The following is a 57,671-nucleotide window of genomic DNA, read 5'->3' as shown; positions in this document are numbered from 1 at the left end:
GACGGTTGGCTGAGGGGGCATCCCACGTATGCGTTGGCAAATGTTACACCTTGGGAGGCAATTCGGTCTATAGGTGGAGTGCAGCTGGGGTCGGCACCGTATGCGCCTACTACCCGCTGGGTCAGATGGTCGCATTGAATAATAAGAAAATTGGGCGATTGCTGTGCCATTACCGGAAAGCTGCACAATGCCATTCCCATAAAAGAGTGAATCGTTTTCATCAGATTTGGATTTTATTTGTTCAAGGTTATTGTATGGTGGCAAATGTATGAAAAAACGGATATAAAAAAAGCTTCCACCTACGTTTATGAACGTAAATGGAAGCTTTTGTACAATATCTGTATGCAGTTGTTGTTAACTGTTCATGCTCATCAGGAATTCGTCGTTGTCTTTGGTCTTCTCCAGACGGTCTTTTACGAAGTCCATGGCTTCTATCGGATTCATGTCGGCAAGGTACTTGCGGAGAATCCACATGCGGTCCAGTGTCTGCTTGTCTTGCAGCAGGTCGTCGCGGCGGGTGCTGGAGGCAACGATGTTGACAGCCGGGAAGATACGCTTGTTGGACAAGTTGCGGTCGAGCTGCAACTCCATATTACCCGTACCCTTGAATTCTTCGAAGATAACCTCGTCCATCTTTGAGCCAGTGTCAATCAAGGCAGTGGCAAGGATGGTCAGTGAACCGCCGCCCTCGATGTTACGTGCTGCACCGAAGAAGCGTTTGGGCTTATGCAATGCGTTGGCATCCACACCACCGGAAAGCACTTTGCCGGAAGCCGGGGATACGGTGTTGTAGGCACGTGCCAGGCGGGTGATGGAGTCGAGGAAGATGACAACATCGTGTCCGCATTCCACCATGCGTTTTGCTTTTTCAAGGACGATGCCGGCAATCTTCACGTGGCGTTCTGCCGGTTCGTCGAAGGTAGAGGCGATTACTTCCGCATTGACGGTACGCGCCATGTCGGTAACTTCCTCCGGGCGTTCGTCGATGAGCAGCATAATCATGTAGACTTCCGGATGATTGGCGGCAATGGCGTTGGCTATGTCTTTCATCAAGATGGTCTTACCGGTTTTGGGCTGTGCTACAATCAAGGCACGCTGACCTTTGCCGATGGGGGCAAACAAGTCTACGACACGGGCCGACATAGAGTCGGAGTATCCGCCTTTGCAAAGCTTGAACTTCTCGTCCGGGAAGAGGGGGGTGAGGTGCTCGAACGGTACGCGGTCGCGTACGAAAGCCGGGTCACGTCCGTTTATTTTGGATACTTTTACCAGCGGGAAGTACTTTTCGCCTTCTTTCGGGGGACGGATTACGCCTTCTACCACATCACCGGTTTTCAGGCCGAACAATTTGATTTGTGATTGTGATACGTAAATATCGTCCGGTGAGGACAAATAGTTGTAATCGGAGGAACGGAGGAAGCCGTAGCCATCCTGCATGATTTCCAGTACACCGGTTCCGGTGAGGATGTCATCGAATTCGTACGTCTTCTCGCGTTCTATTACGGGTTTGCGTTCCGGAGCGGCGGGATAGTTCTCTCCGTTGTTATACGGTTGTGCAGGGCGCTGCTGCACGGGGCGCTGTTGGTTATAGCCACCGTTGCGGTTGTTATTGTTGTTGTTATTGTATGGGTTGTTGTTGTCGCGGGCGCGGAGGCGCGGGCGTTGTGGCTGTTGCGGTTCGGCTGGGGCAGCGGCAGGAGTGGGAGTGGCGGGAGTTTCCGCTTTGGTCGCTTCGAATTTGCCGATAAGTTCGGATGGCAATTCTATTTTTTCCGTAGGGAGGTCTTCAATGGGGATGAAGTCATCTGCCGCTTCGGCCAGGATAGGGCTTTCGTCCGGTACGATATTCTTCACGGCTTTTTTAGCTTCCACTTTTTTAGCTTCCGCTTGGGGTTCCGTTTTCGGAGCTTTAGCCTCGAAGTTCAATTCCGGTTCGGCAACCTTCGGGGTTTCCGTTGCTTGGGGTGCGGCAGTCTCTTCCTTTACCTTGCGGGGGCGTCCCGGTTTGCGTTTGGGTGCGGCGGCTTCTTTGGCTGGCGCCGGCGTTGCAGCTTCTATGGTCGGTTCTTGGGGTGCTTCCACAGTTTTGGGTTGTTCTTTCGCAGCCGGTGCTTCCTCTGTTTTGGCTTTGGTGAGGTCTCCGTTTTTATTGGCTGAGAACACTTTGTCGGCACCTTCCTTTTTTACGGTCTTGACAGTGACGCGCGAGCGTTTTTGCTTTTCCCCTTTACGCTCTTCCTTCAGCTTGTCGGCGGCAACTTTCTTGGTAGCGCCTGCGATAGCTTGTTCGTCAAGTATCTTGTAAACAAGTTCTTCTTTTTTGAGTGAGTCTGTTTTTTTTATACCCAGTTCTTGGGCAATAGTTTGTAGTTCCGACAAATTTTTGTCGTTCAGTTGAATGATGTTATACATACAGTATATATGTGAATGGTTTAAAATTTACTTTTATTGAAAGGCATAAGTGCACAGTTACAGTTGTTGTAGGAAGCAACTTGGGCAAGTTTACCTTGTGATATATGATTTATATGGGATATTTATTATTGAACCGGAAATCTGATAAACAATTCTCGCCACAGCAAGAAGTCGCAGAATGTTTCAACGGTGCAAAGGTAATAAATATTTTTGGTTTCATAAACAAATCATCTTTTTTTTAAATTTAAAACTTTATCTTTGCTGTATTAACAACAACATGAAGGATTGGTTTATGAATATAGATGAAGTACAGTTGATAACTTTTTCACCTACTTGTACCTCTAAACAAGTGGGAGAGGCAATTGTTCACGGAACGGGAATTTCGTCTGTCTCCAAAGTGGACCTCACCTTGGAGGCGGCGGGTAAAAGGGAGGTGCCTTCTCATGCTTTGGCGGTCATCACGGTGCCCGTATATGGCGGTCATGTGGCTCCTTTGGCATTGGAGAGAATGAAGAAGCTTCATGCTGACGGTGCACCTGCCGTGGTTGTGGTGGTTTACGGCAACCGGGCCTATGAGAAGGCTTTGGTGGAATTGGATGCTTTTGTCACGAAGTTGGGCTTCAAGGTAATTGCAGGCGCCACGTTTGTAGGCGAGCATTCTTATAGCAGTGAGAAATATCCGGTGGCGGCCGGACGTCCGGATGCGGACGACTTGGAGTATGCAAAGCTTTTTGGTGAAAAGATACGTGCTAAAATAGCAGCGGCCGAAGATATGGAGAAACTGTATGGGGTGGATGTGACCCGTATCCAGCGTCCGCGCCAGCCTTTCTTCCCGTTGCTCCGCTTTTTGCGCAGAGTCGTCAAGTTGCGTAAGAGTGGGGTGCCTATGCCCCGCACTCCGCAAGTAGATGCGGAACGTTGTACGCATTGCGGATATTGCGTGAAGCATTGTCCTGCAGGAGCCATTATAAAAGGAGACGAGTGTAATACGGTTGCAGAGAAATGCATCAAATGTTGTGCTTGTGTGAAAGGCTGTCCGCAGAAGGCGCGCACGTATGACACGCCGTTTGCCGTATTGCTTTCCGATTGCTTCAAGAAACAGAAGGAGGACAGAATCATTCTGTGATGGCTACTGGTCGGTGGTTGATACGACCAGCACTTTCCGGGTTCTTTCGTCTATTCTGAAACGGTTGTCCACCCGTTCTCCCACCAGCCAGATGATGTCATCTCCGCAGCAAAGCACCCATTGCCGTTCTTTGTGCAGAATGGAGAACTTGCGGTCGGTCAGGTAGTCGCTTACTTTCTTCCGGCCTTTCATGCCGAAGGGCACGAAACTGTCTCCCTGCCTGCAAAGGCGTAGCGAGAGGGGATGCTGGAGTTTGTCGGCATCAAAGCAGGCAGTAGCTTTGTCGCGTGGAATCATGAAATCCGGTGTATAGGGATGTTCTTTTATTTCCAATAAGGGCTTTACGGCTTCTTGTACGGGCTCTATCAACAACGAGCCGCGGTCTTTGATGACACGCCAGCCGGGGGTAGTAAAGACTTTGCCGGGCTGTCCGTCCAATGTTCGGCAGATGTCCCTTACTTGTGCGGCGTTGAATCCAAGCGGATGCAGAATTTCAAATAAGACCGTTTCCGGTGCCGCTTCTTGCCTCAGGGCGCCGATACTTATGCCTTCCGGTGTCTTGACTCGCAGTTTGGCTTCTTCTATACCTATATTATATATAGAGGCGGCATCGTCCAGATGCTCTGCCGTTTTGAGGATGCTTTCCTTGACGGAGGGGTTTATCTCCTGCATCATGGGAAGCAGGTTCAAGCGTATTTTGTTGCGGGTATATTCGTCCTGCAGATTGGTGCTGTCCGTCACGTAGGCTTGCCCGATACTTTCCAGATAACCGACGATTTCCTTTCTGTCCAGGCAGAGCAAGGGGCGGACTATATGTCCGTTTCGGGGGCGTATACCCCGCAATCCGTTGATGCCGGTACCGCGAATCAGATTGAGCAGCAATGTCTCTACACTGTCATCTTGATGGTGGGCGACGGCAATGACAGCTGCACTGCATGCTTCCCTTGTTTTTTCGAACCACGCGTAGCGCAATTCCCTTGCAGCCATTTCGATGGAGATATGCCGTTCCTTTGCTTCCTGCTCCGTGTTGAAGTGGACGGTGTGCAGCGTCACCCGGTGCTCCAGGCAGAGTTGGCGTACAAAGTGCTCGTCGCGGTCGGATTCCGCTCCGCGCAGATGGAAGTTGCAATGGGCGGCTTCGCATGTGTATCCCAGGCTGAGGAGCAGGCGCAGCAACGCCACGGAGTCCGCCCCGCCGCTCAGTGCCACAAGTATCTTGTCGTCCAGCGAGAAGAGCTTGTGGCGCTCGATGTATTGTACTACCTTCTGCATATTCAACTATAGAGTGGTGCAAAGATAGTGCAAACGATTTTTATTGCCATATCTGCAAGTATCTATTTTCAGAATCTCTATCGGCTAAGGTCGTATTTGCTAAAAGCTAATCTTACCACAGCTGTGTTTTATGCATACCACACCTTTGTTCTTTTCTTTCCACGGCTGTGGAAAGAAAAGAACAAAGGTGTGGTGAAGTTACGATTTAGTATCTCTGGAAGTAGTGTTCTGCCTTCTGGGCATTATTGTTTAGTGTCTCTTATTTAAAAACATTCTAAATTATTTGTGCCTTGCGTACATAAGTATTATCTTTGCCCCCAAAATAGAAAAGAAAGGCAGAAAGACTATGCGTTTGTCCGAATTGAATACCGGTGAAAAAGGTGTAATCGTAAAAGTGCTGGGACACGGTGGTTTCCGCAAACGGATTGTGGAAATGGGATTTATTAAAGGTAAAACAGTGGAGGTCTTGCTGAATGCTCCGTTACGTGACCCTATCAAATACAAAGTAATGGGATATGAGATTTCTCTTCGTCGGCAGGAGGCTGAGATGATAGAGATTATCAGTGAGCAGGAAGCTAAGGAGCAGGCTGTGCAGCCCGATTACCACGAGGGGTTGGGCGAAAACATGCATCTGGGCGAAGATGAGCTGAAGCAACTGGCCCTCGGCAAACGCCGCACCATAAATGTAGCTTTGGTGGGAAATCCCAACTGTGGTAAAACTTCTCTTTTTAACATCGCTTCCGGTTCGCACGAGCATGTGGGCAATTACAGTGGCGTTACGGTAGATGCCAAGGAGGGGTATTTTGATTTCCAAGGCTACCACTTCCGTATTGTCGACCTTCCCGGAACCTATTCCCTCTCGGCCTACTCCCCTGAAGAAATCTATGTCCGCCGGCACATTATCAATGAAACGCCGGATATCATTATCAATGTTGTGGACTCTTCCAACCTGGAACGCAATCTCTATCTCACCACCCAGCTGATTGATATGAACGTGCGCATGGTGATTGCACTGAACATGTACGATGAGCTGGAAGCCAGTGGAAACACGCTGGACTATGTAAAGCTCAGCCAGTTGTTCGGAGTTCCGATGTTGCCTACGGTCAGCCGTAGCGGAAAAGGCATTGAACAGCTGTTCCATGTGATTATCAATATTTACGAAGGCGGCGACTTCCTCGACCATAAGGGCAGGATGCGCAGCGAGATATTGAGTGACCTTCGCAGCTGGCATCAGGAGTATGTTCCCGACCATGACTTCGGCAGCCATAAAGAAGAGATAGAACAGCCGCGTGGCTTCTACCGTCATATCCATATCAATCACGGTCCCGAGCTGGAACGTAGCATTGAGGAGGTGAAGCGCGTCATCAGCGTCAATGAGAACATCCGCCACAAATATTCCACGCGTTTCCTTGCCATCAAGTTGCTGGAGAACGACGAAGACTTGAAAAAGATTGTGGAAGAGTTGCCCAATGGAAAGGAGATTCTTGCCGTCCGCGACCGGGAAGAGGCACGGATTGCCGAGGTGGTGAACGAGGAGAGCGAGCAGGCCATCACCGATGCCAAGTATGGTTTTATAGCCGGTGCCCTGCGCGAGACCTATGTGGACAATCATCAGGATACGTCGCGCACTACTCAAATCATAGACTCAATCGTTACTCACCGTGTATGGGGTTATCCCATTTTCTTCCTTTTCCTTTATCTGATGTTCGAAGGCACCTTTGTGCTGGGCGACTATCCTATGCAGGGGATTGAATGGCTGGTAGGCGAATTGGGCGACCTGATACGCAACAAAATGTCCGAAGGACCGCTGAAGGACCTTCTGGTGGATGGTATTATCGGAGGTGTGGGCGGTGTCATTGTTTTCCTGCCGAATATTCTGTTGCTCTATTTCTTTATTTCCTTGATGGAAGACTCGGGCTATATGGCACGTGCCGCTTTCATTATGGATAAGATTATGCATAAAATGGGGCTGCATGGAAAGTCTTTCATTCCGCTGATTATGGGCTTTGGGTGTAATGTGCCCGCCATTATGGCTTCGCGTACCATTGAGAACCGCAAGAGCCGTCTGGTGACGATGCTCATCAATCCGCTGATGTCGTGCAGCGCCCGTCTACCCATCTATTTATTGCTGGTAGGCGCCTTCTTTCCGAACAATGCGAGCTTTGTGCTGTTAGTAATCTATGCCATCGGCATTCTGTTGGCAGTGGTCATGGCACGTCTTTTCTGCCGCTTTCTGGTGAAAGGAGACGATACGCCGTTTGTCATGGAGCTGCCGCCTTATCGTATGCCGACGTCCAAGGCCATCTTCCGCCATACGTGGGAGAAGGGGGCGCAGTATCTCCGCAAGATGGGAGGCATCATTATGGTGGCATCCATCGTTATCTGGGCATTGGGATATTATCCCAACCACGATGAATATGAAAGTGTGACGGAACAGCAGGAGAATTCCTACATCGGCCGGATTGGTAAAGCCATGGAACCGGTCATCGAACCGTTGGGATTCGACTGGAAGCTGGGCATCGGCATCCTTTCCGGCGTGGGCGCCAAGGAGCTGGTGGTAAGCACGCTCGGAGTGCTTTATGCCGACGATGCCGAGGCAGATGCCGTAAGCTTGGGTGAACGCATTCCGATAACGCCCCTGGTGGCTTTCGGTTACATGGTGTTTGTGCTGATTTATTTTCCGTGCATCGCCACGTTGGCAGCCATTAAAGGGGAGTCGGGCAGTTGGAAGTGGGCCGTGTTTGCGGGGCTTTATACTACTGCGCTGGCCTGGCTGATGTCTTTTGCAATTTATCAGATAGGAGGTCTGTTTTTATGATGAATAGTTGGCAGGAGTGGGTAGTAGCCTTATTGTTGTTGCTCTGCGCTGTGCGGATTGGCATGAGTATTTATTCTTTTTTTCATCGGGTCAAAGAAAATGGTAATCCGTGTGATAGCTGTGCAAGTGGCTGTGAACTAAAGAATTTATATGATAAGAAGCGTGCGGAGTGCAGTGGAGTGACGAAAAAAAAGAAGAAAAGTTGTTGCGGATAGTTGGTAGTTTCAAAAAAAGTGCTACCTTTGCATCCGCAAACAAGAAATAAAGAGTTCTTGTAAGAACCGGTACCTTGGATGAGTGGCTTAGTCAGCGGTCTGCAAAACCGTGTACGGCAGTTCGAATCTGCCAGGTACCTCGAAGAATAAAACTCCGAAACTGCTTTTTAAAAGTGTTTCGGAGTTTTTTGTTATAGGGAATTGTTTGCCCATTCTATAAAATATCATTCGCTGAATAGTTACAGCTTACTTATTAAAGATTGAATAAAATGAAAAAAGTTGGATTTCTGATTTTCTGTCTGTTTGCTATGTGCAGCATGGCAGGCAAAGCACAGGATGTAGTGGCGGACAGTACCGGTTACATCGTTAAGGTAGGGGAGATGGCTCCTGATTTTACAGTGAAGCTGACGGATGGGAAAAGCATTACCCTTTCGGAACTTCGTGGGAAGGTGGTCATGTTGCAGTTTACCGCGAGTTGGTGTGGGGTATGTCGTAAGGAGATGCCTTTCATTGAGAAGGATATATGGCTGAAGCATAAGTCGAATCCGGATTTTATGCTGATTGGCATTGACCGTGACGAGCCGTTGGAGAAAGTGATTGCTTTTGGTAAGTCAACCGGAGTGACCTATCCTTTGGGTCTGGACCCGGGAGCGGATATATTTGCGAAGTATGCGCTTCGCAAGGCAGGTATCACACGCAATGTCCTGATTGATAAGGAAGGGCGTATTGTGAAGCTGACACGTTTGTATAACCCTGAAGAATTTGCTTCTCTGGTGAAGGAGATTGACGGAATGCTTTCTGAATAGCAGGCATAGGCAAGATATAAAAAAACGAAGTGCCCCCTAAAAGTTTTTGTCTAACCTTTAGGGGGCACTTCATTTTATGCTTGTCGGGACAGTTTGGCAAGATAGTCATAATGTGTACCCTCTTTCACCAGTTCTGCTTTGAAGCCGTTTTCGGCAGCATAGATGCTCAGGGTCTGGAAGTCGATGTAGAGCCAGTCAAAGGAGTCGCCTTTGACATTCTTGTATTGCATCTGGAAGTCTACCTCTCCGTAGTAATCACCGGCAAGGTCGATAACAATACTGCCATCTTCCTCTTCGAACAGATAGCTCAGGTTGCTGGAATCCATTAAAACGCAGCCTCCAGGCCGGAGCAGCAGCTTCATCTTCCGGAAAAAATCAGGCAGATTCTCCAACTTTCCGATAATGCCGGAACCGTTCATCAGCATCAGGATAGTGTCGTATTCATCGGCAAACTGTTCATTGAACAGATTGGTTTGTGATACGCTACGCACACCTCGCTGCTTCATCACCTCCACGGAAAGCGGGGAAATGTCGATGGCATGGACCTCTTTTCCGGCTTCTTGCAGGGTAAGGCTATGGCAACCGCTACCGGCACCCACATCCAGAATCTTTCCGGTCGCCATTTGCAGAGCAGTACGCTCCAGCAAGGGCATTTGCTTTTCTGTGCGGAATAGCTCTTCGACGGGAATTTCGTCCTCATCGAATTGTGAAGAGAACACGCGTAGGCGGTCGGCTTTATGCCGTTTAAAGTAATCGGCTATGGCTGCGCCCATCGGGTCCTTGTCGGCAGGCAATAAGGCTGTATTTATCATTTCTTATGTCTGTTAGCGCGTTTGCGGCGGATTTCTGCTTTCATTTTGGCTGAGGCGGAACCGTGTTGCCCGGTAATGTAGGTTTTCTTCTTGGCTTTGGTCTTTATCTTGTTTTCTTCTTTAGGTTTGTCCTTTTTGCCTTTGAAGACAATACCACCCATCATCGCTTCTTCTATACTCATATATTTCGTTGTTTTAGTGATGTAAAATATCATTTCTCCGGCAATACCTCAATCCAATAGTCATCCGGGTCATTGATAAAGTACAGTCCCATTGCAGTGTTTTCGAAGCATACCCATCCGTTTTCCTTATGGTATTGGCGTATGGCGTCGTAATCGCCGGATACGCGGAAGCAGAGGTGACTCTCGTTCTCTCCTAATTCGTAGGCTTGTGGGTGCTCCTTCAAGCAGGTCAGTTCCAGCAGGAAGCCGGTACTGCCGTCGGTCAGATAGACCAGAGTGAAAGAGCCGTCGGACGACTCTTTCCTATGATGTTCTTTCAGGCCCAGTGCCTTTTCGTAGAATGCGATGCTACGTTCCAGGTTGGTGACATTGATATTAAAATGGTCGAATTTACTTTTTATTTCCATTTGTTTATTCCTGATTTGATTATTTACAATTTACAGTCTGCGTGTGCGGTCATTTGACCATTGCTTTCAGAATTTCGCCTACATACGTGCGTGGCATACCTTCCATCGTTGCCGGTGAAGGCTGCTTCTTACATTCCAGAATGACCGTAGGCTCTGTCTGTCCCGTAGGATAGAAACGGATGGTATAGCTTTCTGCTTTTTCCATTTGTTCATACGGCTGGTCGGGCGACAGTATGCTGAATACAACTGGTTTGCCGTTGACTTTGCCCAAAGAACCTCCGGAGTTTGCTGTCATCATGGTCATGTTGAAAGGCTCTTGGCCGATGACGATAACCAATTTGCCTGCTCCGGTCTGGATGGCATCGGCTGACAATTGCTCGGGGGCTATGGTCTTGTATTCTTGCTGCTGGCTCTTTTGGGCAGGAACCAGTGCGGCAGGTTTCTTGACTTGGGGCACTTCGATGACTTGGGCATCTTTCACGACGCCTTCGGATGCCTTTTCAGCAGCCTGGGCAGGTTCCACGGTAACTTGTTTCTTCGGGGTGATTACCGTCGGACCGGAATTGACGACAGCTTTCACCTCTTTCTTTTCTTCCTTCTTTTCTTCTACCGGAGCTTTGGCAGTGGTGGCGCTCAATGCTTCTGCTGCTCCCAGGCAAAGGTCATCAACGAAGTCTACGGTTTTTCTGCGCCACTTGGCAAGTCCGCGTACCAGTTTGGTCTTCGCCTTGTTCAAGGCATACTTGTCTACAATCCACTCCTCGGCGGTATATTTTTCTTTTCCTTCGCGGTAGTTAAACCGTATCTTTTCTACTTCGAGCACGCTCTTTTCGGGTTGGCAGGTCACAGTCAGCTGGTAAAGGATTTTGGTACGGTCTAATGACAGAGCCGTAGAACTGAATACAATCCATTCATCCCCGATACCTACAATTTGTCCTTTCTCTTTGTCTGAGAATACTACACGGCTGGTATTTTCATTCTCTTTCAGACGGGCATCCATCCAGCCGAGCAGACGTTCGTAGATTTCATCCTGAGACATGCCGGGGATGCTGAACTCTTTGGTGAATACCACTTTGCCGTCCACCTCGGGAACAGCACCGGCCAGATATTTACTGTCGTCCTTATCCTGCGCCTGCAGCATGGCCGGCAAACAAAGGCAAAACAGTGTAAAAAGAAGTTGTGTCAAATTTTTCATAATAGTATGTGTTTTAATTATTAATTTACGAATTATGGGCTACAAGTTGGGGAGTTCGAAACTTTCACCACGGTGTGCAATGCTCAGAAAGCGGCATCCCTTGCTCTCGGCAAACTGCCGGAAGGCGTTGCCTCCCTGATAATCTTCGCTGAAGTGCATCGGTACAAATATAGTGATTTTTATTCGTTCCACGAATTGTTCTGCTCCATGCATATAATCTTTTCCGATACGGCTGTCCACCGGAAACATGGCTACATCTACGGCAGGTGCAGTTTGCTGCAGCTCTCTCACTTCGGCCAGAAAGTCACCTTCGGCCTTGCGTATTTCCTGCGGAGTAGATTCCTCGCTCCAGTGCCAGTTGTTCAGGTCACCGGCATGGAACAGCCGTCTGCCCTGCAGGTCTATCAGGAAGGAGATACCCACATCGGTAGAACCGAAGGCCTGGATACGGATATGTTCGTCTTCGTAGGTGTCGCCCTTATTGATGTAGGTGGCATCTTCCGCTGAGGCGCGGCGGTGCTTCAGGATGTCTTTGGAGAATATGTAGCGGATGTCGGGCCGCAGTTTTTTCCATGAAAGAACTTCGCGATTGAAGTGGTCGGGATGGAAATGCGAGCATAGTACGTAGAGTAAGCCCGGCTTTTCCAAGAGATAGTCGTGCACGATACCTTTATTGAAAACCTCTTCCGAGGAATCTTTATAGTAATCGATAATGACCGTCACTCCGTCCGCTTCAATCGCGAAGCCGCTATGGTAGATGTAATCAAGTTTCATTTACGGATTGAATTATAGCGCAATATTACAAAAAACGCTACACAAACTTCCGGTTTAAGCTGTTATTTTATGCAAAAGCACGCTACATCGGTACTTCTATGAAGAGAATGTGAGAGTCTTTCAATGTTTCCAGCTCAAAACTGCCGGTTTCGTATACTCCCATTCCGTCACGGCGTGAGAGTATTGTGCCGTCCACTTTGACTTCACCTTCCATTACGAAGATGTATGCACCGGAATGCGATTGGTGCATGTGGTAGTCAATCTTCTTTCCGGCTTCTATTTCACCGATAGAAAACCAGGTCTGTTGTAGCAGTCTGGCAGGAGCATCGCCGTCAGGGGATACTATTAGTGCCATTTCATTTTTGCGCAGGAGTGGACGTACGTCGAAGTCCTGGTATGCGGGTGGTGTGTTCAGCTTTTCGGGCATCACCCAGATTTGCAGGAATTCTACCGCTTCAGTGTCACTGCCGTTCATTTCGCTGTGGTAGATGCCGGTGCCGGCGCTCATGGTTTGTATATCTCCCGGAATGATGATGCGGCTGTTCTGATGATTGTCCCCATGTTTCAGTTTCCCTTTCAGGGGAATGGAGATGATTTCCATATTTTTATGAGGATGTGTGCCGAAGCCCTTTCCCGGAGCCACACGGTCGTCGTTCAGTACACGCAAGGCGCCGAAATTCATCCGGCGGGGATTGTAATACTCGTCGAAACTGAAGGTGTGGTGGCTGTCAAGCCAATCATATAGGGAATGACCTCTGCTGTCTGATTTGTCTATAACTTTTTTCATAATTTATTCCTTTTCTTAAAATGGTTTATGTACTAGTAACGCTTTGGAAAGCTATAAAGTTTAAAAACCGATGTCTAAGAATTTATAAATGAGTGGGGACTATGCCTTGACCTCGTTCTCCAGTGGCTTATGGTTCATAAAATCTTTGATGTTCTGCAAGGTTGTCGAAGCAATGTTTGCCAGTGCCTCGCGTGTGAAAAAGGCCTGGTGCGAAGTGACGATGACATTATTGAAGGACAGTAGCCGCGCCAGGGTATCGTCATCAATGATTTTGTCCGATTGGTCTTCATAGAAGTATTCGCTTTCCTCTTCGTACACATCCAGGCCGGCAGAGCCGATTTTCTTGTTTTTTAGTCCTTCAATCAGGGCGTTGGTATGGATGAGTTGTCCACGTCCGGTATTGATAATCATTACTCCGTCCTTCATTTTACTGATGGAATAGTCGTTGATGAGATATTTGGTCTGTTCAGTCAGCGGGCAGTGCAGGGAGATGATATCCGAATTGTGATATAGCTCATCCAGGCTGGTATATACCACTTGATGTTCACGGGCGAAATTATAGTCGGGATAGAGGTCGTAGGCAAGAATATTCATGCCGAATCCACGCAGGATACATATCAGTTTCTTGGCTATTTTTCCCGTGCCGATGATGCCTGCAGTTTTTCCGTACATGTCGAAGCCCAGAAGTCCGTGCAGCGAGAAGTTTCCGTCTCGTGTCCGCCAGGTGGCACGTGGAATTTTACGGTTGAGGGATAACATCAGGGCAACGGTATATTCTGCTACGGCATAAGGGGAGTAAGCAGGGACACGCACTACGGTAATGCCACAGTCGGCAGCTGCCTTTAAATCTACATTGTTGTAGCCGGCGCAGCGCAACGCCAATAATTTCACGCCGTTGTCTGCCATCAGACGGATAACTTCGGTATCGGCCGTGTCGTTCACGAAAATACAGACTGCATCTACTCCTTGGGTTAAAATAACGTTGTGCTTGTTAAGATGCCCTTTATAGTAGCGGAGCTCAAAACCATATTCCTTGTTTTTTTCGTTGAAAGACGCTTCATCATAAGGTTTGCTGCCAAAAAATGCGATAGTGTATGCCATGAGATTTGTTGTTTTTTAAATGTTACATAATTATAGGGAGATAACAAGTGGAAAGTTGATATGGTTCAGTGGCCGGAAGGATTCATAAAATGATAATTATTTCCATTTGTTTCATCAGAAACTATTTGGTATTTCAATGAAAGTATTATATTAGGATAACTTTATGCACAAAACTATTTTTTATGTGCAATATTATTGTACCTTTGCGCCCGAAAACAATTAAAAAAGATTTAGATGAGAAAATTTTCGTTGATTGGCATTGCGATGTTAATCGTTTCAATTCCAACTTTTGCGGGTGGTATCCTAACAAATACAAATCAGCATGTATCTTTTCTTAGAATGTTAGCGCGTGGTGCTTCCATTGATATTGACGGTGTCTATTCTAATCCGGCCGGTTTGGCCTTCTTGCCGGAAGATGGTCTCTATTTGTCTTTGAATGGACAAAGTGCTTATCAGACTCGTAACATAAAGGCGACATTTCCCTTGTTTATTGAAGATGGGAATACACGTTATTATAAAGGAAAAGCTTCTGCTCCTTTCATTCCTAGTTTTCAAGGTGCATATAAAAAAGGAGACTGGACTATTTCTGGTAGCTTTGCTGTTGTAGGTGGTGGTGGTAAGGCATCGTTTGATGATGGTTTGGGTATGTTCGATTCAATGGTGATGGGACAAGTCCATACTATTTCGGGTGGTCAAATCACTCCCAATATGTATTCTATCAATAGTGCAATGGATGGAAGCCAGTTTATTTATGGTGTGCAATTGGGGTTGTCGTATCAAGTTAATGATTGGTTAGGTGTGTTTGCCGGTGGACGTATGAATTATTTTACCGGTGGGTATGAAGGATTTCTGACTGCAACAGCACACAGTAATATTCCTACTTATGGTGGCATGGAATTGGTTGGTATCGATTTAGACTGCGACCAGACCGGCTGGGGATTGACCCCTATCTTGGGAGCTGATGTGAAGTTGGGCAAATGGAATATTGGGTTGAAGTACGAGTTTATGACAAGTCTTAATCTCGAAAATAAAACCAAAAAAGCTGAAGTGCGTGCAATGGGAACTGCTATGGGAGATGAAGGGAATCCTTTGGCTGACTATAAGGATGGTGTGAATACTCCGAGTGATATCCCTGCATTATTGACTGCAGCTGTTGGTTATGAATTCCTTCCTACGCTTCGTGCAACGCTGGAATATCACCATTTTTTTGATAAAGCGGCAGGGATGGCCAATGATAAGCAGAAAGCGTTGAAGCATGGCACACATGAAATTTTGATTGGTGCAGAATGGGATATAGCTAAACAGCTGACCATCAGTGGTGGTTATCAGCGTACAGATTATGGCTTGGCTGATGATTTTCAGAGTGATATAAGTTTTTCATGTGACTCTTATTCACTGGGGTTTGGTGCTGCCATCAAAATGACAAAGCATTTGACTATGAATATAGCCTATTTTTGGACAAACTATGATGATTATACAAAGAAGATAAGTGAAACCACCAAGAATGTTTATAGCCGTACTAATAAAGTGTTTGGTCTTGGTGTTGACTATAAGTTCTGATTTCACAATCCTACCTTTATATATTAAGAAGCCGTCTCAAATATCGATTTGAGGCGGCTTCTTTCTTATTTTATATTGGATTAGAAAGAATACTGTACAAGCAGGTTCATACGGTTGGCATGGTTGGTGGAATTGTCGAAGTTGGTGCGCCAGCCACGCAGATATTCAGCGCCTACCTGCATGTTCGGGGTTACGTTCCAGAATACGTTGGCTACGAAATACTGTCCGTAGCGGTAGGTACTTGGCAGGTCGTTGGGATAACCGTCTTCAGAGTAAAGGCGGGACATGCTGTAAGTGCTTGAAAGGAATACCTTTGGAGAAATGTTATATTGTAGACCTGCATACCAGCCCAGCATGGGCAATGCCTGCATTTTGCCTTCCTTTTCGGGATTGGGGACAATATCGACGTTCAGATTACTGATGTCATTCAGGTATTGCCCGATACCTTTACCATAGTTGATTTGTCCGAATGCCTGCCATTTTTTACCGAGGTTAAAGGTCGTTGAGGCTTGTACACCGTATCCGGTGACGCTGGAAGCCTTGTCCCTTTCCGTGCTGGTATATGTCATGCTGCGGATGATACCTCCTACACGCAGATGACTGCTGCTGTTCCAACTGTATTGTGCCGAAGCTGTGAAGTCCGGCATGCGTTGCTGGGCAATTTCGAATTGGCTGCTTGTTGTGCCGTCAACGGCAGGCGCCTCGATGGAAGCTTGGAAACGAAAGTCTTTCAGCCCTTTATAAGTATATGACAATTGTGTAGCGCGGTAGAACGTGGCACCGTTGGGCCCCTGGAAGTCAATGGTGGAGGGGAGGGCGCCTAAGTCCATGAAACCGCCGTAAGTATATCCCACCGTTATATTTCGGAATGACATATAAGCATTCCGTAGCTGGAATGTTTTGTCTCCTCCTCGGAAATTTCCGGCTGTATAGACTGTGAAGTCACCCAATAGCCGGGTGTGTCCGACCAATTTCAGAAAGATAGTAGCCGTACTGGCATCCATCTGAAATTGATTTTTGATTTTACTACTGCTTGGAATGTTGGCAGGAACAAAGTCGATGTCATCCACAATACCTCCAAAATCATACTCGCCGGTGGCACGGACATACCCTCCGATACCCAGGGCGAATTTGCCTTGTTTGTCCATCAATAAGAAGCGGGGAGCTTTCGGGTCATGGATGTAAGGCAATTGTGACTCATTCATGATGCGGATAATCTCGTCGCCCGCTTTGTCGATGGTAACTATGACAATGCCGTTTGGAGCTTCGTCATCGATAATCTCTTTTTTTTGTGCATGGATAGTGGACAAGGGAAGTCCGGTTACGCACAACAGAAACATTGCTTTTAAGATTGTTTTCATTTAAGTTAGGTTTTGATGAATGTGCTTTCAACAACTTAAATGAAAAAAGGTTTTGTAGTCTTGGAGGAAGAAAGGAGGTTATTCCGTCAGTATTCTTGCCTTGAATGAAGATCGTATGCAAAATTACCCTTACCCTAATTTCCGGAATAACCTCCTGAGGATGTGTGTTAAGTTACTTATTTTTTCATGACGGCATTCCATAGCGCTTTGCGTAGGGTTCCCATGGTGTCGTCACCTTCATAATCCCAGAACATCATGCCTTTCATGCCATTTTTTAATATCCATTCACCTTTTGCGGCAATACTGCGGGGATTGTCGTAACCACAGTAGAAACTGCCGTTTTTGGTGACATAGGGGACATTGCCTTCTGTATCCCAATTTTCGATGACATAGCCGTCATCCTTACTCAGGTTGAGAATATCCCGATAATTGATGCTGCCGCCGGCATTGAAATCGGCTCTTCCGTAGAACGGAATTCCCAACACTAATTTGTCGGCAGATACCCCTGCATTCAGGTATTCGTCTACGGAACGCTGGCAGTCCCAGTAATTACTTGGCTTGTTCAATGCTGATTGATGCTGGGGGGCATCAACCAGATCATAGGCCATGATATTGACGAAATCTACATACGGGTCTACGGCCTTTACATCAATATATTTATAGCCTTCGCCTTGGGGACGCTTGTCCATGCAATAACCTGCATAGGTCAATAGGGTGGACTGCCCCAACGCTGCACGCAGGTCTTTCATCAATAGGGTGAAGTTTTCCACATCTACCAACTCGTCATAGGCATTGCTGCCGAAGGTCATACCGGGAAATTCCCAGTCAATGTCAATACCGTCTATGCCCTCACTCGAAACAAAGGCTTTGCAGTCTTGTGCGAATTGCTTGCGCATTTCCGGACTCTTCGCCAGGGCGGAGAAACCTCCGTCCTGGGAATTGTCAGTATTGGAAACGCTATTGGTAAAAGAGAGTAATATCTTCACATGTGGATACTGGCTCTTTATTTTCTTTACCTTATCAAAACGGGATTTATCACCTTGCAGGCCAAACTTTTCATAAATTCCGTTTTTAACATATAATTCTGCAAAAGCGTAGTTTATGTGGGTCAGGTATTTGGCATCGGGTATGGATGTGCCATAATAAGTGACGTAGCCCAATGCAACCCGGCCTGCAACCTGCTCGGCCATTTCGGTCTCGTTGTCTTCATTTCCCGGAGCTGGCAGTCCGGGCATGTAGTCGTCATTGTGACATGCGGCTACTAGAAAGACAGTAGCTATTATAAATAGCAGTTTCCTTTTCATAGAGAGTGCATATTATTCAGAATCGGTTTCTGCTTCAGTCTTGAAATAAGCATACCAGCCGCTGTCGTCCCAATCCACACCACCGCTATACTTGCCGGGATGATAGATTGTGATATAGTTCTCATCCAGTGTCAGCAGCCAAAATTTGTTGCTGCCTACGCTTTGTCCGTTGTCGTCATAATTTCCTCCGATGGTGGGGATACTTGTTATCAGTTCACCCAGTACTCCGTCTTCCGGTTTTTCGTGTGTGAAGGAGAAAGTACCTTCTGCCTTCAGGTTTCCGCTGGCATCATAGGTTTTCATCTTGTTTCCGTCGAATTCGAATACCATGGACTGGTCTCCCGCTTCGGCGGCAGTGACATTGGCCCACCAGGCAAAATTTGATTCGGGAGTATAGCCTGCACTGGTATATTTCCAGCCTCCATGAGCCCCCATATTGCAGACGGAACCCCAGCTGACTTCACGGAATTTCCAGGTCTTCTTGGCAGATTTGTCACTCTTGTCGGTTGCACCGGTGAAGTAAGTGGACCAATCGTCGAATACATTGGTCACAGTCACTACAACCGGCTCTGTCTTGATAATCTGATTGGCGGAAATGCCCATATAGTAGATGGAATAGTCCGCATTGGACTCCATGATGACCGTAGCGTTGTCCGTGACCAGAGTCTTACTTTGTTTACTTCCTTCGCCCCCCCATTCTATGTGCCATGAACCGCCAATGTCCGGGCGGGAATTTTTCAGGGCTATATACTGGTCGCCTTCCACTACTCCGTCTTGGTTGGGGAAGGGTTGGGTAATGGATATGGCGGCTTGTAATGCCTCTTTGGTTATGGGTGTACCGGCATCAGTCACATATTTGTCTCGCAAGTCTTCGTCTTCGATAGGATCGCATGCAGTAACGATGAAGGCTGAAGCAAGCATTGCTATCAATATTTTTGTTACTTTCATATTGTCTTTATTTATAGGTTAATACTCTTACATATTGTTCCAATCCGAGAACTGGGCAGATGCATCCCAGCCTGGATTCTGCTCAAGGACTCCATTGGAGATGTCGATTTCGTCTTGCGGAATGGGCCAGTAGCCTTGGGTTGCCTGTAGGCGTTTCTTATAGTCGAATTTGACCATCGGTACCACCGTAGCGGCATTTATTATATTGAACCCGGTCTGTTTGTTGAGTATGTCACCGGCTTCCTCAAGCGAAGGACCCGACCAGCGAAGGATATCCCACCAGCGGATGGACTCGAATGCAAGTTCCCAGCGGCGTTCCTGCTTGATGGCTTCCAGAGAGTAGGCAACCGGAGCCAAGTGGGAGCGGGCACGTACCTTGTTCAGACCCGTAGCGTCTTGTTTCAGCTCGGACTGCATGAGCAGGACGTCGGCAAAACGGATATGAATCAAGTCGGCAATTTGGAGTAGCTGTTGGGATGTCTGCGAAGATATTCCGGGGAACATCTGCTTGCCGAAAGGTTCGATTTTGCCTTCATTGTAGGAATTGATATTGATGTATTTTTTCTGGAAATAGCCGGTTTGTTCATAGTAACGATAGGATACGGTATATTCCGGTTCACCCTCGTCCATGGTGCAGTCCATCAGCACATTGCCGGCAACATTCGGATCAAGTGCTTTGTACGACCATATGGAACCGGTCAGACGGGGATCCTCCTTGTAACCGTCCGTATAGGTCTGCTTGGCGGCCCAGTCTTTCCATTCGTTGACCATAGCCGGAGATACGGGGCCAGCTCCCCAACCGGTGCCGAAGGGATAACTGTCTTTGTTGGAATAGTTGTCGGCAGACGGTGAATAGAATTGCGCGCAAGTGTTGGAGAACCAAGTATAGGTCCAGTCGGATTTCAGGTTATGCTTGTTGGCGAACAAAGTTTCGTCGGAACTGTTTCCTTCCCATTTCAAGTTATGGTTGATGACGTATTGGTAACGGAACCCTTCGGTATTGTCTTCGGTAGCATCGTTGGTATAGGCCCAAATGTTGCGTTGGTCGGACACCAGTTTATGACCGGAGTTGTTTACACAGTCATCTATCCAAGAGATGACCTCCTCTTTGGTAGTTCCGTTGGGAAGCTCGGTTTTTTCGTAGCGTCCGGTATAGAAAAGGAATACACGTGCCATCATGGCTTCGGCGGCATATTTTGTAGCGTGTCCGGTCATGTCTGAGCCTTTCGGATAAATCTTTGCGGGCATCATTTCGATAGCATTTTTCAAGTCTGCTGCAATCTGGGCGTAGATTTCGTCTACGGATGCACGCGGCAGGTTGGTGCTTTCCAGTGTGGTGCGTAAAGGAACTCCGCCAAAAACTTGTGCCAGTTCATAATAAGCCATGGCACGCAGGAAGTAGGACTCACCGAAAAGCCGGTTGCGTTCGCTCTCGCTGGACCATGATTTCACGTTCTCCATTGTGTTGATGGCATTGTTGGCACGGTTGATAAGGGTGTAGCAACGGTCCCAGATGCCGGCAAATGTATTCAGATTGCCACTGTACATAAGGAAGTTGGTGGCACAGTTGTTGGAGTAGGAGAGGTTGCCTCCCAGACAGTCGTCACCTGCCAACTGGGCAATGTAATACTGGGAAGAGGTTTCAGGACTTTCAAACAACAGATGGGCGTATATGGCCGTCACCATCTCTTGGGCATCCTTTTCTGTCTCCGGGAAGTTGGCGGTTGTCTTTTCGGTCAGAAGTTCCGAATCGAGGAAGTTTTCGCATCCTGAAAGAAGAATCAGTATTGCTGATGCTATGAATAATATCTTTTTCATAATTTCTTCGGTTAATTAGAATTTTACATTTAAGCCTATCATATAGGTACGTGCACTGGGGTAGTAGCCCAGGTCGATGCCTGATGCCCAACCATAATCGTCGCCGCCGTAACCGATTTCCGGGTCCATACCGGAATAGCCGGTGAAGGTAAAGAGGTTCTGTGCGGTCAGATACAGACGCAGCTGTTGTACCGGTAACTTTTTGAATGCTTTCTTGAAGTCGAACCCCACAGTGATGTTCTTTATCTTGAGATAGTCTCCATCTTCGATATAAATGTCTGATACTCTGTTCCAGTTGGAGCTGGAAGCGCTGGACAGTCTCGGGAACTTGTCGGACGTACCTTCGCCGTGCCAGCGTTGGAATATCTCTGCTGTATAGTTATTCAAGGGTGAGGAGGAGAAGTCACGATAACACTTCAGAATCTGCTGGCCGAATGCACCGTAAGTAGTGATTGAGAAGTCAATGGCCTTCCAGCTGGCATTCAGGGAAAGTCCCATTGTCAGGTCGGGATTCGGGTTACCTATCATAGTACGGTCATTGGCATCGAGCGTACCGCTATTGTCGGTGTCTGCCCAGATTACGTCACCCGGCTGTGTCTTGTCGCCATTCAGTTTCGGACCTTTGTAGTTGTCTATCTGTTCCTGGTTCTGGAATATGCCGTTACTCTTGTAGCCGTAGAAGTAGCCGATGGGTTTGCCTACTTCAGCACGGAAGCACTCTTCGGCTCCTTCCCACAGAACGCTGCCGCTACCGTGGATGATTCCGTCTTTGTTGGCAATCTTGGTCACTTCATTCTTGTTGTGAGCAAGGGTCAGGTTGGCTCCATATTGGAAATCCTTTCTGATGTTGTCGTTCCAGTGGAGTCCTACTTCAATACCCGTGTTTTTTACATTACCGCCATTGACGGACACTGCATTGGCACCGAAGGAAGAGAGTACCGGAGCCGTAACCAGCCAGTCTCTGGTATTTTTGTTATACCAGTCGAATTCAAAGCCCAGGCGGTTGTTCAAGAAGCGTGCATCGATACCGAAATTCAATTGCTCCTGTGTTTCCCAGGTAAGGTCCGGGTTGGTCAGTCGGTAGGCGTATGAACCGGTACTGATGAGGTCCATGGAGTCGCCGAACGTATAACCGCCATATCCGTTGTTGGAAGTTATCAGTGAAAGATATTGGAAAGTAGATACATTACAGTTACCGTTTTGCCCCCAGGAAGCGCGTAGCTTTAAGAAGTCCAGCCATTTGATTCCTGACATGAAGGACTCGTTGCTGATAACCCATCCGGCGGATACTGAAGGGAAGTAGCCCCAGCGGTGTCCGCGGGCAAAAGTGGAGGAACCGTCCGCACGCATGATGACAGAAGCCATGTATTTCTCCTGATAGTTGTAGTTGACACGTCCGAAGAAGGAGGCGATGGAACCTTCCCCGTTAGGCTTGCCAGTCAAGGAGGACACACTGTTGGCGGTCAATGGAACATTGGACAAATAAGCGTGCTTGAAATCATAGAAGTTTGAGCCTATGGCTGAACCGCTCATTTCTTCTCCCATACCCCATTTTTCAATACTCTGACCTACCAGGACGTCGATGTTGTGGTCATCGATATTGAAGATGTAGTTGGCTGTATTGTCCCATGACCAACGGTTATACATAGACATGGATTGGGTAACCTTGTCTTCTGCGTTGTTGAGTGACGCACTCAGATAATCGAATCTCGGCAAATAGGAACGATAACTGGAGGCTCCCATGATGTAACCGAACTGGCTCTTGATACGCAGGTTCTTGATGGGTTGCAGTTCTGCATAGAAGCTGCTCTGCATGTAATGGGACTTGCTTAGGTTCTGGTTCATATAGTAGTCCAGATAAGCTATCGGGTTTTTATTGGCTCCGTTGGAGATATCCCATTTGTAGTTATCCTTTTCCTGGTCTGCATAGAGGTAGTAGCCCCCGTCTGAATTGTAAGGGTGCATCAACGGGCTCATGATGAGCATATTGTGCACTCCGTTCCAATAAATGCCGCCGGTTCCGAATGAACCTTGCGTTTGCGAATATTTGTAGTTGATGGTTTCGCCCACTTTCAGGAAGTCAAGATTGCCTTTTTTCATAACTACGTGGTCCGAGTTGACGCGGAAGTTGTAGCGGTTCATTTCTGGAAATTCGCCGGGAACTCCCATGGTGGCTTCTTGGTTGGTGTATGAAATACCTATGGCATATCTGGAACGGTCTGTTCCTCCGGTGATGTTGACTGCGTGGTTCTGTACCAATGCATCTTCATTCAGCACTTCCTTCAGCCAGTTTGTCCCTTTCCATGTTCCGTTCTGTATGGCCTGCAAATCCCTTTCCGGAATATAGGTCGCCCAGTTGTACGGACTCAATCCGTCCATTACACGGCCTTCATCCTGCATCATCATGTACTCTTGGGCATTGAGGATAGTAGGGATTTTGTAGAGGTTCTGCACGCCGACATAGCCGTCGTAACTGACTTCGGCAACGCCGGTTTTACCTCGTTTGGTGGTAATCAGGATAACGCCGTTGGCAGCACGCGCACCATAGATGGCGGCAGAAGCGGCATCCTTCAAGACGTCCAAAGATTCAATGTCACTCGGGTTCAGTCCGTCGATGCTACCGTTGGCAACTCCATCTACCACATAAAGCGGGGAGAAGGTTCCGGTAGTACCGATACCGCGGATATTCACCTTAAAGCCCGAACCCAGGAAGCCGTTGTTTTGCGTGATGTTGACACCCGGTGACTGGCTCTGCAAAGCGCCCAGGGCATCCACAGTGTTCAGCTTGGCTATGTCTTCTCCTTTCACTTGTACAGTGGCGCCGGTGACAAGTTTCTTTTTCTGTACACCGTAACCGACAACAACTACTTCATCCAGTAGTTCGGAATCTTCTGTAAGGGTGATTTTCATGTTGGCATCTGCTTTGGCTTCCTGCGTCTTATAACCGATGTAGGAAATGACCAGGGTGGCACCTCTTTTTACGTTTAGCGAGAATTTACCGTATAAGTCGGTGGTAACTCCATTGGTAGTACCTTTTTCCAAGATACTTGCTCCGATGATAGGCTCTCCATTCTGGTCGACAATGATACCGCGGGCTGTTTGTGCCTGCATCTGTTCTGTCACTCCGAATGAATTTTCCGAATAGGTCTCTATTGCCATGATTTTGCTGCTTCCTATAAATAGGGAGGCGATGGCAATTGCTGTGAGGATTTTGTTGTTCGATGTTCCTCGTTTACGATTTTCATTCATAATAGATGTTTTTTGTTTAAGCTAATGGATCTCAAAATAAATAGGTTGAATAGAAGATGACACTAATAGTGTCTTGGGGCTTTCGGGTAAATCATAGGCATTCATTGTTTTTCTAAGGTTACTATATATAATATGGTATATTCTTGGTTAATATCAATGTGCTTTCCAGAGCTTCCGGATTGTTGTTATCAAATATAATCCTAATTTTCATTATTTAAAATATAGAATCGTATGTATTAAAATATGTTGTCTATTATTTTATATGCTTAAGAAATTTGCGTGAATGAAATCTTGTTTGAGAACAAACTTGGTTGCATGTTTTTGATTTTGTGCTAAATCAGTTAATATATTGATTTATATGCTGTTGGCTTATATATTTTAAAATTATTGTAAATAATATTCTTGGTTTGGAAAATCTTATTTAAGTCTCGTTAACTAAATATGCACTGTCTGTAATTACTTCGAATAAAAAAAAGGAGTTTTGTCTTGCTTGAGTTTTAGTTAAAATATATGTTGTTTGTTCATTTGCAAAACTTGTTGTACCTTTGCAACCGGATTTAAAATGTATGATGCCGTGAATAGCGGTCGTGTATTCTAGAACACCACGTAAAAAACAGGAGTATGAAACAAAAAGTATCTGTACCTTTTATGTTGCTGGGCATTCTGTTCAATGTATGCTTGATTGCAGCCAATCTTCTTGAGACTAAAGTTATCCAGGTTTTTGGTATTACCGTAACAGCCGGATTGCTGGTCTTCCCGATTTCTTATATTATCAACGATTGCATTGCCGAGGTTTGGGGCTTTCGTAAAGCCCGCCTGATTATCTGGAGCGGTTTTGCCATGAACTTTTTTGTGGTAATGCTGGGACTGATAGCCGTGGCGTTGCCTGCCGCCCCTTTCTGGGATGGTGCCGCGCATTTCAATTTCGTTTTTGGAATGGCGCCCCGTATTGTCATAGCCAGTCTGACGGCATTCTTGGTGGGCTCTTTTCTGAATGCCTACGTAATGAGCCGCATGAAACTGGCAAGCAATGGGCGTAATTTCTCCGCACGTGCCATTTGGTCGACGGTGGTTGGTGAGACGGCAGACTCGTTGATTTTCTTTCCGGTTGCGTTCGGAGGAATCATTGCATGGCGGGAGTTGCTGGTGATGATGTGTATCCAGATTCTGCTGAAGTCCATGTACGAGGTATTGATACTGCCTGTGACTATCCGTGTGGTAAAAGCTATTAAGCGGATAGACGGTAGTGATGTCTATGATGAAGGCATCTCCTATAAAGTATGGAAAATAGGCGATATTTAAAGCCCCTTACCCGTAGTGAGGGGAAATCAGTTATTATGTCAAACAAATAATTAGCAATGCCCTCTCTGTTTCCCTCCCTACGGGGGAGGGCAAGGGGAGAGGCTTTTAACAAGATGAATAGGGACACTGCTTTGGTGGTATTCAGTGGCGGGCAGGACTCGACCACTTGCCTCTTTTGGGCAAAACGTGAATTTAAGAAAGTGTATGCGCTGAGTTTTCTGTATGGACAGAAACATCAGAAGGAAGTGGACTTGGCGAGGGCCATTGCCCGTAAGGCAGGTGTGGAGTTCGAAGTAATGGATGTTTCCTTTATCGGCCGGCTGGGACATAACTCATTGACAGATGCCGGCATGGAGATGGACCAGGAGAAGCCGGCAGACAGCTTTCCGAATACTTTTGTGCCGGGACGCAATCTGTTTTTCCTGAGTATAGCCGCCGTCTACGCCCGCGAGCGGGGGATTAATCATATTGTGACGGGGGTGTCGCAGACCGATTTCAGCGGTTATCCCGATTGCCGGGATGCTTTCATCAAGTCGCTTAACGTGACGCTGAACTTGGCTATGGACGAGCAATTCGTGTTGCACACCCCGTTGATGTGGATTGACAAAGCGGAGACCTGGGCGCTGGCAGACGAGCTTGGAGTGCTCGAACTTATACGCCACGAAACGCTGACTTGTTATAACGGTATCCCGGGAGACGGTTGTGGACACTGCCCGGCATGCACGTTGCGCAGAGAAGGATTGGAAAAGTTTTTGGCTTCTACTAAATGAGGCACACTTGTATCACTAAAAATATATGGCTATGACAGAATTGAAAGACCAACTTTCCCTTTTGGGGAGAAAGACAGAATACCGTCAGGACTATGCCCCCGAAGTATTGGAGGCATTTGATAACAAGCATCCCGGCAATGACTACTGGGTGCGTTTCAACTGCCCCGAATTCACCAGCCTCTGTCCCATCACGGGGCAACCGGACTTTGCGGAAATCCGTATTTGCTATATCCCCGATGTCAAGATGGTAGAGAGCAAGAGTTTGAAACTCTACTTGTTCAGCTTCCGCAATCATGGTGCTTTCCACGAGGATTGCGTGAACATCATAATGAAAGACCTCATTCATTTGATGAACCCTAAGTATATTGAGGTGACGGGTATCTTCACCCCGCGCGGAGGCATCTCCATTCATCCGTATGCCAATTACGGACGTCCCGGCACGAAGTTCGAGCAGATGGCAGAGCATCGTTTGATGAACCGTGAATGAGGACTGTTTTTGAAGGCCTCCGTAAATAATAAAGGGAGGCTTTGGGAGCAAATGATTGTTGCGCCGCTATATTTTATATTCTTGCTTACTAAAAACTATTCGTCCGACATATGTTTAATTATCGTCCAACAGCTATCGGACGATAATTAAACATATGTCGGACGATAATGTAACGACTGTCGGACGAATAGTCTTTAGTCAATGAAACATTAACCTGCTACCATCTTGGAAAGAATCTTTCCTATAGAGGATAGTAGGGGATGACTTTTGCAAAGATATAGACGATTCTTTAATAAAAATAGCGCCTTTTCCCAAAGACGCTATTCCCTCTTTATGACTTATTCACTACAAAGGGTTATTTTATTCTTTTGTAGCCATAGACAGCAAGGTTACCCAGTTCTTCTTCGATGCGCAATAGTTGGTTGTACTTCGCCATGCGGTCGGAGCGGCTTAGAGAACCGGTCTTGATTTGTCCGCTGTTGGTGGCAACGGCAATGTCTGCAATGGTGGCGTCCTCGGTTTCGCCGGAACGGTGAGAAGTCACTGTGGTATAACCGTGGCGGTGTGCCATTTCGATAGCATCCAGCGTTTCACTGAGTGAACCGATTTGATTGACTTTGATAAGGATGGAATTGGCGCAGCCCATGGCAATACCTTTTTCAAGGAATTCCACGTTAGTCACGAACAGGTCGTCGCCAACCAGCTGGCAACGGTTGCCGATGCGTTCGGTCAACTTTTTCCAGCCTTCCCAGTCGTTTTCGCTCATGCCATCCTCGATGGAGTCAATCGGGTAGTTATTAATCAAATCTTCCAAGTAAGCTATTTGTTCGTCGGTAGTACGTTTTTTGCCATTTTCGCCTTCAAAGATGGAGTAGTCATAGATACCGTTCTTAAAGAACTCGGATGAGGCACAGTCCATACCGATTTTCACATCCTTGCCCGGTTCGTAGCCGGCAGCCTTGATGGCGCTCATGATGGAGTCCAGCGCATCTTCTGTTCCTGCCAGTGCCGGTGCAAAACCGCCTTCGTCGCCTACAGCAGTGCTGAGGCCGCGGTCGTGCAACACTTTTTTCAAGGCGTGGAATACTTCGGCTCCCATGCGCAGGCCTTCACGGAAGGAAGAGGCGCCTACCGGCCGAATCATAAATTCTTGGAAAGCGATAGGAGCGTCGCTGTGTGAACCTCCATTGATGATATTCATCATCGGGACCGGCATTACGTAGGTATTTACTCCACCGATATATCTGTATAAAGGTATATCGAGATAATTGGCGGCGGCTTTGGCTACTGCCAGTGAGACACCCAGAATGGCGTTGGCACCCAGCTTGGATTTGGTAGGCGTGCCGTCCAACTCAAGCATCTTGTGGTCGATGGTACGCTGTTCCAGTGACGACCAGCCAATCAGTGCCGGTGCGATTATCTTGTTGACGTTTTCTACTGCTTTTAGTGTACCTTTACCACCGTAGCGTTGCTTGTCGCCATCGCGAAGTTCCAGCGCTTCGTGCTCGCCGGTAGAAGCACCGGAAGGCACTGCTGCGCGTCCCATAACACCACATTCCAGAATAACGTCCACTTCTACTGTGGGATTGCCGCGTGAATCAAGGATTTCACGGGCTACAATCTTTTCAATTTTCATACTTAAACTTTAATAATTTATTGTCCGTTGTCTTGTTTTAATTTGCAGCAAAGGTCGTACAAAAAGGCATATTGGGCAATACCTATAAATAGGGGTTTTTCATTTCCCGGCTCCTCTTTTTTTAGATTTATTATTGATAATACCCATCAATGGTGATTGCGTAATATGATATATACGATAAATCCACTCCATATAATTACCTACAATAAGCGATTGCACAGCTGGCTGTTAATAATGACCTTTGCACCGGTTTATTAACAACATTATAATTATTATAAAATTGAAAGCATATACACTTAAATTCTCGCTGCTGTTTTTCCTTCTGTTGGCTTCTCTGTCTGTACATGCGCAGAGGAGAGGAGGGATGATTTCGGGTAGAATCATTTCTACGGAAAAAGAAACGGTGGATTTTGCGACTGTTTATCTGAAAGGGACGAGTTATGGAGGAACCACGAATCAGGAAGGCCTCTATCACATCAAGGCGCCTGCCGGCGACTATACGCTGGTGGTGTCTGCCGTAGGTTATACAAAGGTGGAGAAAAAGGTGAAACTGGTCAATGATGAGCGGATGAAGCTGAACATAACCATCGCTCCTGAAACGCAACAGCTGGACGAGGTGACTATCGTTTCTACCGGAGTAAGCCGGGTGAAGAGGTCGGCATTCAATGCTGTGGCAGTCGATACAAAGGAACTCCAGAACACCACGAAGAATCTGAGCGATGCCTTGACCAAGGCTCCGGGCATGAAACTCCGTGAGTCGGGTGGGGTAGGTTCGGACATGCAGTTGATGCTGGACGGTTTTAGCGGAAAGCACGTCAAGGTGTTCATTGACGGTGTGCCGCAGGAAGGTGTGGGAAGCTCCTTCAGCCTGAACAATATTCCGGTGAGCTTTGCCGACCGTATAGAGGTATATAAGGGTGTAGTTCCCGTGGGCTTCGGTACGGATGCCATTGGCGGTGTCATCAATATTGTTACCAACAAGAAACGCCGGAACTGGTTCCTGGATGCTTCTTATTCTTACGGCTCGTTCAATACCCACCGCTCATACGTTAACTTCGGACAGACTTTCAAGAACGGTTTCAGCTATGAAATCAATGCCTTTCAAAACTACTCGGACAACGATTATCATGTAGATGCGCCGGTAAAGGATTTTGAGACGGGCAGTTTCAACGAAAGTGAGAAGGTGCGCGTGAAGCGTTTCAATGATACTTACCACAACGAAGCCATTGTGGCCAAAGCGGGTATTGTGGACAAAAGTTGGGCAGACCGGCTGATGTTCGGTTTCACCTATTCGCACATGTACAAGGACATACAGACCGGTGTACGCCAGAAGACAGTCTTCGGAGAAAAGCACCGCTTCGGCCATTCACTAATGCCTTCGATGGAATACAGCAAACGCAACTTGATAATCAAGGGGCTGGATATGGTGTTGACAGCCAACTACAATCGCAATGCCACTACGAATGTGGATACTGCCCGCTATGAATACAACTGGCTTGGTGAGAAACATCCGCTGAACAGTCCCGGCGAACAGTCCCGCCAGTATTCCCGTGCCGATAATGACAATTGGAACGGTACATTGACCTTGAATTACCGCATTGCCAGAGTCCACATGCTGACTTTCAATCATGTGTTGAGTGCATTCCAGCGTGATAATACTTCACTGTTGGCGGTGGAAGAACAGACGGATGCCATTGCCAAGCAGACCCGCAAGAATATCTCCGGTTTGTCATACCGCCTGATGCCTTCCGAAAAGTGGAACTTCTCGGCATTCGGCAAATACTACCGCCAGTATGTGGCAGGACCTATGGCCGAGGATGATACCGGTAGTAATTATGTACGCACCAGCCGTACGGTAGACTCTTGGGGATATGGTGCTGCCGGAACCTACTTCATCCTGCCCGGCTTGCAGGCGAAGCTCTCTTATGAAAAAGCTTACCGCCTGCCCACTATCGAAGAGATGTTTGGTGACGAAGACCTGGAGAGTGGAGACATCGGCATCCGTCCCGAGAAAAGTGACAACATCAACTTGAACCTGAGTTATTCCCGGAGTTTTGGAAAACATTCCGTCTACGTGGAAGGCGGTGTGGTATACCGCAATACGAAGGATTATATCCAGCGCAATATCCAGGACTTGAGCGGAGGAAAAGAAGGGGCCACTTATACCAACTACGGCAAGGTGCTGACGAAGGGATACAATGTATCGGCACGCTATGGCTTCGGACGCTGGCTGAGTGTGGGCGGCAACTTCACGCAGATGAATGTGCGTGACAATGAGAAGATGCAAATCGGCAGTACCGGCAACTCTGTGGAAAATCTCGGTTACAAGGCACGCATTCCCAATGTGCCCTATCAGTTTGCTGATTTTGACGTAAACTTCTATTGGCGCGACCTCTGGAAGAAAGGGAATATGCTGTCCGTGACTTACGACAACCAGTACATGCACAGCTTCTCCTACTATTCGCAGGCCATCGGTAGCAAGAACAAGGATTTCATGGTACCCGACCAGTTCTCCCATAACCTGACATTGAGCTATAGTCTGAAGAATGGCCGCTATAATATCTCGTTTGAATGCCGCAACTTCACGAACGAGGATTTGTACGACAATTTCAGTCTTCAGAAAGCCGGGCGTGCGTTCTATGGCAAGGTACGTGTACATTTTGGTGATTAATAAATATAATGGTTTTAATAGGTGTAATTAATAAGAAGAACAAATGAAGAAGAATTATCTTTTGTCCGGCCTCTTGGCAATGGCAATGACCGGAATGGCTTTAATTTCTTGTACAGACACAGACGAACCGGGTTCCGGCTCCGGTTCCGGTTCAAAGGGTAACTATGTGATAGCTGCCACGGCTACAGTTTCAGGTAGCTCCGTTCCTGTCCTGCTGACAGCCGAGTCACTGGAAAGCGGTGAAATTACTGCTGCCGGCAATGGCCTTGTGAACGATGGGGCTACTTACTGGGTGTTCTACGGAAACAAATATCTGTATGCCTTGAACTATCACCAGGGAAATGCAGGCACTACCCAGTCGTTCATTATGAATACAAACGGTGAACTGGAAAAACGTAGCCAGGAGTATAACGTCAATCGTTTCACTACCTACGGCTATTATGACCAATTTATAATGACGACTTCTACCGGCGACGGCCCTACGGAACTGAATGATGCAAATGGATATACTCCCCAATCTTTTTTGATTTCCTATCTGGATGTCGAGAAACAGACTTATACAAAGAACTCGGTAACAAAGGATACTCCATTTCTTGCCGAAAATTTCCTTGAAAATGGTGAATACGTAACACTGGCCGGTATAGAACAAGTGGGCAGTAAGGTTTATGCAGCAGCCATTCCCATGGGGCTTAGCCAGTATGGTTGCATGCAGAAGAACGAAGACGGTAGCTACAAGTGGGTGCTTTCCGGTAATGAGGATTTAATAAAGACAGAATCCGGCGGGCAGGGTAGCGGTGCCTATGAGAAGGACGAATTGCAATGGACCCAGTATCCTAATGAATGCCATATCGCTATCTTTGGTGATCAGACACTGAATTCTCATAAGGTCATCACTACAGACAAAATCAGTTATGCTGCCGGACGTAACCGTTCACAGTACTACCAGATGAACTGGCTTGCCGACGACGGCTATGTATATGTATTTTCTCCGAGCTATGCCAAGACCATGAGTGATTCGCGTCAGCAGACTACATTGCCTGCTGGAGTTGTACGCATCGATACCAAAGCAGAAGAATTTGATGCCGCTTATTACTATAATCTTGAAGAGAAAGCCAATGGCGCCTCTTTCTTGCGGACTTGGTATATTTCAGGTAATTATTTCCTGCTGCTGATGTATGATAAGGCAATTACGGCATCAGACAAGGTTGCCAACCAACTTGCCGTCTTCAATGCCTCCACTGGAGCTTTGACTTATGTGAACGGCCTTCCAAGCGATGTCTCTGGCTTTGGTAATACCCCGTACATGGAAAATGGCAACGCATATGTGGCAGTCACTACCTCTTCCGGCTATCCTGCCATCTATAAGGTAGACCCTGCCAATGCAACAGCTACCAAAGGGCTGGTGGTCAATGCAACCCAACTGAACGGTGTAGGTAAACTGGAATAAAGGTTCTGATATGAAATGAATAAGAGAACATACTTATGAAGAAAATTTTCAGTAAGATACATTTATGGCTTTCAGTCCCCTTCGGACTGTTGATTACCCTTATCTGCTTCTCCGGTGCCATGCTGGTATTCGAGACGGAAGTGATGGAGCTTTGCCGCCGCGACCTCTACTATGTAGAAAAAGCCGGACCGGCACCGCTTCCCATGAGCCGGTTGGCCGAAAAAGTAGCCGCTACTTTGCCGGATAGTGTCTCTGTGACGGGTATCACTGCATCGTCCAATCCGGAACGTGCCTGGCAGGTGAATCTTTCCAAACCTCGTCGTGCCTCCGTCTATGTGGACCAGTACACGGGTGAGGTGAAGGGCCGGTATGAGCGTGCGCCGTTTTTCATGACCATGTTCCGCCTGCACCGCTGGCTGTTGGACAGCATGAAGCCCGATGGAAGTATCTTCTGGGGGAAAATGATTGTGGGCACTGCCACACTGATGCTTGTCTTTGTGCTGCTGTCAGGCGTTGTCATCTGGTGGCCCCGTACAAAAAAGGCTTTAAAGAACAGTCTGAAGATTGTTGCCGGTAAAGGTTGGCGCCGGTTCTGGTACGACCTGCATGTGGCAGGCGGCATGTACACGCTGATTTTTCTGTTGGCGATGGCACTTACGGGACTGACATGGTCTTTCTCCTGGTATCGCACCGGCTTCTACAAAGTTTTTGGAGTGGAAACCATGCAAGGGGGTGGAGGACATGGTGCTCAGGCACAAACTGCTGCCCACGGAGGAGATAGGGCTCAAGGCAGGTCTGGTGGCGAGAATCGTGAAAGAAAGCCTTTCTCTCCTTTTGCAAACTGGCAGAAGGTTTACGAAGAACTGAAGGAGCTTAGTCCTGATTATAAACAGATAACCGTATCGCGTGGCTCTGCTACAGTCTCCTTCAATCGGTTGGGCAACCGTCGTGCTGCCGACCGCTATACGTTCAATCCCCGTAATGGTGAAATCACCGGGACTACCTTATATAAGGATGCCGACACTTCCGGGAAAATCCGTGGCTGGATATACTCCGTCCATGTAGGCAGTTGGGGAGGATGGGCCACCCGCATCTTGAGCTTTCTGGCCGCTTTGATTGGCGCAAGCCTGCCGTTGACGGGCTATTATCTTTGGATTCGAAGATTGGTCCGGAAGAGTGGCAGAAAAGTGAATGTTCAATTAAAGAAAGCAGCTTAAAAAAAGCAGGCAGTTTTATAAAAGGATGAAGATGTCCACAAGATGCGCAGGCGTGCGTGTTTTGTGGACATCTTCATATAGGTATGCGTGAGAATGAATGCTTTATTAAAAATACCGAAAAATAAATGGAAAAATGTAATCATGATTACACTTTTTTAGATTGTAACTGCCTATTTTTGCTGAAAATATTCATTTTATGGCGAAGTTACCAATCATAAGTAAACTATTTCCATCCTACAGGTGGAAAGTAACGGCACTCATTGTTTGCGGTGTCCTCGTCGGCAGCGGAGGCTTGTTTATGTATCTTCTCCGGGCGCACACTTATCTGGGAGATGACCCTGCGGCATGTGTCAACTGCCACATCATGGCTCCCTATTATGCAACCTGGATGCACAGCTCCCACAGCCGGGATGCCACTTGCAACGATTGCCATGTCCCTCATGAGAATATGGTAAAGAAATGGATGTTTAAGGGAATGGACGGCATGAAGCACGTAGGTGCCTTTCTCACTAAAAGCGAACCGCAGGCCATCCAAGCCGAGGAAGCCAGTGCGCAGGTCATTATGAATAATTGCATCCGTTGCCATACGCAACTGACCAACGAGTTTGTGGATGTCGGCAGGATAGACTACATGATGACCCTCATCGGCGACGGAAAGGCATGCTGGGACTGCCACCGTGATGTGCCTCATGGTGGAATGAACAGCCTCTCGTCCACGCCCGCTGCACTGGTACCCTATCCGGAATCTCCCGTACCGGAGTGGTTGCAGAAACTGATAAAGGAATAATGACAACTCAAGTTTCGCAAGTTCAAGAACTTGCTTTCAGTGAACAAGTACACAAGGCTTTTCCTTGTAATCACTTTAAAAAGCAAGATATAGACAAAGGGCTGTTTATCCCTCCTTGTAGCCTTGTCAATTTGTTCACTGAAAGCAGGTCAAAGACATGAGAAACTTGAATAACAATAAATCTTCATATATATGGAAAAGAGATTAAAATCATGGCAAGGATGGCTGTTGTTCGGTGGTTCAATGGTCGTTGTATTTGTCTTGGGTCTATGCGTTTCTGCCTTGATGGAGCGCAGGGCCGAGCTGGCAAGTGTATTCAATAACCGCAAAACTGTGATTGAAGGAATTGAGGCACGCAACGAAGTCTTCAAGAGTGACTTTCCACGTGAGTATCAGACGTGGACTGAAACCGCCAAGACCGACTTCCAGAGTGAATTCAATGGAAATGTGGCTGTGGATGTATTGGAACAGCGTCCCGAAATGGTGATACTTTGGGCTGGATATGCCTTCTCCAAAGACTATTCCACTCCGCGCGGACACATGCATGCCATCGAGGATATTACGGCAACCCTGCGTACCGGTGCGCCTGCCACTGATGCAGATGGTCCGCAACCGTCCACTTGCTGGACTTGCAAGAGTCCCGATGTCCCCCGTATGATGGAAGCCATCGGTGTGGATGCTTTCTATAATAATAAGTGGGGCGCTTTGGGTGGTGAAATTGTAAATCCGATTGGTTGTGCGGACTGCCACGAACCGGAAAATATGAATCTGCATATCAGCCGTCCGGCTCTGATAGAAGCTTTTGAACGTCAGGGCAAGGATATTACCGAGGCCACTCCGCAGGAGATGCGCTCGCTGGTATGTGCACAGTGCCACGTGGAATATTACTTCAAGGGTGACGGCAAGTACCTGACTTTCCCCTGGGACAAAGGTTTTACGGTGGAAGACATGGAAGCCTATTATGATGAGGCCGGTTTCTACGACTATATACATAAGTTGAGCCGTACCCCCATCCTGAAAGCGCAACACCCCGATTTTGAAATAGCCCGGATGGGCATTCACGGTCAGCGTGGCGTATCGTGTGCGGACTGCCACATGCCCTATAAGAGTGAAGGTGGCGTGAAGTTCAGCGACCACCATATACAAAGTCCGTTGGCTATGATAGACCGTACCTGCCAAACCTGCCATCGCGAAAGTGAGGAGACTTTGCGCAACAATGTCTACGAACGCCAGCGCAAGGCCAATGAAATCCGCAACCGCCTTGAACAGGAACTTGCCAAAGCTCATATCGAAGCTAAATTTGCCTGGGACAAGGGAGCTACGGAAGAGCAGATGAAAGAAGTGCTGGCACTGATTCGCCAGGCGCAATGGCGTTGGGACTTCGGTGTGGCATCTCACGGAGGTGCTTTCCATGCACCACAGGAAATCCAGCGTGTCTTGTCTCACGGCTTGGATAGAGCTATGCAGGCGCGTTTGGCTGTCTCCAAAGTGCTGGCAAAGCATGGATATACGGACAATGTTCCCATGCCGGATATCTCTACCAAAGACAAGGCGCAGGAATATATCGGCCTCGATATGGATGCCGAAAGAGCTGCAAAGGACAAATTCTTGAAGACTACCGTACCGGCTTGGTTGGAAAAAGCCAAAGCCAACAACCGGTTAGCACTAAAATAAATTTATTTACGATTGGACGATTTACGATGTACGATTGGGATTACTCCCCGATATGTACATCCCGGATTGACTCTATCAACAATCTAACTCCAATCGTACATCGTACATCGTCAAATCGTAAATCAGAAGATGTGGAAGAAACCGTGGAGGTATAAGGAAGGTTTTATCTGTGGGGCAGGACTGTTCGTCACGGGCTTGCTGTTGCAGTGGAGCGTTGGAGATATTCGTTGGGGCTTGTTTGCGTGGCCGGTCAATGTCATCGTTCTGGTGTTGTTCCTGCTATTGTTGGCATGCATGCATGGATTTCGTAGACGGGTGTACTGTTTCGGATGGCTCAGTCATTATACGGCTGCAGTTTCTTCCCTGGTATGTGTGGCGGTTGTCACTGTCGTTATGGGATTGGTGCGGCAGGTTCCTTCTACCCAGCCTTCGGCAGATGTCATCGGCTTTTCGAAGATGCTTTCTTTCTGGCCGTTCGTGTTGCTTTATATCTGGCTGGTTACTGTCTTGGGACTGACCATTCTCCGTGTATGTATTCCTTTAAAATTGCGTAAGATTCCTTTTCTGCTGAATCATGTCGGCTTGTTTGTCGCCCTCTTGACGGCAACGCTGGGCAATGCAGATATGCAACGACTGAGAATGATTACCCAATTGGGCAAGACTGAATGGCGTGCCACGAATGAGGATGGCAAGCTGACGGAGCTTCCGCTTGCCATTGAACTGAAAGAATTCACCATACATGAATACCCTCCCAAGCTGATGCTGATAAATAATGAGACCGGGCAGGCACTGCCGAAGGATGTGCCGGAACATTTGCTGTTGGAAGAGAAGGTAGAACGGGGGAGGTTGCTGGATTGGGACATCTCTATCCTTCAATCCATTCCGATGGCTGCCTCTGTAGCTGCGGAAGATACCTTGAAGTTTACCGAATTCCATTCGATGGGAGCTACCTATGCTGTTTATCTGAAGGCGGTGAATGCTACCTCCGGACAGTCGAAGGAGGGATGGGTGAGTTGCGGTAGTTTCATGTTTCCTTATAAGGCATTGCGCTTGTCGGAACAGACCAGTCTGGTGATGCCCGAACGTGAGCCGCAGCGATTTGTTTCTGCTGTAACGGTTTATACGCAGTCAGGAGAGGTAGTGGAAGACACAATCGAAGTGAACCGTCCTTTGAAGATATTCGGATGGAACATTTATCAATTAAGCTATGACGAAACGAAAGGACGGTGGAGTGATGTCAGTGTTTTTGAACTGGTACGCGATCCCTGGCTTCCGGCTGTATATGCCGGCATCATAATGATGGTGCTGGGGGCAGTCTGCTTGTTTGTCAATGCACCGAAAGGAACAGAAGAAAGAAAGGAGGAGACGGTATGAGTTGGGATTATTTTGCTCTGTTTGCCATTGTCGCTTTACTTTTCTGGGGATTGGGAGCTTTCGCTGCATGGCGTGGTAAACGTCCGGTAGTGGTATACACTTTGACTTGTCTGGGCTTGGCTGTCTTTTTCAGCTTCATTGTCGGCATGTGGATTTCTTTGGAGCGTCCTCCGATGCGGACGATGGGGGAGACGCGTTTGTGGTATTCATTCTTTCTTCCATTGGCAGGAATCATCACTTACAGTCGTTGGAGGTACAAATGGATTCTCGGTTTCAGTTCCGTCTTGTCCTTGGTGTTTGTCTGCATCAATATTTTTAGGCCCGAAATACACAACAAGACGTTGATGCCCGCTTTGCAGAGTCCGTGGTTCACTCCTCATGTCATTGTCTATATGTTTGCCTATGCCATGCTGGGTGCCGCTACGGTGATGGCTGTCTACCTGCTGTGGTTCAAGAAAAAAGGAATTGAACGGCATGAGATGGCTTTGTGCGATAATCTGACTTATGTAGGACTTGCCTTCATGACACTGGGTATGCTGTCCGGTGCTGTCTGGGCGAAAGCTGCTTGGGGACACTATTGGGCATGGGATCCCAAGGAGACTTGGGCGGCGGCTACCTGGTTCTCCTATCTGGCATATATCCATTTCCGATTGGGATGCCCCGCGGCCTATCGTAAGGCACTGTTTGGCTTGCTTGTATCTTTTCTGTTGTTGCAAATGTGTTGGTATGGCATCAATTACTTGCCCTCGGCACAAGGAGTGAGTGTACATACGTATAACTTAAATTAAAATACTTATGAAAACAGTTTATTTGGCATTAGGCTTATTGCTGTTGCCCGGAATGTTGTGGGCACAAGGTTCGGAGAAAGAGAACGAATTCACCATGTCGATGCAAATCAGACCCCGTGCAGAATACCGTAACGGAGCACAGTTACCACGTTTCGAGGGAGACAAGGCTGCTTCATTTATCAACAACCGTGCACGTCTTTCCATGGAGTATAAACGTTCGGATTTGAGTATGAAGATTTCGGCCCAACATGTAGGCGTATGGGGGCAGGACCCGCAGATAGACACTAACGGGCGTTTCATTATGAACGAAGCATGGGCAAAACTCAACTTTGGTGCCGGTTTCTTTGCACAACTGGGGCGCCAGACCTTGTCTTATGACGACGAACGTATTTTGGGAGGGCTGGACTGGAATGTGGCCGGTCGCTATCACGATGCATTGAAGTTGGGCTATGCCAAGAATGCCCACCAACTGCATTTCATTCTTGCCTTCAACCAGAACAAGGAAAAGGCAAAAGGCGGTACCTATTATTATGACGGTGCACAACCTTATAAGAATATGCAGACCCTTTGGTATCATTATGCGGCGCAAACCCCCAACCTTGATGTCTCTTTGTTATTCATGAATCTGGGCCTGGAAACCGGTGATGCAGAAACAGAAACTTCCCATACCCGCTATTTGCAGACGTTCGGTACTTACGTGACTTATCAGCCGGAATCGGGAAATTGGCTACCTGTGCAGGCTGCTTTCTATTATCAGACCGGAAAGAACAAGAATGCGCAGAGTGTATCTGCCTTTATGGTAAGCGTGAAGGCTGCCTATGCCATAGACAAGCAATGGAGTGTGAGCTTGGGTTATGATTATCTGAGTGGCAGTGACGGGAAAGGTGACAAGTTCAAAGCATTCGATCCTCTTTACGGAACACATCATAAGTTCTATGGAGCGATGGACTATTTCTATGCTTCTGCTTGGCAGGGAGTAGCTCCCGGTTTGCAGGATGCCCAGTTGGGTGTCAACTTCAAGACATCCAAGCAGGTGAGTATGCAACTGAATTATCACTATTTTGCTACTGCTGCCAAGCTGGATGATGTAAAAAAGGGATTGGGTTCGGAGATGGACTATCAGCTTGACTGGAATGTGATGAAGGACGTGAAGCTTTCTGCCGGTTACTCCATTATGCGGGGTACGAAGTCTATGGACGTGGTGAAAGGCGGCGACCATAAACGCTGGCAGGATTGGGGCTGGGTATCTGTCAACATCAATCCGAGAATCTTGTTTGTAAAATGGTAGTTTAGATATACTCTTTCAGAGCTGCTTCATTCAATACCTCAATTTTCTTACCCGTCATTAGGATAATACCTTCTTTGGTCATCTTATTGATTTCCTTTGAAAGTGCCGGGCGGGTTACATTGAGGTATTCTGCCAGCTCAGATTGGGTATGCGCAATGGTGATGCTGGTAGAGTTGGAAATTCTGTTTTCAAACAGATAGACGACAAACCTTTCGCGGACTGTTTTGCGGGAAAGGGTTTTTAATCGCGAAACCGTGCAGGCATTGCAATTTCCCGTTATGCAAAGGAAGTTGTGCAGCACTTTGGGATCCTGGCTGATAAGCTTGAAGGTGGATTCTTTGGTGGCAGTGAATAGGATACAGTCTTCAATGGCAGTAAAAGTTGCCGGCAGTGTGGTGTTGCTGCCGAAGAGATGGGGAGTGGCAAAGGCCCGGGGGGCAACGATGTATTCTACCATAACTTTATTGCCCAGACCGTCTATAATATCTACACGCAATTTACCTTCCAATAGTATATATAGCTTCTTGCAGGGGGTGCCTTGCCGGGCAACTATATCTTTCTTGTCTATAGAATAGACTGAATATTCCAGTTTCTCAAGCAGCGATTGCTTGATATTATGTGGCAAATCCCTTAGTAGAGGGATTTGGAACAACAACTGTTCGTACTTTTCATCCAGTAGAATCTTTTCCATAGCTTTTTATTCTTGGACAAAGGTAAGAATAATATATAAGTGCGGACGTTTTTTATAAATATTTTTGGGCGGAGACTGCATTTATCCGCATTTCCTTCTCTTCCATTCGGATGCACCCTTCGCTTGCCAGTTCCGATAAGGCACGTGCCAGCGAGGGACGCGCCACTCCCAGTATTTGTGCCACTTCCTGCTGGTTGAGTATCGTGCCATGCATGCGTAGATAGTTCAGTATACGCGATTTCAGACTTTGTAGGGCAAAGGCATTTAGCTTTTTGGAGAGAAATAGGGTTCTGTCCGATACCAGTTGCAGAAAGTTGCGCATCACAGCGGGGTGTTGATGCAGGAATTCCAGGAAAATGTTCTTGTTTATAACGAGTATCTCACATTTCTCTTTAGCTTCGATATTTACCGGGAAGCGGTTTTCGGAGGCAAAGACAAAAGCCGGGGCAAGCAGTTGCGGGGCTTTCAGCGTTTCGATGGTGAGTTGCTTCCCCTCCGCACTGACCATTTGGGTACGCACACTGCCGTTGCACAATATGAATAGAGAACGATATGCTTCTCCCTGCATGGCAATGAAGTCAGCAGGTTTGTATTGCCTGTGTGCATGTTCGGGTGCCAGGATGAGGGATAATAACTCTTCTTCTGTTATGTCTTGGAAAGGAGGCATTTCCAATAATGTATGGATTTCCATTCTTTTTTTACTTTTTTGTGATTCGATGTAACATTCGTGACAGTTTGTGCGTTGTAGAACTCTCATCTTTGCACAAAGATAATGCAAATCGAATGCAATAGAACATAAGCCTGCTTATTTTTATTGCTGAGGTGCTGCTTATCTTATCAAAAGATTATGCAAACTTTTAAATGAATAGGAATATGGAACCAAACATGTTTTGTTATCAATGTCAGGAGACAGCCAAAGGAACCGGCTGTATATTGAAAGGTGTATGTGGAAAAGAAAGTCATACGGCTCAAGCTATGGACTTGTTACTGTTTGTAGTCAGGGGTATCTCTGTTGTTGCCGATACATTACGCAAGGCAGATTCTCCAGTCTCTGAAGAAGTGAATATTTTTGTGACGGATGCTTTGTTTTGTACTATCACGAATGCGAATTTCGATGATGAAAGCATCTTGAAACGGGTGGATAGGGGACTTGCTTTGCGTAATGGATTGATTCAAGAGGCCAAGCACAACAAAGTGTTCCTACCCCAAGTAGATGAACTGACTTGGCAGGGAACGCGTGACGACTATGCCGAGAAAGCGAAGACAGTAGGTGTTCTGCGTGAACAGAATGAAGACCTCCGTTCGTTGAAAGAATTGCTTGTCTATGGTTTGAAAGGTATGGCAGCTTATCTGGAGCATGCTATGCGCTTGGGATTCAATGATGATACAGTTCATGTTTTCATGCAGCGTGCACTGGCTACCATTGCGGTTGAGTCTCTATCGGCAGAGGAATGGGTGAAGCTGGTTCTCGAAGCTGGTGAGTTCGGAGTAAAGACAATGGCTCTACTGGATGCTGCCAATACCGGTACTTACGGTAATCCCGAAATTACAAAGGTGAATATCGGTGTGAAGAATCGTCCGGGAATTTTGATTAGCGGCCATGACTTGAAGGATATGGAAGAATTATTGAGACAGACAGAAGGTACGGGGATAGACGTCTATACACATGGTGAAATGCTGCCTGCCCACTATTATCCTGCTTTCAAGAAATATTCTCATTTTGTAGGCAACTATGGCAATGCCTGGTGGAAACAGCGTGAAGAATTCACTTCCTTCAACGGACCGATTCTGTTTACCACCAACTGCATCGTTCCTCCTTTGGCTAATGCAGTGTATAAAGAGCGTATGTTCATCACCAACTCTACCGGTTATCCGGGTTGCAAGTATATTGATAAGGATGCGGAAGGCAGGAAAGACTTCTCTGAAATCATAGAGATTGCCAAACAATGCCAGCCGCCGGTGGAGATAGAGCATGGAGAGATTATCGGTGGTTTTGCCCATAACCAGGTACTGCAACTGGCAGACAAGGTGGTAGATGCCGTGAAGACCGGAGCCATGCGCCGCTTTATCGTAATGGCAGGCTGTGACGGACGTATGAAGAGCCGCGATTACTATACGGAGTTTGCCAAAGCCTTGCCGCAAGATACCGTTATCCTGACCGCAGGTTGTGCCAAATACCGCTATAATAAACTTGGTTTGGGAGACATCAACGGCATTCCCCGTATATTGGATGCCGGACAGTGCAATGACAGTTATTCACTGGCCGTGATAGCCATGAAGCTGAAAGAAGTATTCCGGCTGAATGACATCAACGAACTTCCCATTGTCTACAACATAGCATGGTACGAACAGAAGGCGGTTATTGTATTGTTGGCATTACTGAGTCTCGGGGTGAAGGATATTCACTTAGGCCCCACATTGCCCGCTTTCCTTTCTCCGAATGTTGTGAAGGTACTGGTTGATATGTTTCATATCGCAGGTATCGGTAGTGTGGAAGATGATTTGAAAAAATTCGGATTATAAATAAAGATGGTAGGGTGTTATATCACCCTATCACTTTATCCTTTTATCACGTTATTTATCGCTTCTTCCGTTCCGCAGAATGGCCCGTGTGATTGTAGTTTTATGGTGCACATGGCGGCAGCAAAGCATCCCGCTTCCCGGTGGGATGCACCTTTGTTGCGCATATACAGATACCCCACCATATAGGTGTCTCCACATCCTGTTGCATCTGTAATCTGAAGGGCAGGATAGGCGGGGATTTCGTGAAATTCTCCTTGGGCATATATCAGCGAACCTTTATCTCCCAGGGTCAGCAGCACTTCCTTGACGCCCCAGTCTGCAATCAGCAATGCGGCTTCGTGCGGTTCACTGCATCCGGTCAGTACTTCCATTTCAGCTTCGTTGGCTTTCAGAATATGGATATACTTCAATGCTTCTTTCTTTTCCGGCCAGTCTACTGCCAGCACTTTTTCATTATCCACTTTGCGGAGAAATCCCTGCACATCTACCGAGAGGAGTCCCTTTCCGGACAAGAACTTGATGACCTCCAAAGAGAAGTCGTCGGCAAGCAGACTGCCCAAGTGGATAATCCGTGCATCGGTATCTTTCAAACCTTCCACGGTGAAAGGGTCTGCTTTTGCCGTGACACGTTGTGTACGTTCGTTCTGGTTTTCTCCATAAATATTCTCGAAACAGACGGAATGTGTGCTGTGCAAGGCTTTGACGGAAATACCTTCTTTCCGAATGTCTTCCACAATGCCCATGTCAGTATCAGCCAAAGCTGTTACCAATAAAAAATCGTTAGCATTCAAGTGCTTGATGGCATGTGCGAAGTAGAAGGAGGTGCCTCCCGGCATATATATGGTATTTTTAGGGGTTACGACTTTATCTTGGGTAATATAACCGATGCAACATAGACTGTGTGTGTTCATTTCTTTGTTGGCTTTTTATTGCTTTATTGTATTGATTCCGTAAATTGGGCGCGAAGATAGTGATTTAATAACAATTCGACTATATTTGCAGCTGTAAATGTAGCCTCATTGAATATGAATTCATTAAAAACGAAAAGAGTACGTATGATAGTTGGCATTATAGTGGGTATTGTGGCTGTTGCGGTCATAGTGGGATTCGTTTTTGTCAATCAGCCGAGTTTCGGGAGGGCTCCTCAAGGAGAACGGTTGGAGAGGATTAAGAAGTCGCCTCATTACAAAGACGGAGAATTCCGGAATCTGCACAGTACGATGATGATGACTTCCCAAAAGGGACGTTTGGGAGCTTTCTGGGGATTCTTGTTTAAGCAAGAAACCGATTTACGTCCTGAAAAAGAGATTCCGGTTATAAAGACGGACCTCAGCAAGATAAGCAAGGACGAGAATGTATTGGTATGGTTCGGACATTCATCCTATTTTATCCAGATAGACGGAAAGCGTATACTGGTAGACCCCGTATTTTGTGGGGCTTCTCCGGTTTCGTTTGTAAACAAGCCGTTCAAGGGGGCGGATGCCTACAAGCCTGCCGATATGCCGGAGATTGACTATCTGGTGATATCACATGACCATTGGGATCATCTGGATTATGAAACGGTGATGCAGCTGAAAAATCGGGTAGATAAGGTGGTCTGTCCTTTGGGGGTAGGTGAACATTTCGAGTATTGGGGATTTGAGAAATCATCCCTGGTTGAGCTGGATTGGTTTGAAGATACTGTACTGGATAAGGGATTTCTGCTTCATTGCTTGCCCGCCCGGCATTTTTCGGGCCGCTCGTTGAAAGCGAATCAGGCACTATGGGCCTCTTTCCTTATCGAAACCCCTTCGCAGAAGATTTATATGGGCGGTGATAGTGGATATGATACGCATTTTGCCGAAATAGGCAAGCAATATCCTGGCATTGACCTTGCCATATTGGAGAATGGGCAGTATAACGAAGATTGGAAATATATCCATACCATGCCCCAATATTTGGGACAAGTGGCCAGGGACTTGAATGCGGAAAAGATTCTGACTGTCCATCATTCCAAATATGCTTTGGCTAGACACCGCTGGGACGAACCGTTGAAGAATGCCATGAATCTGAAAGAGAAAGACTCTTTGAACGTGTTGATGCCTATTATAGGGGAAGTGGTCCGGTTAAAATAATGAACGATATTGATTAGCTATTGACGAGTTATTAACGGAAATATATATCCCTATCGAAAATAAAAGTAAGATAATATGTTGGAATTACCCGAAGTTATCACCCTGAGCAAACAAGTGAACAACGCCTTGAGCGGTAAAACAATCACGCAGGTATTCAATGCCACCAAACCGCATAAGTTTACGTTCTATAACGGCAATCCGTCGGAGTATGGTAAACTGCTCGTAGGCAAAACCATCCTTTCATCCGAAGGATATGGCATGTTTGTCAATTTCAATCTTTCGGATAATGTGATCATGAATATAGGCGACGGAGTCAGTGTCCGTTATTACAATGCGGGAGATAAGATTCCTGCCAATTACCAGTTGTTGCTGACGTTTAATGATGATTCATTCCTTGTCTTCACGGTTGTAATGTATGGTTTTATCAATGTTTATCCTGATAGCTATATCGACAATAAGTACTATAAATTGAGTCGGGAAAGCATTTCGCCGTTGAGCGATAAATACACCGAAGCGGAATTTGAGAAACTCGTTGCCGAAGCAAAGAAGACCCTCTCTGCTAAAGCTCTATTAGCAACCAATCAGCGTATTCCCGGTGTAGGTAACGGCGTAACGCAGGATATTCTGTTCAATGCACGGATAAATCCCAAACAGAAAGTGCTACTTCTGTCGGATAATCAGAAAGACGTTCTTTTTAATGCTCTAAAAGAAACATTGGTGGATATGACGTTCGAGGGCGGACGCGATACGCAAACAGATCTTTATGGCAACGCCGGAGGTTACAAAACCATTCTTTCTGCCAAAACATGGAAGAATCCTTGTCTCCGTTGTGGCAGTACCATCATAAAAGAGGCTTATATGGGTGGTTCGGTATATTATTGCCCAACGTGTCAACAGATAAAAGAATAAATGTCCACATTCTGTTAGCTCCCTTTATGTACGATGCAAGGAATTAATATTCTGTATAACAGTTTATTAATTCCTTGTATCGCATTCTGTTAATATCGTGTCTACACGATATTCGTATCCTGCGAACACGATATGAATATCTTCTTTTCTTTATACTTTGTACGGACAAAAGGGGTGTTTTATAAAGCCCGCCCTTTGTAAACGTTTGACTGGGACAATGGAACCAGGACTCCGTTCAGCGTCAGGGTATTCGAATTGAAGTTCGGGCTGATTCTTGCCGATGCATTATTGCCGCCGTTGGTCAGTGTGATATACACTTGTGCGGATATTCCGATGCCTTGTACGCTGAAGCTGCAATTCACGTTTCCCTTTTTGTCGGTCGTGATTTTCATTTCCTTTCTGCTGCCGTCCACTGTGATGCCGCCTATTCCGTTGGGGCCTGCAAGGGCATTGTTGGCAGCTATTTGTACGGATGCGTGTTCACCGTCCATCAGAACGAAGTTTGTTGTCGATGAAACAAATGCGCTCCGTCCTCTCTTGAACACCAGCTGGTCTGCTTCCAATACAAACTTGCCCTCTTTCAATGCCTGGACGGCAATGGCATAGTTCCTTTCATTTTCTGCTTTTTCGCGTGCTTTCTGGGCTTCGCGTTGGGCTTTACGCTCTGCTTGGCGTGTTTCGCTGCTACTCTGTGCATACATCAGGGTCGATGCACTTACCAACACCAGTGTGATTAATGTAATGATTCGTTTCATAATTGTTCTTTGTTATTTAGTTAAGACCTTCTGGTTGATTAACAAATGAAAAGCCAAAAAGATGCAGCTTGAATCTTAAATAAGCGTAAGACTTAACACTTCTTTGGTTTTGTTGGAAGTTTGTATTAAATTTCTTCCAAGGCATAATACTGGTAATCCCGGAGAATGGTCTGAAGAAAGTTTTCCGGGTTACTGTCATGAGGAGTGATGGAGAGAAGTTCCTGCACTTTTTTCGCAAGGGAGGCAATGCGGCGTGTACGGTCTTTCTTACCCGATTGCAGGGTCCGAGTAATGACGTTGATTTGCTCCAATGACAAGTCGGAAGCTTGTGGATAGGTAGGCCGGTAGTCTTTGGTCAGGTAGTCGAACTCATCGAGGCTGACGTGTATCTTGCGGTAATTCTTTTCCTTGATTACCATGGTGCCGGCAGCAAGGTCGCCCATTCGCTGGCTGTTTTTGGTCAAAAGGACGACCAGAAGTCCCAGGCCACCGGTCACCGGTCCGTCGATAGGAAAGAGAAGCCATCGGAGCAGGTACGAGCCTATGCCGGGCGTGGAACCGTCTGCTTTTACGACACGGATGTTCATCAGCCGCTTGCCGAGACTTTGTCCCTGGTTGAACATTTCGCAGAGAAATGCGTAAAACAAGACCGGCAGGTAGACGATAGTGAGGAAGAAAAGCATCGTGAAATCAGAGGGCAGATGAATCCGTGAAAACAAGGCCAAAGTAGAAAATACATAGAATCCGAGCAGAATATAGTCTATGACCAGTGCAATGAGCCGTTCACCGATACTGGCAGGCGTTTGACTGATGCGGACAAACTGCCCGGTGATAATTGTAGATTCTGCCATTCCTGATAAAACATTTTTAGTATTTCATTGCAAATATATCATTATTCTCTTATTTTTGTTACCGATTTCAGACAAAACTTCTCTGAAATATTCATGGGGTATGAAAGAAGTGACGTTTATCCGGCGGAACATCGAAAAATGGAAACAAGCAGAAAAAATAGTGGAGCAGGCGGACAGTCTGTCTCCCGATGAGCTTGCCGACGCATATACGGAGCTTACGGCAGACCTGGCTTTTGCCCAAACGCATTTCCCCGCTTCCCGCATCACTATCTATCTGAACAATCTTGCCTCGGCATTGCACAACCACATTTATAGAAACAAGCGCGAGAAATGGTCAAGAATTATCACCTACTGGACCCGTGAAGTGCCTTCGGCCATGTACGATGCACGCCGTGAGTTAGTGGCTTCCTTCATTATATTTGTGGTCAGCGCATTGATAGGAGTGGTATCTGCTGCCGGAGACCCCGATTTTGTGCGTTTGATTTTAGGAAACTCTTATGTGGATATGACTTTGAACAATATCGCTAATGGTGAACCCATGGCTGTATATAATGGTTCCTCCGAGTTCCCCATGTTTCTGAGTATCACGCTGAACAATATCATGGTCTCCTTCAACTGCTTTGCCATGGGGTTGCTGACCAGTTTTGGCACCGGATACATGCTCCTTAACAATGGTATCATGATAGGGGCTTTCCAAACCTTCTTTTATCAGCACGACTTGCTTTGGGAGTCCTTCCTTGCCATTTGGCTGCACGGGACACTCGAAATCTGGGCGATTATTGTAGCCGGTGCCGCCGGTCTTGCCCTGGGCAACGGATGGCTCTTTCCCGGAACCTATTCAAGGCTGGAATCTTTCAAACGGGGAGCCAAAAAAGGACTGAAGATAGTGGTGGGTACGGTACCCGTATTCATCATGGCAGGATTTATAGAAGGATTCGTTACCCGCCATACCGAACTTCCGGATGCTTTGAGGTTCGGCTTTATTCTACTCTCTTTGTCGTTTATCTTTTTTTATTATATTTATTTACCTAACAGAAAGAAGCATGGAAGCACAGAAACCTAAAATCGCACTGTATGTACAACGTTCTTTTGGAGAGAAACTAACTGCTACCTTTGATTTTATCAAAGAGAATTGGAAGCCGTTGATGAAATTCACCACATATCTGATGTTGCCGCTTTGTCTGCTTCAGGGACTGAGCTTGAACGGGCTGATGAGCGGTACAATGGCTCTGGGTGATATGACCGGAGGCTCGTTCGACTCTTCTGTTGTCGGAGCGTCCATCATGGCACTGGTGACTTATTACAGTCTGTATGCCGTTCTCTATCTGCTAGGAACTGTCATGCTGACCTCTTTGGTCTACGCATTGGTCCGTACTTACAATGAACGGGAAGAACGCTTGGAGGGAGTGACGTTAGGGATGCTGAAGCCCTTGTTGTTCCGTAATGTCAGAAGGGTATTTCTGATAATGATTATCGGTGTGCTTTTGGTGCTGTTTGTAGGGCTTATTGTTGGTTTTATAGCCACCGTCATTCCGTTCATGGCGATTGCGTTCTTGTTCGTTCTGCTCGTTGTGGTGGTGTCTGTGCCACTTGCTATTTGGGCTCCAGTCTATCTGTTCGAAGATATCTATATCATAGATGCCTTGAAGAAGGCCTACCGACTGGGTTTCGCTACCTGGGGAGGTATCGTACTGATTTCCATTGTTATGGGATTCATCGCCGCCATCTTGCAGGGAGTGACGATGATTCCATGGTATATCGGGACTATTGTGAAATATATCTTTGCAATGACTGATGCAGGTGGCGGTGCCACTGTATCGGCAGCCTATAGCTTTGTGCTTTATCTGCTGGCGGTGGTCCAGGCATTCGGCGTTTATATGTCCATGATTTTCTCATTGCTGGGACTGGCTTATCAATACGGTCATGCTTCGGAAAAGATAGATTATGTGATGGTGGAGAGTGATATTGACAATTTTGATAAACTCTGATAACGGACTATGAATATGGCTCCGGCTGATACACTGGTTTGTGATACTGCACAGGTTGCCGCTTGGCAGTCTGACCCGGCGTTTGCTTACAGTCGTGAGTTGATAGCTCCCGAAATTAATGTACTTGAGTGGTTCAGCAGATGGTTCGGCAAGCTGCTGGACAAGATATTCGGGAATACGTTGGTGGCAGAATATTCGGAGGTCGTATTGATATGCATTGCCGTTCTTATCCTGGTATTGGTCATTTGGTTTGTGTACAAGAAGCGTCCGGAACTGTTCATGCGTTCGCGCAAGAGTACCCTGCCCTATACAGTGGGGGAGGACACCATCTATGGAGTGGATTTTGCGGAAAGAATTGCCGATGCGCTTGCCCGGACGGATTATCGGGAGGCGGTGCGTTTGCTCTATCTGCAGACGCTGAAACAGCTCAGCGATGGAAAACGTATAGACTGGCAGTTATATAAAACGCCAACACAATATATCTATGAAGTCCGTCTGCCAGCTTTCCGCCAAATGACCAACCATTTTCTACGAGTACGTTACGGAAATTTTGAAGCGACCGAAACTTTGTTCCATGCGATGCGGGATTTGCAGAAAGAAGTGGAGAAAGGAGGGGCGGCATGAAGGGGAACCATTGGTTTATAGCCGGTATCATTGTTTTTCTGGTGTTGATGTTTGCGATAGAGTGCCGTCTGCCAAAGAAGTTTGTCTGGAACCCTACGTTCAGCCATTATGACAAGCAACCGTTCGGCTGTGCCGTGTTCGATAGCCTGCTGTCTTCATCGTTGCCGAAGGGATATTCGTTGTCGAGAAAGACTTTTTATGAACTGGAGCAGGAAGATACGACGCTCCGCCGCGGAATACTGGTTGTTACCGATAACCTGCATTTGACGGATGTAGATGTGGAGGCGATGTTGAAGATGGCGGGACGGGGAGACCGGATTATGCTGGTGGGGAGCTCTTTCAGCCGTATTTTGAAAGATACGCTGGGATTTGAGTGCAGCTATTCCTATTTCAGTCCGTCGGCTTTGAAAAAATATGCCACTGCATTGCTTTCGAAAGACAGTTTGTGCTGGGTGGGGGATTCGGCGGTTTATCCGCAGCAGACTTTCTGTTTCTATCCCCAACTTTGTCAGTCTTATTTCTTTGCAGATTCCATTTCTAGTAAAGTGTTGGCGGAAAAAACTGTTACCGGAGAAGCTGCTCATCCGGTTGCCATGTCGGTTTCTTGGGGAAAGGGGGAAGTTATACTGGCTTCCACTCCCCTGCTTTTTACGAACTATGGTGTGCTGGATGGGAAGAATGCGGCTTATCTTTTTCGTATATTGTCCCAGATGGGTGGATTTCCCATTGTCCGTACCGAAGGCTATATGAAAGAAACAGCCCAGGTACAGATGTCTCCTTTTCGCTATTTCCTTTCGCAGCCGCCGCTTCGCTGGGCATTGTACTTGAGTATGGTTTCCATCCTGCTCTTTATGATATTTACAGCCCGCAGGAAGCAGCGCGCCATTCCGGTTATCCGCGAACCGGAAAATAAGTCTTTGGAGTTTGCAGAGTTGATAGGTACTCTTTATTATCAGAAGAAGGACCATGCTGACTTAGTCCGCAAGAAATATCTCTATTTTGCGGAGGAACTGAGGAGGGAAATACAAGTGGATGTGGAGGAAGTGGCAGAGGATGAGCGCTCTTTCGGCAGGATTGCCCGGAAGACGGGTATGGAAGCGGGGGAAATAGCCGCGTTCATCCGCGAGGTGAGGCCGGTGGTGTACGGAGGGCGCAGCATCTCTGAGAAGGAGATGAAACGGCTTGTCGATAAAATGAATGAAATAATCAATCATATATAAAGAAGATATTTATGGAAGAGAACACAGAAAAACGGGTGGACTTGACTCTCTTTTCCGAGAAGATACAAGCGTTGAAGGACCGGATTGCTACGGTCATAGTGGGGCAGGAGCAGATAGTGGACCTGGTACTGACGGCTGTCCTGGCAAACGGCCATGTGTTGCTGGAGGGAGTGCCGGGGGTGGCAAAGACACTGCTTGCCCGTCTGGTGGCACGCTTGATTAAGGCGGACTTCAGCCGCATTCAGTTTACTCCGGACTTGATGCCGAGTGATGTGTTGGGTACTACGGTCTTCAACATGAAAACCAATGACTTTGACTTTCATCAAGGACCGGTGTTTGCCGACCTCGTGCTGGTGGACGAGATAAACCGCGCTCCCGCCAAGACGCAGGCAGCCTTGTTCGAGGTTATGGAAGAACGGCAGGTCAGCATTGACGGTACCACGCATCAGATGGGAGAACTCTATACGATTCTGGCAACCCAGAATCCGGTGGAGCAGGAGGGGACTTATAAGTTACCTGAAGCGCAACTGGACCGCTTCCTGATGAAAATAACCATGGGATATCCCTCATTGGAGGAGGAGGTGGACATCCTGGAGCGCCACCACGCCAATGCTTCGTTGGTGAAGTTGGAGAGCCTGGCGCCCGTGCTCACAAAAGAAGAACTGCTTTCGTTGCGCAGGCTGATAGAACACGTGTTTGTAGACCGCACGCTGCTTCAGTACATCGCGTTGATTGTACAGCAGACGCGTACCAGCAAGGCTGTATATTTAGGAGCTTCTCCGCGTGCGTCCGTGGCAATGATGCAGGCCTCCAAGGCATATGCACTGTTGCAGGGACGTGACTTTGTGACACCGGAGGATATTAAGTTCGTTGCTCCGTATGTGCTTCAGCATCGCTTGATATTGACAGCGGAAGCCGAGATGGAAGGCTATTCGCCGGTAAAGGTGACGCAACGTCTGATTGATAAGGTGGAAGTGCCGAAGTGAGACTGGGCCGCCGATTCTATATTGCTCTTGTTCTGATAGTCCTGCTGACGGGTATCGGGTACGTCTTTGCTCCATTCTTTGCAATCGGGCAGTGGGCGCTTTTTGTTTTGGCGGTGTCGGCGTTGGTGGATGGGGTGATGCTCTATCGTATTCGCGGCATCCGGGCATTCCGCCAGTGTGCTACCCGCTTCTCCAACGGAGATGAAAACACCGTGAACATACGTGTGGAGAGCAGTTATCCGCATCCGGTGGCTGTGGAAGTGGTGGATGAGATTCCTTTTGCATTCCAGTTGCGGAATATTGATTTCCGGATGAGGCTTCAGGCGAATGAGGGCAGGACGATTACGTATCATCTGCGTCCTACGCGGCGGGGGATTTACTCTTTCGGACGGATTCGGGTGTTTGTGGCAGGCAGAATGGGATTGCTTTTCCGCAGATATACTTGCGATGCTCCGCTGGATGTCAAGGTATATCCGTCCTATCTGATGCTCCATCGGTATGAGTTGCTTGCTATCAGCGACAACTTGACGGAATTGGGCATCAAACGTATCCGCAGGGTGGGGCATCATACGGAGTTCGAACAGATAAAGGAGTATGTGAAAGGCGACGATTACCGCACGATAAACTGGAAAGCAAGCGCCCGGAGGCACGAACTTATGGTAAATGTCTATCAAGACGAGCGTTCCCGGCAAATCTATAACGTGATAGACAAGGGGCGGATTATGCAGCAGGCATTTCGCGGGATGACCTTGCTGGACTATGCTATTAATGCCTCCCTGGTTCTTTCGTACGTTGTCATGCGGAAGGAGGATAAAGCCGGACTGGTAACGTTTAATGAGCACTTTGATACATTTATCCCCGTCTCCCGACAGCCCGGACAAATGCAGGCGTTATTGGAGAACCTTTACAGCCAGCAGACTACTTTTGGGGAGACCGACTTTTCCTCATTGTGCGTACATTTGAACAAGCGCGTCAACAAACGCAGTCTTTTGGTGCTGTATACCAATTTTTCCGGCATCGGCAGCTTGAATCGCCAGTTGGCTTATTTGCAGCAGTTGAACCGCCAGCACCGGTTGCTGGTCATCTTCTTCGAAGATGCCGCTCTGAAAGAGTACGTCGCCACTCCTGCGAGGGATACGGAAGGGTATTACCGCCATGTCATTGCCGAGAAATTTGTATTCGAGAAACGGCTGATAGTCTCCACCTTGAAGCAGCACGGCATCAGTGCTGTGCTAACTACACCGGAAAATCTTTCTGTGGACGTGATAAACAAGTATCTGGAGATGAAGTCACGTAGCCAGATATAAAAACAGTAACTAAGGTTATATAATCCGTAATAAGGGTAGTGAAGATGTCTGGATTTTCCTCTAATTTTGTAATTGGTATATTGTGAAGGTGTGGAAAACATATCCTTAAGATTTTAGATATCTGAAGTTACAATAATGAGAATGACTTTATAGGTGATGAAAGACAATACATTGGACATAAAGACCGTATGTGAATGTAACCGGTGCCTGGGATGTAAAACGTTGCATCCTCAGGTAAGCATTATTAATCTGGAAAATCCTAGTGTGTATCAGGATGCTGTGAAGTTTGAATTCTATGCCATCCTACTGATTGAGGACTGTGAAGGGGATTGTGACTGCTGCGGACGGAAATATTATGATTATTCCAATGCTACGATGGTATTTCTTACTCCCGGCGAGATATTCCGGATGAACAAGAACAATACGCTTCCGGACAAAGGCTGGTTGCTGGCATTTCATCCCGATTTATTGCTTTGTACTACGCTAAAGAATCATATCGACAACTATACTTTCTTTTTCTACCGCAAGGAGGAGGCGTTGCATCTGTCACAGCGCGAAACAGCCAAAGTGACGTGTTGCCTTGAGAATATCGAGGATGAACTTCATCATTCCATTGATATGCATAGCAATACCATCTTGTCCCGTCACATCGAATTGCTGCTGGATTATTGCTCACGTTACTATGAGCGGCAATTCATCACCCGTGAGAATAAGAACAAGATGATTCTGGGGAAAATGGAAGGGATATTGGACGAGTATATCACTTCCGGAAAGTTGCAGGAGGGGAAGCTGCCCACTTCCGGATGCTGTGCCGAAAAACTGAATCTTTCGACGGCTTACTTTGATGATTTGCTGAGGTTTGAGACGGGTAAGACATTGGCTGAATACTTCCAGTTCAAATGCTTGTACACGGCCAAGAAAATGTTATCGGAAGGTGGTAATACACCTGCTGCCGTAGCGCGTCGGCTGGGCTATCCGAGTGTGCAATATTTCAGTCTGGTGTTTAAGAAAGCAACGGGAGTTGCACCGAATGAATATAGATATTCACAAAATTGAGATGATGCAGATAGAATGAATTTATTAGACCAAAATATTTTATAATGGAGACCAAAGCTATATTTTTAGATGTAGACGGAACATTGGTGAGTTTCGACACTCACCGCGTTCCGCAGTCGGCTATCGAAGCGTTGCAGCAAGTTCATGAATCCGGTATAAAAATCATAATAGCAACTGGGAGGGCGTTTACCGATCTTCACGAACTTGAAGAGATTCCATACGATGCAGTGATAGCTTTGAATGGGTCCGATTGTGTACTGAGAGATGGCACTCCTATATCTAGTAAACAGATTCCCGAAAAGGATTTTCAGAGGGTACTGGTATTGGCTCAACATTATGGGTTTGCTCTGGCTATCGAAACGAATAAAGGTATTTTTGTCAACGAACTCAACCCGACCGTCATCGAATTGGCCAGGCTGGTCAATCACCCTACACCGCCGGTGGCAGACATCGAAAAAGAGTTTATGGGAGGCGAATGTTGTCAGTTATGCATATATTGTGATGAAGAAATGGAAAAAGAAGTAATGGCACAACTTCCCGGACTTTCTGTTTCCAGATGGAACCCTTTCTTCGCGGATGTCAATGTGGCGGGAGTAAACAAGGCTATGGGTATCAATGAGTTTGCTTCCTATTATGGATTTGATGTTTCAAGAACCATCGCTTTTGGTGATGGCGGGAATGATATTTCCATGATTCGTGCAGCCGGGATGGGAATAGCTATGGGAGGAGCTTCCGAGGCTGTGAAAAGCGTTGCCGATTATATAACGGAGGCGGTGGATGAGAATGGTGTCCGGAACGCCTTGGTTCGTTTCGGTATTCTGGAATAAAAATCGGCTATCAAAACTGATGAAAACTATAGTCTGTAAATATTATGCTTTTTAGAAAAATTACTTAAAGGATTTAATTTTAGCATCAATATTTTTAATTTGGAGGAATCTAAGTCATTTGACCAATATTTTGAGCGGATATTGATTAGTAAAGATACATTTTTGATTAAGGAAGGAGAAATAGAAAGATATAGTTATTTCGTTTTTGATGGGATATTGCGTTGTTGGCTTTTGAATCATAAAGGGGAAGAGTAAATTTTTTGGTTTTGTAAAGAAGGTACGTTTTCAATGTCGAACATGTCTTTTACCTTACAAACATGATCTGCATTTAATGTGCAGACAATTGTAGATAGCGTTATTTACCGAATAGACAAGAAGCGAGTAGATGAACTGTATACTGCTATTCCTAAGGTAAAAACTGTATTTGAAGATTTGAATGCTATACTACTGAGTAAACTCTTGAAAAGAAATATCGACTTGATTAAATATTCTCCTGAATAGTATTATCTACAGATGATTGAAGGATATGGCATTACATTAAACTATATACCACTCAAAGATATAGCTTCTTATTTGGGTATCATGCCACAAGTACTAAGCAAAATCCGTAAACGTATTTTTTAACTTGGGTTCAGTGTATTGAATGTATAAGTTCCGAACTTTGCGGTTTTAAATAGCAATTACAATTATGATTAGAAAAATTAAAGTTACGGATTATCCACGTTTGATAGAAATTTGGGAAAGTGCAGTATTGAGTACACATGATTTTCTTAAAGAAGAAGATTTTCTATACTATAAGGAACAGCTTCCGGTATATTTTCAGTATGTCATTCTATTCGGGTTTGAACAGGAGGGAATCTTAATCGGATTTATGAGAATTGCAGAAGGAAATCTTGAAATGTTGTTTATTACCAATAATTATTGAGGCACAGGAATTGGGGAAAAACTGGTTACTTATGCCATAAATCATTTGCAGGTAACGAAAGTCGATGTGAACGAGCAGAATATTCAAGCTGTCGGTTTTTATAAATATATAGGCTTTAGCGTATACAAAAGGTCCGATTTGGACGGAGAAGGTAAAGAATATCCTATTTTACACATGCAGTTGTAGTTCGTAAGTCAGACCCCGATTTTAAAAATCATCATTTTTGCCAGCACTACTTTTTCTTCTCATATTCGGCTTTAACTATCTGACAGCAAGAATTTAACCACGTGTTTTTTTCTGTTTTTTTTGTTTATAATAAATAATATTTGTTAATGTCTATTTCGGGCTTATTTTCCGTTTTCTTTGTGCAAATATGGTGATTAAGGGGCGAACTCCGTTGTCTATAGTGCCGGAAGTATGGCTTTGGCTCCCCGTATATGGGCATTTTTTCCCTTCATGTCCTGTGTGTAATGCAGAGAAGCTTGGCGCATAATTCCCGAAACCTTATTACAAAACTTCGTCCCACGCATGTGTGCTCGCCGGTTTGCCTGCGTGAACTGTCGAGCCCACGTGCGTGGGACGAGGGTTTACATGAACCTTCATAATAAAAAGCATGGGACATACGTGGATTCTGCCTATACCTTCTTCCAGTTTTGTCCCTATCCGGAGGACGGTCTGCCCATTCATTGCTGCTCAGTTTCTTATTCTTGTGATGTAAGTCTGAGAAAGCTGAAACTCGAAAATTGCTTATGCACCGGATATTTCGGGTCCCCATTTTTGCCGGAGCGAGAAAAAGAAAAAGCTCTGAAATCCTTGAATTTCAGAGCTTTGCTTTAATTTGCTATTTGCTTTCGCGGTGCGTACGGGACTTTAACCTACAATTTTACAAAATATCATAATATCGTAACTATCTACTAATAAACAGCTTATTACGATTAATTTATATCGTAAAATATCACTCAAAATCTTTTGCTATCTCAATAATTGGGTGTATATTTGGGTGCTAATTTAATTACACCCGAATATGAATATCAAGAGAAACATCATCTTTTCTTTGGAAAGCCGGAAGAAGAACGGCGTACCAATCGTGGAGAATGTGCCTATCCGTATGCGTGTGATATTTGCCAGCCAGCGCATCGAGTTTACAACGGGCTACCGCATCGACGCGGCCAAATGGGACATCGACAAACAGCGTGTAAAGCCGGGCTGCACCAACAAGCTGAAACAGAGCGCATCCGAAATCAACACCGACCTGCTGTAGCTAACACTTGAAAAGGGACCCGGGTAGCATTTGAAACGTGTACCAC

General features: G+C 46.7%; 48 protein-coding genes, 1 tRNA gene and 3 pseudogenes (1 of these 52 running past the window's edge). 31 read left to right on the top strand and 21 right to left on the bottom strand.

Annotation, left to right across the window (positions count from 1 at the left end; genetic code table 11):
* Together DW039_RS16535 and rho are read right to left on the bottom strand one after the other, a co-directional pair.
* A protein-coding gene (locus DW039_RS16535; protein WP_165853117.1) for a sulfatase crosses the window boundary here: on the bottom strand, nucleotides 1-221 show its start. 1,246 nt of this gene lie to the left of the window's left edge; the window shows 221 of its 1,467 coding nt (coding positions 1-221); it begins with the start codon at nucleotides 219-221; its stop codon lies off the left edge, out of view.
* Nucleotides 222-354: 133 nt separating this feature from the next.
* Complete coding sequence (rho, locus tag DW039_RS16530; RefSeq protein ID WP_035448870.1) at nucleotides 355-2,412, bottom strand: transcription termination factor Rho; 2,058 nt, start codon at nucleotides 2,410-2,412, stop codon at nucleotides 355-357.
* Nucleotides 2,413-2,704: 292 nt separating this feature from the next.
* Between rho and DW039_RS16525 the strand changes: the two genes are divergently transcribed.
* Nucleotides 2,705-3,538, top strand: coding sequence for a 4Fe-4S binding protein (locus DW039_RS16525; protein ID WP_057089127.1), 834 nt, complete (start codon nucleotides 2,705-2,707; stop codon nucleotides 3,536-3,538).
* A gap of 3 nt (nucleotides 3,539-3,541) precedes the next feature.
* On the opposite strand, the gene tilS is transcribed toward DW039_RS16525, so the two are convergent.
* A complete protein-coding gene (tilS, locus tag DW039_RS16520) occupies nucleotides 3,542-4,810 on the bottom strand; it encodes a tRNA lysidine(34) synthetase TilS (RefSeq protein WP_120382144.1) in 1,269 nt (422 codons plus the stop codon).
* Between the two features lie 346 nt (nucleotides 4,811-5,156).
* Here tilS and feoB point away from each other — a divergent pair, with 346 nt between their 5' ends.
* From feoB to DW039_RS16500, 4 genes are all read left to right on the top strand, one after another.
* Nucleotides 5,157-7,628, top strand: a complete 2,472-nt coding sequence (gene feoB, locus DW039_RS16515; RefSeq protein ID WP_044468424.1) for a ferrous iron transport protein B — start codon at nucleotides 5,157-5,159, stop codon at nucleotides 7,626-7,628.
* Nucleotides 7,628-7,843, top strand: a complete 216-nt coding sequence (locus DW039_RS21330) for a hypothetical protein (protein ID WP_370293441.1) — start codon at nucleotides 7,628-7,630, stop codon at nucleotides 7,841-7,843. Before feoB ends, DW039_RS21330 begins: the two co-directional genes overlap by 1 nt.
* A gap of 68 nt (nucleotides 7,844-7,911) precedes the next feature.
* A tRNA-Cys gene (locus tag DW039_RS16505) sits at nucleotides 7,912-7,983 on the top strand.
* A 129-nt stretch (nucleotides 7,984-8,112) separates the two neighbouring features.
* Nucleotides 8,113-8,649, top strand: coding sequence for a TlpA disulfide reductase family protein (locus DW039_RS16500; protein ID WP_016274283.1), 537 nt, complete (start codon nucleotides 8,113-8,115; stop codon nucleotides 8,647-8,649).
* A gap of 74 nt (nucleotides 8,650-8,723) precedes the next feature.
* Here the strand turns inward: DW039_RS16500 and DW039_RS16495 are convergent, their stop codons facing one another.
* The 7 genes from DW039_RS16495 to DW039_RS16465 all read right to left on the bottom strand — a co-directional run bounded on the left by DW039_RS16495 (nucleotide 8,724) and on the right by DW039_RS16465 (nucleotide 13,907).
* On the bottom strand, nucleotides 8,724-9,461 hold the full coding sequence (locus DW039_RS16495) for a bifunctional 2-polyprenyl-6-hydroxyphenol methylase/3-demethylubiquinol 3-O-methyltransferase UbiG (RefSeq protein ID WP_120382143.1): 738 nt from the start codon (nucleotides 9,459-9,461) through the stop codon (nucleotides 8,724-8,726).
* Nucleotides 9,458-9,643 (bottom strand): hypothetical protein, encoded by a 186-nt coding sequence (locus DW039_RS16490; protein ID WP_008664928.1) that lies wholly within the window; start codon nucleotides 9,641-9,643, stop codon nucleotides 9,458-9,460. Before DW039_RS16490 ends, DW039_RS16495 begins: the two co-directional genes overlap by 4 nt.
* Before the next feature lie 29 nt (nucleotides 9,644-9,672).
* Nucleotides 9,673-10,050: a VOC family protein gene (locus tag DW039_RS16485; RefSeq protein WP_025834860.1), complete on the bottom strand. Its 378-nt coding sequence runs from the start codon at nucleotides 10,048-10,050 to the stop codon at nucleotides 9,673-9,675.
* A 49-nt stretch (nucleotides 10,051-10,099) separates the two neighbouring features.
* Nucleotides 10,100-11,245, bottom strand: a complete 1,146-nt coding sequence (locus tag DW039_RS16480; RefSeq protein ID WP_117866756.1) for a DUF4468 domain-containing protein — start codon at nucleotides 11,243-11,245, stop codon at nucleotides 10,100-10,102.
* 39 nt (nucleotides 11,246-11,284) lie between these two features.
* Nucleotides 11,285-12,019 carry an MBL fold metallo-hydrolase gene (locus DW039_RS16475; RefSeq protein ID WP_120382142.1) on the bottom strand — a complete coding sequence of 245 codons (735 nt, stop codon included), beginning with the start codon at nucleotides 12,017-12,019 and terminating at the stop codon, nucleotides 11,285-11,287.
* A gap of 82 nt (nucleotides 12,020-12,101) precedes the next feature.
* Nucleotides 12,102-12,806 carry a pirin family protein gene (locus tag DW039_RS16470; RefSeq protein ID WP_120129886.1) on the bottom strand — a complete coding sequence of 235 codons (705 nt, stop codon included), beginning with the start codon at nucleotides 12,804-12,806 and terminating at the stop codon, nucleotides 12,102-12,104.
* 99 nt (nucleotides 12,807-12,905) lie between these two features.
* Nucleotides 12,906-13,907 (bottom strand): 2-hydroxyacid dehydrogenase, encoded by a 1,002-nt coding sequence (locus tag DW039_RS16465; RefSeq protein ID WP_005832453.1) that lies wholly within the window; start codon nucleotides 13,905-13,907, stop codon nucleotides 12,906-12,908.
* A gap of 234 nt (nucleotides 13,908-14,141) precedes the next feature.
* On the opposite strand from DW039_RS16465, the gene DW039_RS16460 reads away from it, so the two are divergent.
* The gene (locus DW039_RS16460) at nucleotides 14,142-15,467 is read left to right on the top strand and encodes an OmpP1/FadL family transporter (protein ID WP_005831520.1); all 1,326 of its coding nucleotides are present in this window, start codon (nucleotides 14,142-14,144) and stop codon (nucleotides 15,465-15,467) included.
* Nucleotides 15,468-15,547: 80 nt separating this feature from the next.
* Here DW039_RS16460 and DW039_RS16455 read toward each other — a convergent pair whose 3' ends face one another.
* The 5 genes from DW039_RS16455 to DW039_RS16435 all read right to left on the bottom strand — a co-directional run bounded on the left by DW039_RS16455 (nucleotide 15,548) and on the right by DW039_RS16435 (nucleotide 24,147).
* A complete protein-coding gene (locus tag DW039_RS16455) occupies nucleotides 15,548-16,828 on the bottom strand; it encodes a hypothetical protein (protein WP_120382141.1) in 1,281 nt (426 codons plus the stop codon).
* Between the two features lie 176 nt (nucleotides 16,829-17,004).
* Nucleotides 17,005-18,132 (bottom strand): glycosyl hydrolase family 18 protein, encoded by a 1,128-nt coding sequence (locus DW039_RS16450; protein WP_016274290.1) that lies wholly within the window; start codon nucleotides 18,130-18,132, stop codon nucleotides 17,005-17,007.
* A 12-nt stretch (nucleotides 18,133-18,144) separates the two neighbouring features.
* Nucleotides 18,145-19,080, bottom strand: coding sequence for a hypothetical protein (locus DW039_RS16445; protein ID WP_057282059.1), 936 nt, complete (start codon nucleotides 19,078-19,080; stop codon nucleotides 18,145-18,147).
* Nucleotides 19,081-19,107: 27 nt separating this feature from the next.
* The gene (locus tag DW039_RS16440) at nucleotides 19,108-20,898 is read right to left on the bottom strand and encodes a RagB/SusD family nutrient uptake outer membrane protein (protein ID WP_005832449.1); all 1,791 of its coding nucleotides are present in this window, start codon (nucleotides 20,896-20,898) and stop codon (nucleotides 19,108-19,110) included.
* Between the two features lie 15 nt (nucleotides 20,899-20,913).
* Complete coding sequence (locus DW039_RS16435) at nucleotides 20,914-24,147, bottom strand: TonB-dependent receptor (protein ID WP_120382140.1); 3,234 nt, start codon at nucleotides 24,145-24,147, stop codon at nucleotides 20,914-20,916.
* A 621-nt stretch (nucleotides 24,148-24,768) separates the two neighbouring features.
* On the opposite strand from DW039_RS16435, the gene DW039_RS16430 reads away from it, so the two are divergent.
* From DW039_RS16430 to queF, 3 genes are all read left to right on the top strand, one after another.
* The gene (locus DW039_RS16430; RefSeq protein WP_005831504.1) at nucleotides 24,769-25,449 is read left to right on the top strand and encodes a queuosine precursor transporter; all 681 of its coding nucleotides are present in this window, start codon (nucleotides 24,769-24,771) and stop codon (nucleotides 25,447-25,449) included.
* Between the two features lie 113 nt (nucleotides 25,450-25,562).
* Nucleotides 25,563-26,219 (top strand): 7-cyano-7-deazaguanine synthase QueC, encoded by a 657-nt coding sequence (gene queC, locus DW039_RS16425; RefSeq protein ID WP_005831503.1) that lies wholly within the window; start codon nucleotides 25,563-25,565, stop codon nucleotides 26,217-26,219.
* Between the two features lie 31 nt (nucleotides 26,220-26,250).
* The gene (queF, locus tag DW039_RS16420; RefSeq protein ID WP_120382153.1) at nucleotides 26,251-26,706 is read left to right on the top strand and encodes a preQ(1) synthase; all 456 of its coding nucleotides are present in this window, start codon (nucleotides 26,251-26,253) and stop codon (nucleotides 26,704-26,706) included.
* A gap of 355 nt (nucleotides 26,707-27,061) precedes the next feature.
* On the opposite strand, the gene eno is transcribed toward queF, so the two are convergent.
* Entirely contained in the window at nucleotides 27,062-28,342 is a 1,281-nt protein-coding gene (gene eno / locus DW039_RS16415; protein WP_120382139.1) for a phosphopyruvate hydratase, read from the bottom strand.
* A 364-nt stretch (nucleotides 28,343-28,706) separates the two neighbouring features.
* Between eno and DW039_RS16410 the strand changes: the two genes are divergently transcribed.
* The 8 genes from DW039_RS16410 (at nucleotide 28,707) to DW039_RS16375 (ending at nucleotide 39,588) form a co-directional block, all read left to right on the top strand.
* Nucleotides 28,707-31,013: a TonB-dependent receptor gene (locus DW039_RS16410; protein WP_009038190.1), complete on the top strand. Its 2,307-nt coding sequence runs from the start codon at nucleotides 28,707-28,709 to the stop codon at nucleotides 31,011-31,013.
* 43 nt (nucleotides 31,014-31,056) lie between these two features.
* Entirely contained in the window at nucleotides 31,057-32,460 is a 1,404-nt protein-coding gene (locus DW039_RS16405; protein ID WP_005831492.1) for a DUF4374 domain-containing protein, read from the top strand.
* A gap of 35 nt (nucleotides 32,461-32,495) precedes the next feature.
* Nucleotides 32,496-33,677: a PepSY domain-containing protein gene (locus DW039_RS16400; protein WP_005832435.1), complete on the top strand. Its 1,182-nt coding sequence runs from the start codon at nucleotides 32,496-32,498 to the stop codon at nucleotides 33,675-33,677.
* Between the two features lie 196 nt (nucleotides 33,678-33,873).
* A complete protein-coding gene (gene nrfH, locus DW039_RS16395; protein WP_005832432.1) occupies nucleotides 33,874-34,464 on the top strand; it encodes a cytochrome c nitrite reductase small subunit in 591 nt (196 codons plus the stop codon).
* A gap of 192 nt (nucleotides 34,465-34,656) precedes the next feature.
* A complete protein-coding gene (nrfA, locus tag DW039_RS16390) occupies nucleotides 34,657-36,138 on the top strand; it encodes an ammonia-forming cytochrome c nitrite reductase (protein ID WP_009038191.1) in 1,482 nt (493 codons plus the stop codon).
* A 129-nt stretch (nucleotides 36,139-36,267) separates the two neighbouring features.
* A complete protein-coding gene (locus DW039_RS16385) occupies nucleotides 36,268-37,512 on the top strand; it encodes a cytochrome c biogenesis protein ResB (protein WP_005832426.1) in 1,245 nt (414 codons plus the stop codon).
* Nucleotides 37,509-38,300 (top strand): cytochrome c biogenesis protein, encoded by a 792-nt coding sequence (locus DW039_RS16380; protein WP_009038192.1) that lies wholly within the window; start codon nucleotides 37,509-37,511, stop codon nucleotides 38,298-38,300. The genes DW039_RS16385 and DW039_RS16380 overlap by 4 nt, the downstream gene beginning before the upstream one ends.
* A 7-nt stretch (nucleotides 38,301-38,307) precedes the next feature.
* A complete protein-coding gene (locus DW039_RS16375) occupies nucleotides 38,308-39,588 on the top strand; it encodes an alginate export family protein (protein ID WP_005832422.1) in 1,281 nt (426 codons plus the stop codon).
* Nucleotide 39,589: 1 nt separating this feature from the next.
* Here the strand turns inward: DW039_RS16375 and DW039_RS16370 are convergent, their stop codons facing one another.
* Complete coding sequence (locus tag DW039_RS16370; protein WP_005832420.1) at nucleotides 39,590-40,279, bottom strand: Crp/Fnr family transcriptional regulator; 690 nt, start codon at nucleotides 40,277-40,279, stop codon at nucleotides 39,590-39,592.
* Nucleotides 40,280-40,331: 52 nt separating this feature from the next.
* Nucleotides 40,332-40,970 carry a Crp/Fnr family transcriptional regulator gene (locus DW039_RS16365; RefSeq protein ID WP_005832417.1) on the bottom strand — a complete coding sequence of 213 codons (639 nt, stop codon included), beginning with the start codon at nucleotides 40,968-40,970 and terminating at the stop codon, nucleotides 40,332-40,334.
* Nucleotides 40,971-41,152: 182 nt separating this feature from the next.
* On the opposite strand from DW039_RS16365, the gene hcp reads away from it, so the two are divergent.
* Nucleotides 41,153-42,802: a hydroxylamine reductase gene (gene hcp, locus DW039_RS16360; RefSeq protein ID WP_120382138.1), complete on the top strand. Its 1,650-nt coding sequence runs from the start codon at nucleotides 41,153-41,155 to the stop codon at nucleotides 42,800-42,802.
* A gap of 35 nt (nucleotides 42,803-42,837) precedes the next feature.
* Here hcp and DW039_RS16355 read toward each other — a convergent pair whose 3' ends face one another.
* Nucleotides 42,838-43,713, bottom strand: a complete 876-nt coding sequence (locus DW039_RS16355; RefSeq protein ID WP_005832412.1) for a PfkB family carbohydrate kinase — start codon at nucleotides 43,711-43,713, stop codon at nucleotides 42,838-42,840.
* 144 nt (nucleotides 43,714-43,857) lie between these two features.
* Between DW039_RS16355 and DW039_RS16350 the strand changes: the two genes are divergently transcribed.
* Together DW039_RS16350 and DW039_RS16345 are read left to right on the top strand one after the other, a co-directional pair.
* Nucleotides 43,858-44,916 carry an MBL fold metallo-hydrolase gene (locus tag DW039_RS16350; protein WP_005832409.1) on the top strand — a complete coding sequence of 353 codons (1,059 nt, stop codon included), beginning with the start codon at nucleotides 43,858-43,860 and terminating at the stop codon, nucleotides 44,914-44,916.
* Between the two features lie 75 nt (nucleotides 44,917-44,991).
* Entirely contained in the window at nucleotides 44,992-45,825 is an 834-nt protein-coding gene (locus tag DW039_RS16345; protein ID WP_005832407.1) for a DNA-formamidopyrimidine glycosylase family protein, read from the top strand.
* A 179-nt stretch (nucleotides 45,826-46,004) separates the two neighbouring features.
* On the opposite strand, the gene DW039_RS16340 is transcribed toward DW039_RS16345, so the two are convergent.
* Together DW039_RS16340 and DW039_RS16335 are read right to left on the bottom strand one after the other, a co-directional pair.
* Complete coding sequence (locus DW039_RS16340) at nucleotides 46,005-46,580, bottom strand: DUF4251 domain-containing protein (protein ID WP_008664890.1); 576 nt, start codon at nucleotides 46,578-46,580, stop codon at nucleotides 46,005-46,007.
* 125 nt (nucleotides 46,581-46,705) lie between these two features.
* On the bottom strand, nucleotides 46,706-47,431 hold the full coding sequence (locus DW039_RS16335) for an RDD family protein (RefSeq protein ID WP_044468227.1): 726 nt from the start codon (nucleotides 47,429-47,431) through the stop codon (nucleotides 46,706-46,708).
* 100 nt (nucleotides 47,432-47,531) lie between these two features.
* Between DW039_RS16335 and DW039_RS16330 the strand changes: the two genes are divergently transcribed.
* From DW039_RS16330 to DW039_RS16270, 11 genes and pseudogenes are all read left to right on the top strand, one after another.
* On the top strand, nucleotides 47,532-48,494 hold the full coding sequence (locus DW039_RS16330) for a stage II sporulation protein M (protein WP_044468228.1): 963 nt from the start codon (nucleotides 47,532-47,534) through the stop codon (nucleotides 48,492-48,494).
* Nucleotides 48,475-49,419, top strand: coding sequence for a hypothetical protein (locus DW039_RS16325; RefSeq protein ID WP_005832395.1), 945 nt, complete (start codon nucleotides 48,475-48,477; stop codon nucleotides 49,417-49,419). The genes DW039_RS16330 and DW039_RS16325 overlap by 20 nt, the downstream gene beginning before the upstream one ends.
* Nucleotides 49,420-49,428: 9 nt before the next feature.
* Nucleotides 49,429-50,043, top strand: coding sequence for a DUF4129 domain-containing protein (locus tag DW039_RS16320; RefSeq protein WP_009038199.1), 615 nt, complete (start codon nucleotides 49,429-49,431; stop codon nucleotides 50,041-50,043).
* The gene (locus DW039_RS16315; protein ID WP_005832391.1) at nucleotides 50,040-51,263 is read left to right on the top strand and encodes a DUF4350 domain-containing protein; all 1,224 of its coding nucleotides are present in this window, start codon (nucleotides 50,040-50,042) and stop codon (nucleotides 51,261-51,263) included. Before DW039_RS16320 ends, DW039_RS16315 begins: the two co-directional genes overlap by 4 nt.
* 11 nt (nucleotides 51,264-51,274) lie before the next feature.
* Nucleotides 51,275-52,249 carry a MoxR family ATPase gene (locus DW039_RS16310; RefSeq protein ID WP_005832389.1) on the top strand — a complete coding sequence of 325 codons (975 nt, stop codon included), beginning with the start codon at nucleotides 51,275-51,277 and terminating at the stop codon, nucleotides 52,247-52,249.
* The gene (locus DW039_RS16305) at nucleotides 52,246-53,556 is read left to right on the top strand and encodes a DUF58 domain-containing protein (protein ID WP_117703169.1); all 1,311 of its coding nucleotides are present in this window, start codon (nucleotides 52,246-52,248) and stop codon (nucleotides 53,554-53,556) included. The genes DW039_RS16310 and DW039_RS16305 overlap by 4 nt, the downstream gene beginning before the upstream one ends.
* A 156-nt stretch (nucleotides 53,557-53,712) precedes the next feature.
* Nucleotides 53,713-54,612 carry an AraC family transcriptional regulator gene (locus DW039_RS16300; protein ID WP_057089044.1) on the top strand — a complete coding sequence of 300 codons (900 nt, stop codon included), beginning with the start codon at nucleotides 53,713-53,715 and terminating at the stop codon, nucleotides 54,610-54,612.
* A gap of 44 nt (nucleotides 54,613-54,656) precedes the next feature.
* Complete coding sequence (locus DW039_RS16295; RefSeq protein ID WP_044468969.1) at nucleotides 54,657-55,439, top strand: Cof-type HAD-IIB family hydrolase; 783 nt, start codon at nucleotides 54,657-54,659, stop codon at nucleotides 55,437-55,439.
* Between the two features lie 39 nt (nucleotides 55,440-55,478).
* Nucleotides 55,479-56,063, top strand: a pseudogene (locus tag DW039_RS21325) (Crp/Fnr family transcriptional regulator).
* A gap of 64 nt (nucleotides 56,064-56,127) precedes the next feature.
* Nucleotides 56,128-56,550, top strand: a pseudogene (locus tag DW039_RS16280) (GNAT family N-acetyltransferase).
* A gap of 838 nt (nucleotides 56,551-57,388) precedes the next feature.
* Nucleotides 57,389-57,622: pseudogene (locus tag DW039_RS16270) on the top strand (site-specific integrase); the annotation flags it as partial.
* Nucleotides 57,623-57,671: the final 49 nt, after the last annotated feature.

It is taken from the genome of Bacteroides sp. AF39-16AC, from assembly GCF_003602735.1.
GTDB classification, from domain to species: Bacteria; Bacteroidota; Bacteroidia; order Bacteroidales; family Bacteroidaceae; genus Bacteroides; species Bacteroides uniformis.
Note: the sequence above shows the minus strand (reverse complement) of the source record. Positions and strands in the feature narration are given on the sequence as shown.

Bases quoted from the DNA above. Each gene is read 5' to 3' on its own strand.
- DW039_RS16455 (WP_120382141.1), bottom strand. From the start codon at position 16,828: ATGAAAACAATCTTAAAAGCAATGTTTCTGTTGTGCGTAACCGGACTT.
- DW039_RS16525 (WP_057089127.1), top strand. From the start codon at position 2,705: ATGAATATAGATGAAGTACAGTTGATAACTTTTTCACCTACTTGTACC.
- DW039_RS16495 (WP_120382143.1), bottom strand. From the start codon at position 9,461: ATGATAAATACAGCCTTATTGCCTGCCGACAAGGACCCGATGGGCGCA.
- tilS (WP_120382144.1), bottom strand. From the start codon at position 4,810: ATGCAGAAGGTAGTACAATACATCGAGCGCCACAAGCTCTTCTCGCTG.
- DW039_RS16410 (WP_009038190.1), top strand. From the start codon at position 28,707: ATGATTTCGGGTAGAATCATTTCTACGGAAAAAGAAACGGTGGATTTT.
- hcp (WP_120382138.1), top strand. From the start codon at position 41,153: ATGGAACCAAACATGTTTTGTTATCAATGTCAGGAGACAGCCAAAGGA.
- DW039_RS16310 (WP_005832389.1), top strand. From the start codon at position 51,275: ATGGAAGAGAACACAGAAAAACGGGTGGACTTGACTCTCTTTTCCGAG.
- DW039_RS16480 (WP_117866756.1), bottom strand. From the start codon at position 11,245: ATGAAAAATTTGACACAACTTCTTTTTACACTGTTTTGCCTTTGTTTG.
- DW039_RS16485 (WP_025834860.1), bottom strand. From the start codon at position 10,050: ATGGAAATAAAAAGTAAATTCGACCATTTTAATATCAATGTCACCAAC.
- DW039_RS16470 (WP_120129886.1), bottom strand. From the start codon at position 12,806: ATGAAAAAAGTTATAGACAAATCAGACAGCAGAGGTCATTCCCTATAT.
- DW039_RS16355 (WP_005832412.1), bottom strand. From the start codon at position 43,713: ATGAACACACACAGTCTATGTTGCATCGGTTATATTACCCAAGATAAA.
- DW039_RS16385 (WP_005832426.1), top strand. From the start codon at position 36,268: ATGTGGAAGAAACCGTGGAGGTATAAGGAAGGTTTTATCTGTGGGGCA.
- DW039_RS16295 (WP_044468969.1), top strand. From the start codon at position 54,657: ATGGAGACCAAAGCTATATTTTTAGATGTAGACGGAACATTGGTGAGT.
- DW039_RS21330 (WP_370293441.1), top strand. From the start codon at position 7,628: ATGAATAGTTGGCAGGAGTGGGTAGTAGCCTTATTGTTGTTGCTCTGC.
- eno (WP_120382139.1), bottom strand. From the start codon at position 28,342: ATGAAAATTGAAAAGATTGTAGCCCGTGAAATCCTTGATTCACGCGGC.
- DW039_RS16330 (WP_044468228.1), top strand. From the start codon at position 47,532: ATGAAAGAAGTGACGTTTATCCGGCGGAACATCGAAAAATGGAAACAA.
- DW039_RS16340 (WP_008664890.1), bottom strand. From the start codon at position 46,580: ATGAAACGAATCATTACATTAATCACACTGGTGTTGGTAAGTGCATCG.
- queC (WP_005831503.1), top strand. From the start codon at position 25,563: ATGAATAGGGACACTGCTTTGGTGGTATTCAGTGGCGGGCAGGACTCG.
- DW039_RS16320 (WP_009038199.1), top strand. From the start codon at position 49,429: ATGAATATGGCTCCGGCTGATACACTGGTTTGTGATACTGCACAGGTT.
- DW039_RS16345 (WP_005832407.1), top strand. From the start codon at position 44,992: ATGTTGGAATTACCCGAAGTTATCACCCTGAGCAAACAAGTGAACAAC.
- rho (WP_035448870.1), bottom strand. From the start codon at position 2,412: ATGTATAACATCATTCAACTGAACGACAAAAATTTGTCGGAACTACAA.
- DW039_RS16405 (WP_005831492.1), top strand. From the start codon at position 31,057: ATGAAGAAGAATTATCTTTTGTCCGGCCTCTTGGCAATGGCAATGACC.
- DW039_RS16315 (WP_005832391.1), top strand. From the start codon at position 50,040: ATGAAGGGGAACCATTGGTTTATAGCCGGTATCATTGTTTTTCTGGTG.
- DW039_RS16370 (WP_005832420.1), bottom strand. From the start codon at position 40,279: ATGGAAAAGATTCTACTGGATGAAAAGTACGAACAGTTGTTGTTCCAA.
- DW039_RS16430 (WP_005831504.1), top strand. From the start codon at position 24,769: ATGAAACAAAAAGTATCTGTACCTTTTATGTTGCTGGGCATTCTGTTC.
- DW039_RS16465 (WP_005832453.1), bottom strand. From the start codon at position 13,907: ATGGCATACACTATCGCATTTTTTGGCAGCAAACCTTATGATGAAGCG.
- feoB (WP_044468424.1), top strand. From the start codon at position 5,157: ATGCGTTTGTCCGAATTGAATACCGGTGAAAAAGGTGTAATCGTAAAA.
- DW039_RS16500 (WP_016274283.1), top strand. From the start codon at position 8,113: ATGAAAAAAGTTGGATTTCTGATTTTCTGTCTGTTTGCTATGTGCAGC.
- nrfA (WP_009038191.1), top strand. From the start codon at position 34,657: ATGGAAAAGAGATTAAAATCATGGCAAGGATGGCTGTTGTTCGGTGGT.
- DW039_RS16335 (WP_044468227.1), bottom strand. From the start codon at position 47,431: ATGGCAGAATCTACAATTATCACCGGGCAGTTTGTCCGCATCAGTCAA.
- DW039_RS16350 (WP_005832409.1), top strand. From the start codon at position 43,858: ATGATAGTTGGCATTATAGTGGGTATTGTGGCTGTTGCGGTCATAGTG.
- DW039_RS16440 (WP_005832449.1), bottom strand. From the start codon at position 20,898: ATGAAAAAGATATTATTCATAGCATCAGCAATACTGATTCTTCTTTCA.
- DW039_RS16435 (WP_120382140.1), bottom strand. From the start codon at position 24,147: ATGAATGAAAATCGTAAACGAGGAACATCGAACAACAAAATCCTCACA.
- DW039_RS16375 (WP_005832422.1), top strand. From the start codon at position 38,308: ATGAAAACAGTTTATTTGGCATTAGGCTTATTGCTGTTGCCCGGAATG.
- DW039_RS16365 (WP_005832417.1), bottom strand. From the start codon at position 40,970: ATGGAAATCCATACATTATTGGAAATGCCTCCTTTCCAAGACATAACA.
- queF (WP_120382153.1), top strand. From the start codon at position 26,251: ATGACAGAATTGAAAGACCAACTTTCCCTTTTGGGGAGAAAGACAGAA.
- DW039_RS16380 (WP_009038192.1), top strand. From the start codon at position 37,509: ATGAGTTGGGATTATTTTGCTCTGTTTGCCATTGTCGCTTTACTTTTC.
- DW039_RS16300 (WP_057089044.1), top strand. From the start codon at position 53,713: ATGAAAGACAATACATTGGACATAAAGACCGTATGTGAATGTAACCGG.
- DW039_RS16460 (WP_005831520.1), top strand. From the start codon at position 14,142: ATGAGAAAATTTTCGTTGATTGGCATTGCGATGTTAATCGTTTCAATT.
- DW039_RS16325 (WP_005832395.1), top strand. From the start codon at position 48,475: ATGGAAGCACAGAAACCTAAAATCGCACTGTATGTACAACGTTCTTTT.
- DW039_RS16400 (WP_005832435.1), top strand. From the start codon at position 32,496: ATGAAGAAAATTTTCAGTAAGATACATTTATGGCTTTCAGTCCCCTTC.
- DW039_RS16445 (WP_057282059.1), bottom strand. From the start codon at position 19,080: ATGAAAGTAACAAAAATATTGATAGCAATGCTTGCTTCAGCCTTCATC.
- DW039_RS16450 (WP_016274290.1), bottom strand. From the start codon at position 18,132: ATGAAAAGGAAACTGCTATTTATAATAGCTACTGTCTTTCTAGTAGCC.
- DW039_RS16490 (WP_008664928.1), bottom strand. From the start codon at position 9,643: ATGAGTATAGAAGAAGCGATGATGGGTGGTATTGTCTTCAAAGGCAAA.
- DW039_RS16475 (WP_120382142.1), bottom strand. From the start codon at position 12,019: ATGAAACTTGATTACATCTACCATAGCGGCTTCGCGATTGAAGCGGAC.
- nrfH (WP_005832432.1), top strand. From the start codon at position 33,874: ATGGCGAAGTTACCAATCATAAGTAAACTATTTCCATCCTACAGGTGG.